This window comes from Paenibacillus sp. 7516 (assembly GCF_002272715.1).
Taxonomy (GTDB): Bacteria; Bacillota; Bacilli; order Paenibacillales; family Paenibacillaceae; genus Paenibacillus; species Paenibacillus illinoisensis_A.
Window position 1 is genome coordinate 228,447 of record NZ_NPBI01000009.1, and the last position, 57,671, is coordinate 286,117.

At 46.3% G+C, this 57,671-nt stretch carries 52 protein-coding genes and 1 tRNA gene (2 of these 53 cut by a window edge); 11 read left to right on the plus strand and 42 right to left on the minus strand.

Features of this window, described 5'->3' with window-relative positions:
- The 9 genes from CHI14_RS10150 to leuB form a co-directional block, all read right to left on the minus strand.
- Window positions 1–1,784 carry the 5' portion of a bifunctional diguanylate cyclase/phosphodiesterase gene (locus CHI14_RS10150; protein WP_095288317.1) on the minus strand. Its footprint begins 343 nt before the window's first position, so only the first 1,784 of its 2,127 coding nucleotides appear in the window; its start codon is at window positions 1,782–1,784; its stop codon lies beyond the left edge, outside the window.
- Between the two features lie 377 nt (window positions 1,785–2,161).
- The gene (locus CHI14_RS10155) at window positions 2,162–3,118 is read right to left on the minus strand and encodes an aldolase catalytic domain-containing protein (protein WP_095288318.1); all 957 of its coding nucleotides are present in this window, start codon (window positions 3,116–3,118) and stop codon (window positions 2,162–2,164) included.
- Between the two features lie 99 nt (window positions 3,119–3,217).
- A complete protein-coding gene (locus CHI14_RS10160) occupies window positions 3,218–4,528 on the minus strand; it encodes a DUF4129 domain-containing protein (protein WP_095288319.1) in 1,311 nt (436 codons plus the stop codon).
- A complete protein-coding gene (locus CHI14_RS10165; RefSeq protein WP_095288320.1) occupies window positions 4,525–5,649 on the minus strand; it encodes a DUF58 domain-containing protein in 1,125 nt (374 codons plus the stop codon). The genes CHI14_RS10160 and CHI14_RS10165 overlap by 4 nt, the downstream gene beginning before the upstream one ends.
- A 2-nt stretch (window positions 5,650–5,651) precedes the next feature.
- Window positions 5,652–6,620, minus strand: a complete 969-nt coding sequence (locus CHI14_RS10170; RefSeq protein WP_095288321.1) for an AAA family ATPase — start codon at window positions 6,618–6,620, stop codon at window positions 5,652–5,654.
- Window positions 6,621–6,744: 124 nt separating this feature from the next.
- Window positions 6,745–7,848 carry an ATP-binding protein gene (locus CHI14_RS10175; protein WP_095288322.1) on the minus strand — a complete coding sequence of 368 codons (1,104 nt, stop codon included), beginning with the start codon at window positions 7,846–7,848 and terminating at the stop codon, window positions 6,745–6,747.
- A 462-nt stretch (window positions 7,849–8,310) separates the two neighbouring features.
- Window positions 8,311–8,727: a hypothetical protein gene (locus tag CHI14_RS10185; protein WP_024628323.1), complete on the minus strand. Its 417-nt coding sequence runs from the start codon at window positions 8,725–8,727 to the stop codon at window positions 8,311–8,313.
- A gap of 362 nt (window positions 8,728–9,089) precedes the next feature.
- Window positions 9,090–9,629, minus strand: coding sequence for a peroxiredoxin (locus CHI14_RS10190; RefSeq protein WP_062320195.1), 540 nt, complete (start codon window positions 9,627–9,629; stop codon window positions 9,090–9,092).
- Window positions 9,630–9,902: 273 nt separating this feature from the next.
- Entirely contained in the window at window positions 9,903–10,988 is a 1,086-nt protein-coding gene (leuB, locus tag CHI14_RS10195; RefSeq protein WP_095288324.1) for a 3-isopropylmalate dehydrogenase, read from the minus strand.
- A 216-nt stretch (window positions 10,989–11,204) separates the two neighbouring features.
- Here leuB and CHI14_RS10200 point away from each other — a divergent pair, with 216 nt between their 5' ends.
- On the plus strand, window positions 11,205–12,185 hold the full coding sequence (locus CHI14_RS10200; RefSeq protein ID WP_095288325.1) for an aldo/keto reductase: 981 nt from the start codon (window positions 11,205–11,207) through the stop codon (window positions 12,183–12,185).
- 162 nt (window positions 12,186–12,347) lie between these two features.
- Here the strand turns inward: CHI14_RS10200 and CHI14_RS10205 are convergent, their stop codons facing one another.
- The 4 genes from CHI14_RS10205 to ilvB all read right to left on the minus strand — a co-directional run bounded on the left by CHI14_RS10205 (window position 12,348) and on the right by ilvB (window position 17,719).
- Window positions 12,348–13,889, minus strand: a complete 1,542-nt coding sequence (locus CHI14_RS10205; RefSeq protein ID WP_095288326.1) for a 2-isopropylmalate synthase — start codon at window positions 13,887–13,889, stop codon at window positions 12,348–12,350.
- 305 nt (window positions 13,890–14,194) lie between these two features.
- The gene (gene ilvC, locus CHI14_RS10210) at window positions 14,195–15,187 is read right to left on the minus strand and encodes a ketol-acid reductoisomerase (protein WP_095288327.1); all 993 of its coding nucleotides are present in this window, start codon (window positions 15,185–15,187) and stop codon (window positions 14,195–14,197) included.
- A 301-nt stretch (window positions 15,188–15,488) separates the two neighbouring features.
- Window positions 15,489–15,971: an acetolactate synthase small subunit gene (gene ilvN, locus CHI14_RS10215; RefSeq protein WP_095288328.1), complete on the minus strand. Its 483-nt coding sequence runs from the start codon at window positions 15,969–15,971 to the stop codon at window positions 15,489–15,491.
- Window positions 15,968–17,719, minus strand: a complete 1,752-nt coding sequence (ilvB, locus tag CHI14_RS10220) for a biosynthetic-type acetolactate synthase large subunit (RefSeq protein ID WP_095288329.1) — start codon at window positions 17,717–17,719, stop codon at window positions 15,968–15,970. The genes ilvN and ilvB overlap by 4 nt, the downstream gene beginning before the upstream one ends.
- A gap of 601 nt (window positions 17,720–18,320) precedes the next feature.
- Here ilvB and CHI14_RS10225 point away from each other — a divergent pair.
- The gene (locus tag CHI14_RS10225; protein ID WP_481856402.1) at window positions 18,321–18,764 is read left to right on the plus strand and encodes a GNAT family N-acetyltransferase; all 444 of its coding nucleotides are present in this window, start codon (window positions 18,321–18,323) and stop codon (window positions 18,762–18,764) included.
- A 6-nt stretch (window positions 18,765–18,770) separates the two neighbouring features.
- On the opposite strand, the gene CHI14_RS10230 is transcribed toward CHI14_RS10225, so the two are convergent.
- From CHI14_RS10230 to CHI14_RS10270, 9 genes are all read right to left on the minus strand, one after another.
- Complete coding sequence (locus CHI14_RS10230; protein WP_095288331.1) at window positions 18,771–19,145, minus strand: hypothetical protein; 375 nt, start codon at window positions 19,143–19,145, stop codon at window positions 18,771–18,773.
- Between the two features lie 208 nt (window positions 19,146–19,353).
- Window positions 19,354–20,316, minus strand: a complete 963-nt coding sequence (locus CHI14_RS10235; RefSeq protein ID WP_095288332.1) for an ABC transporter permease — start codon at window positions 20,314–20,316, stop codon at window positions 19,354–19,356.
- A complete protein-coding gene (locus CHI14_RS10240) occupies window positions 20,317–21,396 on the minus strand; it encodes an ABC transporter permease (protein ID WP_095288333.1) in 1,080 nt (359 codons plus the stop codon).
- Window positions 21,389–22,927, minus strand: a complete 1,539-nt coding sequence (locus tag CHI14_RS10245) for an ABC transporter ATP-binding protein (RefSeq protein ID WP_095288437.1) — start codon at window positions 22,925–22,927, stop codon at window positions 21,389–21,391. The genes CHI14_RS10240 and CHI14_RS10245 overlap by 8 nt, the downstream gene beginning before the upstream one ends.
- A 343-nt stretch (window positions 22,928–23,270) precedes the next feature.
- The gene (locus CHI14_RS10250) at window positions 23,271–24,311 is read right to left on the minus strand and encodes a BMP family lipoprotein (protein WP_095288334.1); all 1,041 of its coding nucleotides are present in this window, start codon (window positions 24,309–24,311) and stop codon (window positions 23,271–23,273) included.
- A gap of 555 nt (window positions 24,312–24,866) precedes the next feature.
- On the minus strand, window positions 24,867–25,226 hold the full coding sequence (gene rplT, locus CHI14_RS10255; protein ID WP_095288335.1) for a 50S ribosomal protein L20: 360 nt from the start codon (window positions 25,224–25,226) through the stop codon (window positions 24,867–24,869).
- 78 nt (window positions 25,227–25,304) lie between these two features.
- Window positions 25,305–25,505 carry a 50S ribosomal protein L35 gene (rpmI, locus tag CHI14_RS10260; protein WP_062320217.1) on the minus strand — a complete coding sequence of 67 codons (201 nt, stop codon included), beginning with the start codon at window positions 25,503–25,505 and terminating at the stop codon, window positions 25,305–25,307.
- A 24-nt stretch (window positions 25,506–25,529) separates the two neighbouring features.
- Window positions 25,530–26,024 carry a translation initiation factor IF-3 gene (gene infC / locus CHI14_RS10265; RefSeq protein WP_110821116.1) on the minus strand — a complete coding sequence of 165 codons (495 nt, stop codon included), beginning with the start codon at window positions 26,022–26,024 and terminating at the stop codon, window positions 25,530–25,532.
- A 309-nt stretch (window positions 26,025–26,333) separates the two neighbouring features.
- Window positions 26,334–27,572, minus strand: coding sequence for a glycosyltransferase family 2 protein (locus CHI14_RS10270; protein WP_095288337.1), 1,239 nt, complete (start codon window positions 27,570–27,572; stop codon window positions 26,334–26,336).
- Window positions 27,573–28,272: 700 nt separating this feature from the next.
- Here CHI14_RS10270 and CHI14_RS10275 point away from each other — a divergent pair.
- Window positions 28,273–28,800: a phosphatase PAP2 family protein gene (locus CHI14_RS10275; RefSeq protein WP_095288338.1), complete on the plus strand. Its 528-nt coding sequence runs from the start codon at window positions 28,273–28,275 to the stop codon at window positions 28,798–28,800.
- Window positions 28,801–28,850: 50 nt separating this feature from the next.
- A complete protein-coding gene (locus CHI14_RS10280) occupies window positions 28,851–29,999 on the plus strand; it encodes an MGDG synthase family glycosyltransferase (RefSeq protein ID WP_095288339.1) in 1,149 nt (382 codons plus the stop codon).
- A gap of 106 nt (window positions 30,000–30,105) precedes the next feature.
- Here the strand turns inward: CHI14_RS10280 and CHI14_RS10285 are convergent, their stop codons facing one another.
- The 3 genes from CHI14_RS10285 to CHI14_RS10295 all read right to left on the minus strand — a co-directional run bounded on the left by CHI14_RS10285 (window position 30,106) and on the right by CHI14_RS10295 (window position 33,595).
- A complete protein-coding gene (locus tag CHI14_RS10285) occupies window positions 30,106–31,659 on the minus strand; it encodes an ABC transporter substrate-binding protein (RefSeq protein ID WP_481856398.1) in 1,554 nt (517 codons plus the stop codon).
- Between the two features lie 97 nt (window positions 31,660–31,756).
- Window positions 31,757–32,659: a carbohydrate ABC transporter permease gene (locus CHI14_RS10290; RefSeq protein WP_095288341.1), complete on the minus strand. Its 903-nt coding sequence runs from the start codon at window positions 32,657–32,659 to the stop codon at window positions 31,757–31,759.
- Between the two features lie 30 nt (window positions 32,660–32,689).
- The gene (locus tag CHI14_RS10295) at window positions 32,690–33,595 is read right to left on the minus strand and encodes an ABC transporter permease (protein ID WP_095288342.1); all 906 of its coding nucleotides are present in this window, start codon (window positions 33,593–33,595) and stop codon (window positions 32,690–32,692) included.
- Window positions 33,596–33,997: 402 nt separating this feature from the next.
- Between CHI14_RS10295 and CHI14_RS10300 the strand changes: the two genes are divergently transcribed.
- Window positions 33,998–36,250, plus strand: coding sequence for an AraC family transcriptional regulator (locus CHI14_RS10300; RefSeq protein WP_095288343.1), 2,253 nt, complete (start codon window positions 33,998–34,000; stop codon window positions 36,248–36,250).
- Between the two features lie 95 nt (window positions 36,251–36,345).
- On the opposite strand, the gene trmB is transcribed toward CHI14_RS10300, so the two are convergent.
- Window positions 36,346–37,095, minus strand: coding sequence for a tRNA (guanosine(46)-N7)-methyltransferase TrmB (trmB, locus tag CHI14_RS10305; protein ID WP_095288344.1), 750 nt, complete (start codon window positions 37,093–37,095; stop codon window positions 36,346–36,348).
- Window positions 37,096–37,246: 151 nt separating this feature from the next.
- Window positions 37,247–37,447, minus strand: coding sequence for a hypothetical protein (locus CHI14_RS10310; RefSeq protein WP_095288345.1), 201 nt, complete (start codon window positions 37,445–37,447; stop codon window positions 37,247–37,249).
- A gap of 305 nt (window positions 37,448–37,752) precedes the next feature.
- On the opposite strand from CHI14_RS10310, the gene mnmL reads away from it, so the two are divergent.
- From mnmL to CHI14_RS10330, 4 genes are all read left to right on the plus strand, one after another.
- Window positions 37,753–38,706: a tRNA modification radical SAM protein MnmL/YtqA gene (gene mnmL, locus CHI14_RS10315; RefSeq protein ID WP_095288346.1), complete on the plus strand. Its 954-nt coding sequence runs from the start codon at window positions 37,753–37,755 to the stop codon at window positions 38,704–38,706.
- Between the two features lies 1 nt (window position 38,707).
- Window positions 38,708–39,292, plus strand: coding sequence for a tRNA 5-(aminomethyl)-2-thiouridylate-methyltransferase MnmM (mnmM, locus tag CHI14_RS10320; protein ID WP_095288347.1), 585 nt, complete (start codon window positions 38,708–38,710; stop codon window positions 39,290–39,292).
- Between the two features lie 212 nt (window positions 39,293–39,504).
- Window positions 39,505–40,482, plus strand: coding sequence for a type I phosphomannose isomerase catalytic subunit (locus CHI14_RS10325; protein WP_095288348.1), 978 nt, complete (start codon window positions 39,505–39,507; stop codon window positions 40,480–40,482).
- Window positions 40,483–40,509: 27 nt separating this feature from the next.
- Entirely contained in the window at window positions 40,510–41,490 is a 981-nt protein-coding gene (locus tag CHI14_RS10330; RefSeq protein ID WP_095288349.1) for an alpha/beta fold hydrolase, read from the plus strand.
- Between the two features lie 123 nt (window positions 41,491–41,613).
- Here CHI14_RS10330 and odhB read toward each other — a convergent pair whose 3' ends face one another.
- The 10 genes from odhB to CHI14_RS10380 all read right to left on the minus strand — a co-directional run bounded on the left by odhB (window position 41,614) and on the right by CHI14_RS10380 (window position 53,012).
- Window positions 41,614–42,888 (minus strand): 2-oxoglutarate dehydrogenase complex dihydrolipoyllysine-residue succinyltransferase, encoded by a 1,275-nt coding sequence (odhB, locus tag CHI14_RS10335; protein WP_095288350.1) that lies wholly within the window; start codon window positions 42,886–42,888, stop codon window positions 41,614–41,616.
- 5 nt (window positions 42,889–42,893) lie between these two features.
- Window positions 42,894–45,767 (minus strand): 2-oxoglutarate dehydrogenase E1 component, encoded by a 2,874-nt coding sequence (locus CHI14_RS10340; protein ID WP_095288351.1) that lies wholly within the window; start codon window positions 45,765–45,767, stop codon window positions 42,894–42,896.
- Window positions 45,768–46,328: 561 nt separating this feature from the next.
- Window positions 46,329–46,402: transfer RNA gene (locus CHI14_RS10345), tRNA-Pro, on the minus strand.
- 190 nt (window positions 46,403–46,592) lie between these two features.
- Complete coding sequence (locus CHI14_RS10350; RefSeq protein ID WP_095288352.1) at window positions 46,593–47,024, minus strand: NUDIX domain-containing protein; 432 nt, start codon at window positions 47,022–47,024, stop codon at window positions 46,593–46,595.
- A 154-nt stretch (window positions 47,025–47,178) separates the two neighbouring features.
- Window positions 47,179–47,535, minus strand: a complete 357-nt coding sequence (locus CHI14_RS10355; RefSeq protein WP_095288353.1) for a cupin domain-containing protein — start codon at window positions 47,533–47,535, stop codon at window positions 47,179–47,181.
- Entirely contained in the window at window positions 47,532–48,017 is a 486-nt protein-coding gene (locus CHI14_RS10360) for a GNAT family N-acetyltransferase (RefSeq protein WP_095288354.1), read from the minus strand. Before CHI14_RS10360 ends, CHI14_RS10355 begins: the two co-directional genes overlap by 4 nt.
- Window positions 48,018–48,207: 190 nt before the next feature.
- Window positions 48,208–48,624 (minus strand): GNAT family N-acetyltransferase, encoded by a 417-nt coding sequence (locus CHI14_RS10365; RefSeq protein WP_095288355.1) that lies wholly within the window; start codon window positions 48,622–48,624, stop codon window positions 48,208–48,210.
- A 131-nt stretch (window positions 48,625–48,755) separates the two neighbouring features.
- Window positions 48,756–49,250 carry an 8-oxo-dGTP diphosphatase gene (locus CHI14_RS10370; RefSeq protein ID WP_095288356.1) on the minus strand — a complete coding sequence of 165 codons (495 nt, stop codon included), beginning with the start codon at window positions 49,248–49,250 and terminating at the stop codon, window positions 48,756–48,758.
- 347 nt (window positions 49,251–49,597) lie between these two features.
- Window positions 49,598–52,096 carry a right-handed parallel beta-helix repeat-containing protein gene (locus CHI14_RS10375; RefSeq protein WP_170948082.1) on the minus strand — a complete coding sequence of 833 codons (2,499 nt, stop codon included), beginning with the start codon at window positions 52,094–52,096 and terminating at the stop codon, window positions 49,598–49,600.
- Window positions 52,097–52,226: 130 nt separating this feature from the next.
- Window positions 52,227–53,012 carry a DUF3891 family protein gene (locus CHI14_RS10380; protein WP_095288358.1) on the minus strand — a complete coding sequence of 262 codons (786 nt, stop codon included), beginning with the start codon at window positions 53,010–53,012 and terminating at the stop codon, window positions 52,227–52,229.
- A gap of 196 nt (window positions 53,013–53,208) precedes the next feature.
- Here CHI14_RS10380 and coaA point away from each other — a divergent pair, with 196 nt between their 5' ends.
- A complete protein-coding gene (coaA, locus tag CHI14_RS10385) occupies window positions 53,209–54,138 on the plus strand; it encodes a type I pantothenate kinase (protein WP_095288359.1) in 930 nt (309 codons plus the stop codon).
- 61 nt (window positions 54,139–54,199) lie between these two features.
- On the plus strand, window positions 54,200–54,562 hold the full coding sequence (locus CHI14_RS10390; protein ID WP_095288360.1) for a DUF423 domain-containing protein: 363 nt from the start codon (window positions 54,200–54,202) through the stop codon (window positions 54,560–54,562).
- Between the two features lie 71 nt (window positions 54,563–54,633).
- Here CHI14_RS10390 and CHI14_RS10395 read toward each other — a convergent pair whose 3' ends face one another.
- The 5 genes from CHI14_RS10395 to CHI14_RS10415 form a co-directional block, all read right to left on the minus strand.
- The gene (locus tag CHI14_RS10395; protein WP_349290366.1) at window positions 54,634–55,188 is read right to left on the minus strand and encodes a histidine phosphatase family protein; all 555 of its coding nucleotides are present in this window, start codon (window positions 55,186–55,188) and stop codon (window positions 54,634–54,636) included.
- Between the two features lie 21 nt (window positions 55,189–55,209).
- Window positions 55,210–55,992 carry a glutamate racemase gene (murI, locus tag CHI14_RS10400; RefSeq protein ID WP_095288362.1) on the minus strand — a complete coding sequence of 261 codons (783 nt, stop codon included), beginning with the start codon at window positions 55,990–55,992 and terminating at the stop codon, window positions 55,210–55,212.
- Between the two features lie 98 nt (window positions 55,993–56,090).
- Window positions 56,091–56,333, minus strand: coding sequence for a hypothetical protein (locus CHI14_RS10405; protein WP_212676988.1), 243 nt, complete (start codon window positions 56,331–56,333; stop codon window positions 56,091–56,093).
- Between the two features lie 168 nt (window positions 56,334–56,501).
- Complete coding sequence (locus tag CHI14_RS10410) at window positions 56,502–56,942, minus strand: hypothetical protein (protein WP_095288438.1); 441 nt, start codon at window positions 56,940–56,942, stop codon at window positions 56,502–56,504.
- Window positions 56,943–57,033: 91 nt separating this feature from the next.
- Window positions 57,034–57,671: the 3' portion of a GNAT family N-acetyltransferase gene (locus CHI14_RS10415; RefSeq protein ID WP_095288364.1), read on the minus strand. Its footprint extends 58 nt past the window's final position; the window shows 638 of its 696 coding nt (coding positions 59–696); the start codon falls outside the window, past its right edge — the gene reads right to left on this strand; its stop codon occupies window positions 57,034–57,036.

The window sequence follows — 57,671 nt, forward strand, 5'->3', positions numbered from 1 at the left end:
ATTTTGCGAAGTTGTTCAAACGCACGATCTTTGTCAAATGTCATACTTTCGGTAATCTCCAGTTCCAGCCAATCCGGCTCCAATCCTGTTTCCCTCAGTATGCCGTTAATGTTATCCAGCAGATGGGAATGTCTGAACTGTCTCATCGAGAGATTAACAGACACACAAAGTTTGCGGTATCCAGCTTCCTGCCATTGCTTGTTCTGCGCACATGCCTCCCGAAGCACCCACTCGCCCAGCGGTACAATTAACCCGCTCTCTTCTGCTAGTGGGATAAACTCTGCAGGAGAAATTGCGCCGCGCTGTGGATGCTGCCAGCGTACCAGAGCCTCCATACCAACGATTAAACCACTTGCAATATTGATCTGTGGTTGGTATACAAGATAAAACTGACCTCGATCCAGCGCTTTGCGCAGATCATTCTCCAGCTGCAGTCGTTCCTGTGCCTTCATCTGCATTGCATGAGCATACCGGTTCAATTCGATCCCCTGTTCCTTGGCGTTATGAAGCGCAGTATCCGCATTTTGAATGATTTCCTCGGGTGATCCCCCGTCATGGGGATATATGGCCATGCCAATTCCAAGCGTTATATGATAGTCGTTGCCATCAACCATAACCGGCTTTTCAAACAGCTGTAAAATCGATCTTGTTCGGCGCAGAGCATTTTCTGTATTCCAGAAGTCCGTCATCGTGACCACGAACTCGTCCCGGCCAAGACCATACACTTCTTCGCCAGGGAGAGACGATTGCTTCAGACGCTGCCCCACTTGACGAAGAACACGGTTAGCAGCCTGCTGACCGAGGGAGTCGTTAATCGTTTTGAACCGGTTGATATTCAATACGAGTACGCCGACGAGCTCGTCCTGTTTCACTGCTTCATCCATCAATCTTTGGAGTCTCTGGGAAAGGCGGCGGCGATTTGGCAGACCCGTTACATCGTCATGATGAGCAATATAGTTCATTTTGGCTTCAGCAGCCTGCTGCTTCAGAAACGGGGTATCCACTACCGTTGTATAGAGTCCTTTTTGTACAAAGAAATATCCCAGACAATTCATCCACAATGCAAATAACAGATTCAAGTCGCTGATCTGCGTTGCAGAAATCAAGTAGCACTCTCCGTAGAAGAAGCACAGGGCTCCACACAGAATAGAAGGCAAGTCCCCTTCTTTACCCTTCTTCCACTTCAAAAACAACACAAATGCGGTGATCCCGTAAAGAAGACCGACCAAGAAGTGAACTTTCATAAACGTTTCGCTTAACACTTCTTGCTGAGTTAATTTGGGCAGCCAGCTCCATTCCTGAACACCCGCTGTGTACAACAGGACAAACGTACCCAGCGTTCCGCTAAATAGTAAAAATTTACGCGGTAACGCAATTTCTTTTTCTCTCACTGCATAAATAAGCAATAAACCCACTGCACAGGCCACGGAGCCCAGCGTCATCATTTTGAGTGAAAACTCCGATTCCAACATCGCACCACTCGGCATCTCTTCCGCATATGAAACGATATGAACTAATTCAAACAGGCCAATCAATAAAAAGAGCGTTGTAATCATGATTCTGCGCAGGGTTAACTTTTGGGTCTGGAACAACCAGCTTTGGTTGTAAATACCGATACAGGCTGCAGCTGCAACGAATCCGCCAAGTAGCGTCAGCACAGGGTACCCGGATATGATTAGATCAGAGCTTGTAGAGGAACGATACCATTGACTTGCGAGGAAACATAATAAGCCGCCTAGTGCGACCCAAATCACTTTTCTCTGATCTTGCGAATTTGCCTTCATGCCTTGTTTTTCCTTCCCGGGATCACCTATCCTGAATAACCTTTAGCCCTCGCCTGTGACGTTCAGGTTTGAAAACTTTCATTATTACACCATTCGACAATAAATATTTACCAACGTTCAATTCACATGTTAATACATGCTATCTGGTACATAATAACATTTAATTCTGCGGACGTGAACTAAAAAAAAGTTGAAAATAGGAATATGTATTCATATCCATGTAGAAAAACAAGGCACTAAGAACTAAAAAAACATGAATCTCCAATTGGAGTCCATGTCCTTTTAGTTTGCAACAGCATATCAGACTATTTTCCATACAAAGTGCATTGCGGGGAATCTGATACGTGACTGTTGCTTTTATGGATGTTTACCGAAAATTACTTATCAAAATTCACTTCAGGCGTTGTCAATTTATCATAGAAGTCCACTACGTTATCCTTCTCGGCTGACGAACGCAGGGCCATTGCCGAACGCGGATGCTCGTCTAGAGCTCCTGTGATCATATATGGCAGGATGTAGCCCCATTCTTCTTTTTCGCGAAGAGGAACCATCAATTGTTCCAATACGCCAAGTACCGGACGCAAGTTATATTTCGTTCCCTTCAGATGCGCCACAAGAAGTTCAGTCGGGCAGTTACCTGCCGCACGGCCCATACCATATACGGAAGCATCCAGTAGTTCAACGCCAAGCTCTGCAGCCACAAGCGTATTGGAGAATGCAAGCTGCATGTTATTGTGAGTGTGAACACCGAGACGTTTGTTTGGCAAATGGGTTTTGAACTTTTCAACGAGGTACTTCACGTCGTTATGGTCAAGGCTGCCATAAGAGTCAACGATGTACACAACGTCTACAGAGCTCTCTTTGATCAATTCGAAGGCTTCGAGCAGTTCGTTCTCCATGACATTGGACAAAGCCATGATGTTCAGGGTTGTTTCATATCCACGATCATGGAAGGTTTGAACAAGGGCCAAAGCCTTGTCCACATCTTTGCTGTAGCAGGCTACACGGATCAGATCCAGCATGCTCTCGCTGCGCGGCAAAATGTCATTCTCGTCCACACGTCCGACGTCAACCAGAGCAGACAATTTGGTATTTCCTTTTTGCGGGATCACTTTGCGCAGGAAGTCATCATTCAGGAAACGCCATGGTCCTGCTTCTTCGGCACCTTTCAGCAGTTTCGGCGAGTTTTTATAACCGATTTCCATATAATCAACGCCTGCCTCATTCAATCCAGCATATAGCTGTTGAACGAAGTCCACGCTAAAGTCCCAATTATTTACCAATCCGCCATCACGAATGGTACAATCTACAATTTTGCAATGATTTGTCTTCATTTGTCTGCTCCTTTTCTGACCAACTTGTGTATTCCTCTCATGATACTTGAACGTGACAAGAAAAGTAAAGGGATAAACACGTTATTGGGTCTAATGGTTCTATCGGGACTTCCAGTTCCGATCTAACTCGGACATCTCGGAAGGATTCGGAGCTTTTTTTCCATAACGAACCGCGTTATATGTCCTTGTTAAAATGTCGGAAAATCTCTGCGTGTCTTGCTTGTCGGAAGATGGCTTATGATGCAGGATCTTCTCTGCTGCTTCCAGCGGAGTCTGTGCAGCTTCAATTTCCACCCCTCGCTGTCTGGCTTGATCTATCCATTTTCTGTAGTAGTAACGTACCCGCTCCGCCTCCTGAGATGGGGGTGTTTCTTTTTTCCGGAACCAGGGTTTGCGTGGTCTCACGGGTGTTTCCAGGGTTTCACTAATATCGATGTATTCGGTCCGCGGCTCGGCCCTCCGCTCCCTGGGTTCCATCATCCCCCTCAATCGGTCCATAAGACGGTTTATAGTCTTTCGTCCCAATCGGAAGATAAGCCATAGAATCAGCGCAGCAGAAGCACCTAGAACGAACCATCCCAGCATGTCCCAGAAAACAGATGGTTCTGACTGCTCTTTCACTCTGCCTGGAAGCTTTGATGGGTCAATACCAGAGTCTGGTGTCATGGGCAGCTGCGGATCGGAAGACGGGCCTATTAACCCTCTGATCCATGTGAGCAGACGATCCCGCAGTGGAGCGAGCCAGGCGGCTAGACTGGGAAATGCTCCGATACCTGCAATGATTAACAGCATCCATATCAATCGCTGATGATTCGCTCTGTTGAATTCCCGAAGCACAATCTTTCTCTTGCCATCATTTAATACGGCTCTATCCAGTTGTGAACTGTAGACATTAAGGAGACAAGCAACAAAACTGATGAAGCCTGTCGCATATAATGTTCCTCCATAGGTCTGCAATGGGAATAAGGGCTCGAACCAATTGGAGAAAATGCCTCCTATGATCGAACCAACAACGCCGAAGACCTGCCATCTCCACATCAAGGTGGAGCGAAGCGATGGTTCTGGTGCCAAACCTACAAAGGCTGATAAAGCCCCCCACAAAAGAGCTGTGATTAATTCCGGTCCCGTAAGTCCAGTTATCCAAGCCACGATAAGGGATACAACCACCCCCAGGAGCAGAGATCCAACTAGTCGAAGCCACATACGGGTTCCTAATCCTTGAAACCTGTGTCCCAGCAGCACTCCAATCCCGCTTGCCAGAGCATAGATGACCAGCAGAATATAAGGAAAATAACCGTTTGCGTAGAATGAAGTAAGGGTCAACAAAGGTAACACATAAACGCCAATGAGCAGCGTCGCGAGCAGAGATATCCCTAGTCTTGATTTACTATCCCAAGTCGGATCACTCATGCACTCACCGCCTTGTTGATTTTTGCACCGCTGTGATCTGGCTCCACTGGCAGAATGGTTACTCGGTGTCCCTGTTCATGCAGACGAGCAATCTCATGCTCCATGGCAGAAGACACGTAAGATGTAATCAAAAGATAGCTTCGTGCCTCATGAGCTTCCTCATTGCGCTTCACTTCATCATTCAGGAATTGTTCCATGGGAACCATGCATTTCAACTCGGTTTCAGCCATTGCCTCCAAAAGCAGTTCCAGATGCGGGCTGCCATAATCGGGTTCAATTCGAAGCGGATCACGCCCGCCGTTTACCCGATAGCCGTTATGAGCGAATCCGGCGGGGAGTCCTCTGCCAATCGCATCGGCTGCAGCAGTTGCAGCATAGCTCAGTGCACGCTCAATCGGCTCAGGTCGGGTTACTACACTCCACATATCCTCCGACTCCTGAATATTTACAATAATCCAGGACTGTGGATCAGCTGTCCAGCCTTGCTTGTACACCTGCAGCTCACCTGTACGTGCGCTTGCTTTCCAATGAATTCGGTTCATGGGATCGCCTGCTCCGTAAGGACGTACGCCAAGAATCAGAAATGGATCCTCCACTATCCAGCGGGATACCTCTACCTCCCCCTGCCACACTTGGTAAATGGCAGGCAGATCTTCAGCAGCGACCAGCGAAGGATATACGATCATGGACAGATGAACAGGGATCGGTTGGGTATTGCGCCAGACCCCAAACAGATCTCCACCTGTCATGGTCACTGTATTCAACGTGTAGATACCACGTTTACTGCATATAATCGGATGCTTGCGTGTAATTCTCGTAAATGGTTTCAACGTAAATATACTTTTGTGATTCTGGTAGATATCACCCTGGCTGATATCCATGCCTGAACCACTGCGAAATACAAAGGATCCGGGCATCATCGCCTCAAGTCTCAGCCAGGGTACTGTGATCCGCTTCTCATTCGCTATCGTCTCCACCATTTCAAGCTCATCGCCTGCGTAACAGCGCAGTTTGCTGAATTCACGTGTATACTTCAACCTTCGTAATGCTGGGCGTCCAAACCATACACCTTGTAGGCCAATGATAATGCCCCCTACAATGACAAGCCATAATAGTGCCATAATTACCGTCCACTGCCGGTGCCAATGCTCTCTGTTGGCACCTCTGCCTGAGTCAGAATCTCATGAATGATCCGCTCCGCAGCGCCTTCTTGTTGTCGGACCCTATTACGGAATACAAGTCGGTGAGCCAGTACAGGTTCACCCAGAACCTTGATGTCATCTGGTAGAACGTAATCCCTGCCATGCAATGCTGCCCATGCCTGACACGCCTTCAGTAAGGCTTGCGCTCCCCTCGGGCTAACACCAAGTGAAAGCTCAGGATGTCTGCGTGTCTCTTCTGTAAGTCGAATCATGTATTTAAGCAGGTCTTCTTCGACCTGGACGGACTGGTATGTACGCTGCGCCTCAAGAAGTTGCTCACGACTTATTATGGATGTAAGATCGTTAACCGAACGACCGGCTACAGTCCTTCTCAGAATCTCTACACTTTCATCACTGCTTGGATAACCCATGCGAATTTTCATCATGAATCGATCCATTTGAGCCTCAGGCAGTGGGAAGGTCCCCTGATTATCAATCGGGTTCTGGGTTGCTATTACGATGAATGGACGTTCCAGCTGTCTCGTTGAACCATCAATACTAATCTGTCGCTCTTCCATGCATTCCAGCAAGCTCGATTGGGTTCGCGGTGTAGCACGATTGATCTCGTCGGCCAGCACAAGGTTCGCGAACAACGGACCGGCTCTGAATTCGAAGTCACCAGACTTTTGATTGTAGAAATGAATTCCCGTCAGATCAGACGGCAGCAAGTCAGGGGTGAATTGTATGCGTTGAAACGTACAATCCAAAGATGAAGCTACCGATTTGGCCAGCATTGTTTTTCCTGTACCCGGTACGTCCTCAAGCAATACGTGTCCTGAAGCGATAACTGCGGTCATGATCAGTTCTATGGTTCGCTCCTTGCCTACAATAACCTGTCCCACATGATCCGTCAGATTTTTATTCATCTGTTCCATTTCCTGAATATTCATCATGCACCTTCCTTTCGCAAGCTATGCGTATGTATCCGCCTTCATTCTAACTATAACCCATAATGCTTCCAAAAAAAAACAAAAGGAATCGGCCAACATGCCGATTCCTGCTCATCCTACCGTATTACACTAATGGGAGCATTATTATAAACCGGGTTCCTTCACCCTTTTTACTGTCAACCGAGATTGTGCCCCCGTGGTTTTTGATGATACGATAACTTACCGAAAGACCCAGTCCTGTCCCGCTCTCTTTAGTCGTGAAAAATGGATCGAACAGACGTACAAGCGTGTTGTGGTCCATCCCCTGACCGTTATCCGTAATGGAAATCTGCACATATTTGTTCTCGGTTTCTGTGGAGATTCGTATGAGACCTGTATGCTCCTCGCCTACACCCTCGATGGCATCCATTGCATTTTTCACCATATTCAGAATAACCTGCTTAATCTGTTTAACATCAATGGAGACGTTCATCGGCGAGTCTGCTTCATCTAGGGTAATCTCGCACCCTTTCATTAAGCCTTCGCTTTCCGTTAGTAAGACCACCTCTTTGAGTAAGGAATCCACCGACATAATGGTCTTCTGCGGTGCTGACGGTTTGGAGGAATTCAGGAATTCATAAATAATATCGTTCGCCCTGTCAATCTCCGTCAATATGATCCTGGCGTATTCATCTTTCCCTAATTGCAGCAAATGTGGGCGCAGCAGCTGTATAAACCCGCGGATCGCTGTCAAAGGATTGCGAATTTCATGCGCGATGGATGCTGAAATGCGTCCCAGCATGGCCAGCTTGTCATTCTGATAAGCAGTCTGTTCTATTTGTTTATAATCCGATACGTCCTTGACACTGAACAAAAAATCTCCATCCATCTGATCTCCGTAGGTTACCGTGACCAGCCAGTGTCTGCCATACTCATCAATCAGTTCATGATAGCGCTTACGGTGGAAGATGGTCTCCCGGTAGATCCGTAAAATTTTCTTTTTCTTGAATCGGCTCATCTGTGGATGATGCAGCATTTGCATCAGGGTGCAGCCGCTCAACAGACTTCGGGGAAGCTCCAACAATTTTGCCATTTGAACGTTAATAAACGTCAATACACCGTTGCTGTCAAACAACATAATACCGCTATCCAAATGCTCCAGAACATTTTCATATTTGTTGTAATCCAGATGTACAGGCGGGAAACTGTTCGTTGGGTGAGGCAATGTATCCTGAAATTCACTAATCATGACAGGTTCCTCCTTTTCACGTAAATGATAAACTTGCCATTCGGACATCATATCATCACAGAAACAGGAAGGGCCGATTTATTTTTCATTACCGGTGCCCTTTCGTTGGGGGGCTGAGCCGAAAATATGGATGGCACGTCCGGAACCTTAGCTGGTCTATTCCCGGTAACCAACAATTGATCCGGAAAATAATATATGTTTGTTCCATTCAAAACCTTCTCCTATTCCCAAACACGAACATTTTATTTGCTCCGCCTCTTTTACAAGTCTGTTTTTATCATAGACAAGTTTATAGAAGAGAGTCAATCAGAGAAAGTGTCGAATGGAAATTATTTTAAGAAAAACCTCGAAATGCCCGATTTTCAAAACACAAAAACGAAGCCTTTTCGCAAATATCGCGAATCAGCTTCGTTCATATCTAAATGATTACATAACAATTTATAGCATAGCATTCAAATTAATCTATAGTCCGCTTTTATTGTGCTGAATTTTAAGTCTGCGCTGGCTCATTACGGCTAATCGGCGTTTGAGTTCGCTCTCCCACTTCTCGTCCTTCATTTCCTTGGCCAGTCTTAGGAGGTCAAGTGACATGTCAATTTGTCGCTGAACAATGACCATCGCATCCTCGCTCTCGCGGTTGACGCAATTTTCGAAGATTGCATCCTCATCCTCCGTCACATAATCCTGAAAATCAATCTCGGAGGCTCCGTCGCCATGCGCATATTCAGCCAAAATTTCATATTCATTTTCCACTTTGTAATGCACTTCTACCCGGTGGCATACCGGACAAAACAGCAGGGGAACATTATGAACCTGGGTGCGGTAATGCTTCAGCGTGCCCTTTGTTCCCACCATACTTGCCCCACAACAGTAACTCATTTTTGTTCACCCTCCTTATACGTGCCGGGACCTTATATTTAGAAATGGTCTCCCTAGCACCTGCAGCTTTTCTGAAAAAGAAGTTGTTGTATCAGTGTATCTCATTCATTACCATATTATCATGGTGATGGCCCGAAAATATTTACGGGGTTTCCATACCCTATTCGCCTCAAAGGCCTTCAATTCCTCTTTCAGGAGATGTAAAAACCTCTCATTCCTATAATACTTCATTAACACGTTTCTTGCCCTGTCTAAACACCCTAATCCAACTTCCAAATTATATTTGGGAAAAAGGGTGCAAAAAGCCCTCAATCCCGAATGGGATGAGGGCTTGAACAACAAACGTTCAAGTTAAATCAGGCTTACAGGTTGCTGTCGCCTGGTTTCCAGTTCATTGCACACAATCCGCCGGATTGCAGTGCTTGCAGCACGCGAAGTGTTTCTTCAACACTGCGGCCTACATCGTTGTGGTTAACCACTTGGTATTTCAATTCGCCTTCTGGATCGATGATGAACAGACCGCGCAATGCTACGCCTTCTTCTTCGATCAGAACGCCGTAATCTTTAGCGACTTGCTTCGTGATATCGGAAGCCAGTGGGAAGTTCAATTGACCCAAGCCATTGCTGTCTTTAGGTGTATTGATCCAAGCTTTGTGGCTGTGTACAGAGTCAACGCTCACGCCAAGAATTTCAGTATCCAAAGCTTTGAATTGCTCGGAAGCATCGCTCAAAGCTGTGATTTCAGTTGGGCACACAAATGTGAAGTCCAAAGGATAAAAGAAGAATACGAGCCATTTGCCACGATAATCGGACAATTTAACGGAACCAAAATCTTGTCCGTCTCCCGATACTGTTTCCATTGCGAAATCCGGTGCTGGTCTACCAACCAAACGTTCTGCCATAACTAAAAATTCCTCCTTTGGGATTATGTAAGCATCCATATGGATTGCTCATCATCAAGAAAAGCGCGGACGCTTTTCCTGTTATTAAAATGGTTTGATACTTGATAACAAGTACAAGTAAAATGTTATCATCCGGACTTCTCAAAGTCAAGATTATAAACGTTATTTTTTTATAATAATTATAAATAAGAAATTTTCGTGCCAAAATATAAAGGAACAGCCCTCGATCTCTCCTATTGGAAAGCTAAGGGCTGCCCGATCATGATGTCTGAATTATGCCTGTTTACGGATCGCTGCAACGATCAGATCGCCCATTTCCGTAGTACTGATGGCTTTGCTCTTATCTACAGCAATATCACTTGTACGGTGTCCTGCATTCAGCACTTCAGCTACAGCAGCTTCAATGGCATCCGCACCTTCAGCGTAACCAAAGGTTGTACGGAACATGAGTGCAACAGATAGAATCGTAGCAATTGGATTGGCCAATCCTTGACCAGCGATATCCGGTGCCGAACCGTGTACCGGCTCATACAGACCGAAGCTCCCTTCGCCCAGTGATGCAGAGGCCAGCATGCCAATTGAACCTGTCAGCATTGCTGCTTCATCACTCAGGATATCTCCGAACATATTTTCCGTTACGATAACGTCAAAGCTGGCTGGACGACGCAGCAGCTGCATCGCACAGTTGTCAACGAGAACGTGCTCCACTTCAACATCCGGATATTCCGGAGCTACCCGGTTAACCACTTCACGCCAGAGTCTGGATGTCTCCAGTACATTGGCTTTATCCACAGAAGCGAGTTTTTTGCGGCGTCCTTGAGCAATTTCGAATGCTTGACGAACAATTCGCTCCACTTCAGTTACATTATATACACAGGTATCCACAGCTTCTTGCCCCTGTGAGCCTTCACGTCTGAATTTTTCACCAAAGTAAATGCCTCCGGTCAGCTCCCGAACCACCATCAGGTCCGTGCCTTCCAGTACTTCAGGTTTCAATGTGGATGCATCCTTCAGGCAGTCAAACACAACCGCCGGGCGCAAGTTGGAGAACAATCCGAGCGCTTTGCGAATTCCCAGCAGGCCCGTTTCCGGACGGAGTTCCTTGCTGTTGTTGTCCCATTTCGGACCGCCAACGGCTCCGAGCAACACTGCATCTGCACTTTTGCATACGGTGAGTGTTTCTTCTGGAAGAGGTGTGCCTTTTTCATCGATCGCAATTCCGCCAAACAGTGCGTGCTCGGTTTCAAAACGATAACCGAATACTTCCTCCGTGCGTTTAAGTACTCTCTCTGCTTCTGCTACAACTTCCGGACCGATACCGTCACCTGCGATGACTGCAATTTTTTTTACGTCTGTCATGGGTTGTCCAACTCCTTCATTCATTCTCAATCGAACGTGTCATACTTAACTCTCTCTTTTGTATCATATTCAGTGGTCATTTGACCAAGATATACAATCTATGACTTTAATAGATTTTACCTATAAGAGGTTTGGAGGGCTGTTGTTCTGCTCGTCAGACTGGAGTAAAATAATACGTGAAGTCAAATTCAGGTAACTCAGGAGGGATTGCAAACCATGCAATACACGTACTTGGGAAAATCAGGTCTTAAAGTAAGCCGGATTTGTCTTGGCACCATGAATTTTGGGCCTGCTACAGACGAAAAAGAAGCATTCCGTATCATGGATGCAGCACTCGATGCTGGCGTTAACTTTTTTGATACCGCTAACATTTATGGTTGGGGTGAAAATTCCGGCCTTACCGAGGAAATTATCGGCCGCTGGTTCAGCCTGGGTGGCGGCAGACGTGAAAAAGTGGTGCTTGCGACCAAGGTGTATGGCTCCATGCATGATGATACGGATGGTCCCAACAACGATGCTGGTCTCTCTGCCTATAAAATCAGACGTCATCTGGAAGGTTCCCTTCGCCGCTTGCAGACAGACCATGTAGAGCTATATCAAATGCACCACGTAGACCCGGCGGTTTCATGGGACGAGCTATGGGGGGCATTCGAAAATGCTGTCCATCAAGGCAAAATTGGTTATGTCGGATCAAGCAACTTCGCTGCATGGCAGATTGCCATTGCTCAAAGCGAAGCCAAAAACCGCCATTTCCTTGGTTTGGTGTCCGAGCAGCATAAATACAGTCTTAACTGTCGTTTGCCTGAACTCGAAGTTCTGCCTGCAGCCAAAGAGCTGGGCCTCGGCGTGATTCCGTGGAGCCCACTTGATGGTGGCTTGCTGGGCCGCAATGCACTTCAGAAGCTGGAAGGCACACGCAGCGGCGGCATCGCGGAACGCATTGAACATCATAAAACCCAGCTTGAAGAATTTGCAGCACTGTGCCGCGATCTTGGCGAACCACAGGATACGATTGCTTTGGCTTGGCTTGCAGCCAATCCGGCAGTGACCGCACCAATCATCGGTCCCCGTACGCTGGAGCAGTTCGAAACTGCACTTAAATGTCTTGAAGTCACATTGGATGAAGCGGTACTTAAACGTCTTGATGAGATATTCCCGGGTCCGGGTGGACATGCCCCTAACGCGTATGCGTGGTAATCTGCTCTAATTGCGATTTTCCAGATCCGTCCTAATTGATAAACATATCATTCAAGCTATAGCAAAAAGTCTGACCTTAGATCTATACCTAGGGTCAGACTTTTTTAGCTTCTCAACAAACTGCAGTGCAGTTCAAGTGCATTGGATGCTTGCTGCGTCTGTTTACAGATTCACGTTAACACGGTTGGTGTATGTTTTACGTTTCTCAATCAGTTGGTTTAGGCCATCCACATAAGCACGTGCACTTGCACCCAAAATATCGGTGCTTACACCGCGTCCCTGAACGGAAACCTGGTTCTGTGTCAATACAACATGCACCTCACCGAGTGCATCTTTACCATGTGTAACCGACTTGATGGAGTAATCGGACAGCGTAACTTCTTCCCCGCTCACCTTGTCAATTGCATTGTAAATGGCATCGACGGAACCATTACCTTCCGCTTGCTGTTCAACGGTGTTACCGTCAAGCGTAGCAATACGGACTTTGGCTGTCGGAGTCGATTCATCCCCATACGTCACGAAGATGGACTCCAGTTTGTAAATCTCAGGAGCATCCTGCAGCTTCTCTTCGATCACCGCAAGCAAATCCTCATCAGTAACTTCTTTTTTCTTGTCCGCCAGATCTTTGAATTGGGCAAAAGCACGATTCAGTGCTTCTTCATCCAGTTCATAACCCAGCTCAATCAAGCGCTCACGGAACGCGTGGCGTCCAGAGTGTTTACCCAGTACGAGCTTGCTTTCCTTCAGACCAATTGACTCTGGCGTCATGATCTCGTACGTTGTTTTTTCTTTCAGCATGCCATCCTGATGAATACCGGATTCATGTGCGAAGGCGTTCGCACCAACAATGGCTTTGTTTCCTGGAACAACCATTCCTGTCAAACGGCTAACGAGCCGGCTGGTACGTGCAATTTCCGAAAGCTGCAGAGAAGTTTTTGCCTGGAAGAATTCCTGACGTGTCTCCAGTGCCATGGCAATCTCTTCGATCGCTGTATTTCCTGCACGTTCACCGATTCCGTTAATCGTACCTTCGATCTGATCTGCACCATTCAGAATGGCGGCCAGTGTATTGGCGGTTGCCATACCCAGGTCGTTGTGACAATGTGCACTCAGCTGCACTTTTTCAATACCATGAACATTCTCTTTGAGATGCTTGAAAATGTTACCGTACTCATAAGGACTCAGATACCCTACTGTATCCGGAATGTTAACTACCGAAGCGCCTTCCTCTACGGCCATGTTCACCATTTCAACCAGGAAATCATATTCGGTACGGCCTGCATCTTCAAGTGAGAACTCAATTTTGGAAAATGACTTCTTCGCATAACGAATGGCAGAACGAGCTGTATCCAGCACCTGCGCTTTGTCCATGCGCAATTTATGTTGGCGGTGAATTGGTGAAGTTGCCAAAAATACGTGAATGCACGGGTCCTGTGCACCTTTCAGCGCTTCTCTAACCGCATCAATATCCTGCTCTCTGGAGCGGGACAAGCCGATAACCGTAATATTTTTAACCGCTTTCGCTACTGCATTTACCGCTGCCAGATCGCCTGGAGATGCTGCCGGAAAACCGGCTTCCATCCGGTCAATCCCAAGCCGCTCGAGCTGATGGGCAATTTCCACCTTTTCACGAGTGTTCAAATTGACTCCCGGGGATTGTTCTCCATCACGCAGCGTTGTGTCGAATACATAGATTTTACGCACGCCTCGCACCTCCTAGACTGTAATGTATGTTTGCCTCTAAACCAGCAATAGCGGCACACGCATAAGCACGGCCGCTATTTCCGGTTAAAGCTGTAAAATTGCTTATCTTATAAGTGCATGTTCAAAAAGTCAACGATTCAGCATCGAGAAGGTTACGAGAACCTGAAGGAGGAGGAGCGGAGTGTAGGCAAACCTACATGAGCACCGGACTCCGAAGGTGAACGCAAGATTCGATGTCGAGTTCGCTTCGTGGGCTACTTCGTGATCAATTGAGGACTTTTTGAACAACCTCTAAGTGCAGATTCTTACTTCTTGATCCAGTGCATCATCTCACGCAATTGTCCGCCAACCACTTCGATTGGGTGTTCAGCTTCGTTGCGACGAGTTGCTGTCAGGAACGCACGACCGGATTGGTTTTCCAGGATGAAGTCACGTGCGAATTTACCTTGTTGGATATCGGAAAGGACTTCTTTCATCGCTTTCTTCGTATCTTCAGTTACAACGCGAGGTCCAGTTACATAGTCACCGTACTCGGCTGTGTTACTGATGGAATCGCGCATGCTTGCAAGTCCGCCTTCATACATCAGGTCAACGATCAGTTTCAATTCGTGCAGACACTCGAAGTACGCCATTTCAGGAGCATAACCAGCTTCTGTCAACGTCTCGAAACCAGCTTTTACCAGGGCACTTACACCGCCACACAGAACAGCTTGCTCACCGAACAGGTCTGTTTCTGTTTCTTCGCGGAAGGATGTTTCGATAACGCCTGCACGTGTGCAGCCAATACCTTTTGCATATGCAAGCCCGATGTCTTTTGCTTTACCTGTTGCATCTTGCTCGATCGCGATCAGGCCCGGTACACCGAATCCTTCCACGTAGGTACGACGTACCATATGGCCAGGGGACTTAGGAGCTACCAGCAGAACATCGCTGTCTTTTGGAGCAACGATTTGACCGAAATGAACGTTGAAACCGTGGGAGAAGAGCAATGCTGCGCCTTTTTTCAGGTTAGGTTCGATTTCGTTTTTGTATACAGAAGCTTGCGTTTCGTCAGGGAGCAAGATTTGAACCACATCTGCACGGCTAGTTGCTTCAGCCGGGGACAATACTTCAAATCCGTCATTTTTTGCAGTGTCAAACGATTTACCTTCACGAAGTCCGATGACTACATTCAAACCGCTATCACGCAAGTTTTGTGCTTGGGCGTGGCCCTGGCTACCGTAACCAATTACGGCAATCGTTTTTCCTTTCAATACGCTAAGCTCTGCATCCTGTTCATAATAAGTAGTTACTGGCATGTTTATAAGTCCTCCTTTGTATTGTAAAGAACCCTTCATTAATGAGCGGGTGTCTCAATGGACCGGCATGCTGGCTGTTCCAGCAACTCTGGTCTGATCCGATCCGTTCAGACACCCGCCCTTTAATGCGGGTGTGTAGCTCTCTATTCAAGCGTTACATCACTAAAATGTCGAATTGCAGCAGATGCAGGATCACGATGTTATTCAAGGATCACCTGCAGTCTGTTGTACTGCTTCTTCTCGTATCCTTCGTTGCTTACCCGATATGCATATTAGACCATAGATTTAGATCTATTGGCAATTATACGTTTCCACGTACCAGTGCAGTTACTCCAGTCCGCGAGAGTTCGCGAATGCCATACGGCTTAAGCAGCTCGATCATGGCGTCGATTTTGTCGGTATCTCCAACAACCTGAACCATCAGACTACTTGGACCAATATCCACAACCGACGCACGGAACGTTTCAACCACTCCCATGATTTCAGGGCGTTCGGAAGGTTCTGCTTTTACTTTAATCAAAGCGAGTTCACGGGCAACCATCGGCTTGAGGCTGAAATCCACCACTTTAATTACGTCAATAATTTTATAGAGCTGTTTCTCAATCTGCTCCAGCGTTTTGTCGTCACCAATCGTGACAATGACCATACGGGACAAGCCCGCTTCTTCCGACTGACCTACCGTAATGCTCTCAATGTTGAATCCACGTCGACCGAACAACCCCGATACCCGCTGCAGGACGCCAGGCTGATCGTTGACCAAAATCGAAATCGTATGTCTAATCATTCCTCAGCATCCCCCATCAGCATTTGATCAATTGTTGCTCCTTGCGGAACCATTGGATATACATTTTCTTCTTTGCGAACAACAAATTCTACAACGACCGGTCCAGGTGTATCCAGTGCTTCCTGCCATGCCCGTTCAGCTTCTTCCTTGTTCGTGGCACGAAGTCCTTTTACACCATATGCCTCAGCCAGTTTTACAAAATCCGGGCTTCCTGCCAGATCGATATGACTGTAACGGTTCTCGTAAATGATTTCCTGCCACTGGCGAACCATTCCAAGCACCTGGTTGTTGATGATGACAATTTTGACTGGGATATTATTGATCGCGCAGATTGCCAGTTCTTGTGAACACATCTGCATTCCGCCATCGCCATTAATGGAAATGACCAGTCTGTCCGGGTTCGCCATCTGTGCACCGATTGCCGAAGGGAATCCAAAGCCCATTGTTCCGAGTCCACCGGAGGTTACCCATGAGCGAGGTTGATTGAACTTGTAATACTGCGCCGCCCACATCTGATGCTGACCAACGTCAGTAGTCACGATCGCCTCACCTTTGGTTGTATCATTCAACAACTCAACTACCCATTGTGGTTTCAACTCGTCTTCGGAATCCGTGTAGCTGTAAGGTTTCTCTTGCTTCCATTGCTTGATCTGGTCTCTCCAGGCATCCGCACGCTCGGCACGCTGCACTTCCTTGTTGGCTATTTCAAGTACCGTCTTCACATCCCCAACGATCGGGATATCCGTCGCAATGTTTTTGCCAATTTCAGCTGGATCGATATCGATGTGCACGATTTTGGCATGTGGTGCAAAACCGTCCAGTTTACCAGTAACCCGGTCATCAAAGCGAGCTCCGATGTTGATCAGCAGATCCGCTTGTTGAATCGCCTGGTTGGACGTGTATGTTCCGTGCATACCCGGCATTCCGGTCCAAAGTTCATGTCCGCTTGGGAAAGCACCAAGTCCAAGAAGTGTCGTTGTAATTGGAATGCCTGTTTTTTCAACAAATTCGAACAGTGCTTCGTGTCCACCGGAGTAAACGACTCCGCCACCTGCAAGGATCATCGGACGCTCTGCTTCCTGAATGGCCTGAGCCAGACGATCAACTTGAAGTTTGTTTGGCACCGTCCGAGGGTTATATCCTCTCAGTGTCACTGGTTCAGTAATTGGCTCAAACAATGTTTTGTTGGCAGAAACATCCTTCGGAATGTCGATTAACACCGGACCTTTACGTCCTGTATTGGCAATATGGAATGCCTCATGAATGACACGCGGGAGATCTTTAACGTCTTTTACCAGATAGCTGTGTTTGGTAATTGGCATTGTAATACCGGTGATATCCGCTTCCTGGAAAGCATCCGAACCAATCAGGCTGGAAATGACGTTCCCCGTAATGACAACGAGCGGTACGGAATCCATATATGCCGTTGCAATTCCGGTTACAAGATTCGTTGCTCCCGGACCGGAGGTTGCGATACAAACTCCAACTTTGCCGCTTGCACGTGCATATCCGTCTGCTGCGTGAATCGCGCCTTGTTCATGCCGAGTCAGTACATGCTTGAAGTCCTCGAAACCGTACATCGCGTCGTAAATGTACAACACCGCTCCGCCCGGATAACCGAATACGCACTCGACACCTTCCAGCAACAAGCTTCTTAGCAGAATCTCAGAACCGCTAATGACCTCCGGCTTCATCCATTTTTCACGTAATTCATCTGTTGATCGTACTTCTGGAATTTGAGCTCCCATCAGTCATCCTCCTCTCGGAATTTACATCATTCTGACATTTAAAGTTACAAAAAAAACCTTTCATCCCTGCAAACAAGTTAATGCTTGCGAGGGACGAAAGGTTGTTGCTTCCGTGGTACCACCCAACTTTGTCCGAAATTTCGCAATAACGGACCTTACCAGGTACAAAAAACGATAGGTCAAACGGACATAGCCGTCTTCCATACCTGTTGTCTGTAACGCAGACATACGATTTTCCCTAATACGCGAGTGGAGTGACATCCAATGCTTTTCAGGAAAACAGCTCCGAGGTGAGCTCGTATATAAGGGATTATGGTGGTGGTTTCAGCAGATCCAGCCACTCTCTGAGCAAAAGAGCCCTTAAAACTTCGTCCTCTTCATAGCCGATTAAATATTCTCGTTAAATGTTAGGAACATTATATGATTCCTCCAACCGATAAGTCAATACCTGATTTGGATAATTTTTTTAAACGCCCTTTATCTCGCTACTACGCTACTTAACGTTACCCTATTCCCTTCACTTCATTCAGTCACCTTTTATCTTGCTCCAGGCATAGGATATACGAGCAGCACGACTAGTCTTGAAAGGAGGATCAGCATGGTGATTCGGCAACGCAATTCGAGGCTGGATGATGGCGCCATCATGAGTTTAATTGACTCGCAACTTGTTCCTCTATCCCATATGAGTACCAATGAAATTAACAAAATACGCAAAGACATACCCCTGCGTATGAACAGGGGCATGACCTTTGTTGTCTCACCGGACCCGAACAAAGAAGCTGTAGCATTTATACATTTTCTTATGCACGGCGAGTTGTTATATGTCGATATGATGGCAGTTGATACAAAGGAACAGCGAAAAAGGTACGGTCAGACTTTGCTGAAAAAAGCCGAAAACTTCGCCGCATCACGAGGCTGCAAAAGATCCAAAGTAATGGTCGACGAAGGCAATACAAAAGGGCTGCAGTTTTATCAGAAAAATGGATATAGTACCGTTCGTTATATTATGATAAGTCGCTGTTACGAAATGGAAAAGAATATTTAGGTTCTCCTAGAAAAATCCTGGTGGACGCGGTCCGTACGGTCCGAACCCGGGTCCCGGACCATAGCCTGGACCATATCCGGGGCCGGGTTTTGGTCCGGGTCCGTAGCCTGGTCCATACCCAGGACCTCCATAGCCAGGACCCCCATAGCCCGGTCCCGGGCCGTAAGCGTAAGGCAATGTGGCGATTGCAAGCAAATCAAACAAAACCAGTGGAAGAATGGCTTTTGTGCGCACTTTTTTGCCATTCACACGCTTTAGCACTAATTTATTGCCGGATACTTTCAACAGCTTCCCCGTAACCCGAGTGCCGTCTTTTTTCACCGCAACGATATTTTTGCCCACGAGTTTCAACGCTTCACGACGCGTAACATGTTGTTTCATACTTTCCCCTCCTCCTCGGATCATTCAAAACAGTGTATTCGTCCATCACTTGCTTCGCCTGTTTCTTTGTCCCTAATTGAAAATATGGGTCTCTACCCTGACACAATGGAAAAGTATGAATTGCTATTTGCATAACAAAAAAGAGCCCGCACGAAGCGGACCCTTTCTCTGATAAAACTCATTATATCGTGTGATGAATTGCTCACGTCTACCTTTTCCCCGGATCATACGGTTCACCGAGTGCAGACGGAGCTGACGAACGTCCGACTGCCGCGATAAGAACAATAATCGTGAGCAGGTATGGCAGCATATAAATAATTTCCTGGGGAATACTTTGAGACCATTCAAACAGCTGTACATAGTTTCGAATTGCTTGTGAGAACCCGAAAAATACAGCAGCACCAAATGCTCCGATTGGATTCCATTTACCAAAAATCATCGCTGCGATCGCAATGTATCCTTGACCAGAAACCGTATTATGCGAGAACGTGCCTGTTGTTGTCAGTGTGATAGCAGCTCCACCGATCGCAGCCAGTGCACCACTGATCATTACACCAACATAACGATAGCGACGAACTTTGACACCTACAGTATCAGCCGCGCTGGGGTGTTCACCCACGGAGCGCAAACGAAGGCCGAATGGCGTCTTGAAGAGAATGTAATACGTCAGGAATACAAGAATGATCGCCAGATATGTTGTCGGGTAGACGTTCTTGAACAACGCTTCCCCAAGCAAAGGAATATCCTTGAGAAGTGGCACATCAAATTTGCTGAAGCCCTGCACCAAAGGTGAGTCCCCTGATCCTTCAAACAACAATTTAACCAAATACAGAGTACTTCCTGCTGCCAGGAAGTTGATGACGATACCACTGATAATCTGGTCCGCTTTGAACGTAATCGATGCAACAGCGTGAATAAGAGATACGAGTACGCCCAATGCTACGGCAACCAAAACACCCATCCAGGCGGACGTTGTACCACCCATTCCAGCTTCTTGGGCATAGTGAGCCCCAATTCCGGCAGCAAACGCACCAAAGACCATAAAACCTTCAAGTCCCAGGTTGGTTACACCGGATTTTTCAGAGAATATCCCGCCAAGGGAAGCAAAAATCAATGCCGTAGCAAAGACAAGCGTCGTATTGATAATTTGCCCAATTGTCAACAAGTCCATCTACAACACCTTCTCTTTCTTGCGCTTGGAGTAGAACGGTTTAAGAATCCAGCGCACGATGCCTTGTGCCGCAATGAAGAAGATAATCGAACCGATTACAATCCGAATAATCTCTGGCGGTACATCCGCAGCAAAGCTCATACCAGCAGATCCATAGGTAAGCGTACCGAACAGCAACGCCCCCAGGAGCACACCAAACGGATGGTTCAAACCAATCAAGGCAACGGCAATGCCGTCAAAACCTGTTCCTGGAGATCCCGACATGACTGTCTGATACTGGAAAACACCAAGCACCTGGAAAGCTCCACCAAGACCCGCAAGCATACCACTGATAAACATGGCTTTTACGATATTGCGATTAACATGCATACCTGCATATTCAGCCGCATTCGGGTTGTGACCTACAGCGCGGATTTCATACCCTTGCTTCGTTTTCCACATATAAATATAAAAGAGAACAGCCATAACCAAGGCGATCAATGTGCCCATGTGAACACGGGAGTTGCCCATTAGTTCAGACAACCAAGTCAAGCTGATTGAAGCTGACTCACTAATATCTACCGAACGGTTTTCCCCTTGAAGCAGCAAAAACTGCCGTACAATCAGGTTGGCCAAATACAGACCGATCCAGTTCAGCATGATACTACTGATAACTTCGTTCACACCGCGAGCGGCCTTCAGGTAACCTGCAATGGCTGCCCACAGACCACCGAATACTGCACCAGCAATCAAAGCCAGCGGAGCATGAATATAAATCGGAAGACCTGCAAACTTAACTCCTACAAACGTGGCTGCAGTCATACCGACGAGAAATTGTCCTTCCCCACCGATATTAAACAGTCCCGCACGGGACGCAAACGCAAACGCGAGGCCTGTCATGATCAAAGGCGTCATCTCACGTACAGCTTCACCGAAGTTGTACATGTCACCAAAGACTTTCTTGAACAATGCGCCATATGCCTCAATTGGGTTGTATCCTCCAATAAGCATAACGATACCGCCCAGAATCAACCCCATGAGGATTGCAACGATAGGCAGGATAAAGGAATCACGGGTAAACCATTTTAATACTTTACTCATGTACAGTACCTCTCTTTTGGGTGCTGCCCGCCATCATCAAGCCGAGCTCCCTGTCATTCGTTTCTTCCGGCAGGACCTCACCGACAATTTGGCCCTCATAAATGACAGCAATACGGTCCGAAACGTTAATAATTTCATCGAGCTCGAAGGAAATCAGCAATACCGCTTTTCCTTGGTCACGCTGAGCAATCAACTGTTTCTGGACAAACTCAATAGCACCTACGTCCAAGCCACGTGTTGGCTGAGCTGCGATAAGCAGTTCCGGGTTCTTATCGACTTCCCGTGCAATGATCGCCTTTTGCTGGTTACCCCCAGAAAGAGACCGTGCTTTGGTTTCAATGCTAGGTGTCCGCACGTCAAACGCCTCAACAAGACGTTTTGCCTGCTTTTTGATCGCATCGAAATTAAGGAATCCTCTGCGAGTGTAAGGAGACTTGTAGTAAGATTCCAGAACAATATTTTCACTGACCGAGAAATCCAAAACCAATCCGTGCTTATGTCGGTCTTCCGGAATATGGCCTACTCCCGATTCCGAAATATGACGCGGTGAGTGGTTGGATAATTCTTTTCCTTGCAAACGGATCGATCCGCTATCCACTTTGCGCAATCCCGTCAGAGCTTCAATCAACTCACTCTGTCCATTGCCATCTACACCTGCAATACCCAGAATTTCTCCAGCACGAACATTCAAGTTCAGTTCATTCAGAACAGAAATTCCCTCTTTGTTCTTGGCAGTCAGTTTGCTAACTTCAAGGACATTGGCACCAGGCGTTGCAGGTATTTTATCCACTTTAAACGTGACATTACGACCAACCATTTTTTCGGCAAGCTCATTGGGATTGGTTTCAGATGTCTTGACAGAGTCGATGACTTTCCCGCGACGAATAATGGTGACCGTATCCGAGATCTCCATAATTTCTTTTAACTTATGTGTAATCAGGATAATGGATTTGCCTTCTGCCACGAGTTTTTTCATGATGACCATCAGTTCTTTGATCTCCTGAGGAGTCAGAACAGCCGTTGGTTCATCAAAAATCAGGATATCAGCGCCGCGGTACAATGTTTTTACGATTTCAACGCGCTGCTGCATACCAACTGAAATATCATGGATTTTGGCATGCGGATTTACTTTGAGTCCGTATTGCTCGGATAAACGCTGCACTTCAGCAGCTGCTTTTTTATAGTTAATATTGAGACCTTTCGTTGGTTCAGATCCCAAAATAATGTTCTCTGTTACCGTGAACGGCTGAACAAGCTTAAAGTGCTGATGCACCATGCCGATCCCAAGCTCGATTGCTTTGTTCGGGCTATCGATCATGACAGGCTTGCCATTCACTTCAATGGAACCTTCATCTGGCTGATAGAGACCAAATACAATATTCATCAACGTTGACTTACCAGCGCCGTTTTCGCCCAGTAGAGCATGAATCTCGCCTTTACGAAGCTGAAGGCTGATAGCGTCGTTGGCAACAATGCCTGGAAAACGCTTCGTGATTTGTTTTAACTCAACGACGGGGGTTGCTGCACCCATGTAATCACCCTTATAACTGATATAGTGTGGTTCCGCAAACGTAAGAAAAACGTCTATCGACGTATGTTCAAGGGAAAAAACCGCTTTTGCTGCGGTCACTTTCCTTCTCTTGAGATTATCGAATCCATCCAGCACAGCTGAAATGTATACATTCCATAATCTTAAGAAAAGCTCCTTCCGGAGCATATTACTAAAACAATTGATTCTGTATTTGGAAGGTTTCCAGCAGCATCTTGTTAACTAGGTACAAATGTTATGATGGCTTGAGCAAATTTTCCTGTCCTGACAATCATAAGGCCGGTCAAGACCGGCCTCGTGATTATTCAATTCGCGGGCGAAGCAATTACTCTGTAGGTACTTTGATTTCGCCGCTGATGATTTTTTCTTTGTATTCGTCAACTTTAGCAAGGATGTCAGCAGAAACATTTTTTGTAGAAGTATCAGCAATACCTACACCGTTCTCTTTCAAAGTCAGGTTTTCGGAACCGCCAGCAAATGTGCCATCGATAACTTCTTGGTTTACTTTCTTAACTGCTTCGTCAACTTTTTTGATCATGGAAGTCAGTGTAACATCATCACCGAACTCCAGAGATTGGTCTTTATCCACACCGATTACCCAAACATCTTGTCCTTGTTTTTTGCGGGCAATTGCTTCGTTGAACACACCGTTACCTGTAGCACCGGAAGAGTGGAAAATGATGTCCGCGCCTTGGTTGTAGATTGTAGCTGCAGCTGCTTTACCAAGGTCTGGTTTGTCAAATGCGCCTGTATAGTTGGAGATCAATTCAGCATCAGGGTTAACTGCTTTAACCCCTTCTCTGAAACCAACTTCAAATTTCTTGATCAGTGGGCTGTCCATACCGCCAACAAAACCGATTTTGTTCGTTTTTGTAGTCAGACCGGCAACAACGCCAACCAGGAAGGAACCTTGCTCTTCAGCAAATGTAACGGATTTAACGTTAGGAGAATCTACAACACTGTCGATGATCGCCAGTTTGGATTCAGGGTTTTGGTCAGCAACCGTTTTGATTGCGTCAGCCAATTGGAAACCGATACCCCAAGTCAGGTCATATCCACCTTTAACGAATTCGTTCAGGTTAGGAATGTACTCTTCATCGGATTTACTTTGCAGGTATTTAACTGCCGTACCTGTTTCAGTTTCAGTTGCTTGCAGGGCTTCCCAAGCGGATTGGTTAAAGGATTTGTCGTTAACGCCACCTACGTCAGTAACCATACCGATCTGCAAATCGGATTTTGCTTCAGTGGATTCGCCACCTGTTGTTCCACCGGCATTTGTTTCTTCCTTCGGTTTGCTTCCGCAACCTGCGAGCATTACCGATACTGCCAGCAACATGACCAAAGACAAGCTGAGCATCTTTTTCATTTCTCTTGTTCCCCCTTAATGATATATACCTAATTCCTACCCGGGTCGATATTGGACGATGAACAGATGTCTGATATGACTTTTAAGCGGAATGTATGGTTTCTTCGACATAAAGAGTACATTCACACCATAACTTTACCGGATCATCTGCCGAAAAACCGAACATTATGACTAGGAGAGAAAAGTTTAGGACTAGCCTACTAGAGGTGATTATACATTCAACCAGTGTTAAAATCCAGATGTTTCATGACTAAAAATCACATATTTTTAGACTTTTATTGTTGAAAACGCTTAAAATTTTAGCAGTTTAACACGCTAACGTTACAACGATGTGATGTTACATAACAAAAATATACCATCATTATCACCTTTAGCCAGTAACTCCTAGATTTCATTTGCATTATATGAACGTTCGGTTTTTATGTATCTGCCAGAGGCCTGATAGCTGTCAACCGCATCCAATCTAAGTTTGTCCTCCCGGACCCCGGTGTATTCGTCCACACTTTCTGGCGTAAAAAAAGCCGCCATAAGGTACGGCGGCTTGCATGTTACAATTTAAGCGTTGATTTTGCCTTTAGCTACAGTAGCCAAAGAGTTGAACGCATTGATGTCGTTAACGGCCAGATCAGCCAACATTTTGCGGTTCATGTCCACTCCAGCAAGTTTCAATCCATGGATCAGTTTGTTGTAAGACAAACCGTTTTGACGTGCTGCTGCATTAATACGAACGATCCACAGTCTGCGGAAGTTACGTTTAGTGTTGCGACGGTCACGGTATGCGTAAACCAGGGATTTCATTACTTGCTCGTTAGCTGTTTTAAAAATGCGGTGTTTGGAACCGAAATAACCTCTTGCCAGTTTCAAAACCTTTTTATGACGACGACGTACTACAAAACCGCCTTTTACTCTTGCCATATTAAAGAACCTCCCAAATAAATATTAAATGTATCCGTGGTATGTGTATGGCCTAAGCCGATCCCCCATACGGATGTACTATTTCAAGTTAGCCAAACCTTGTTTCAAACGTCTTACGTCCCCGGCTGCCATTACTGGGTTGCCGTTCAGAACGCGCTTAGCACGTTTTGATTTGTGGGAAAGCAAGTGGTTTTTGTGTGCTTTGTAACGAAGGACTTTACCGGAACCGGTAATTTTGAAGCGTCCTTTCAAACTGCTGTGTGTTTTCATTTTAGGCATTTTGTGTTTCCTCCTCCAATGTTATCAGGCTTTAGGAGCCAGAATCATGATCATACTGCGGCCTTCCAATTTTGGTTGGCGCTCGATGGTGCACAGTTCTGCCACTTCCACCTTAACGCGCTCCAGAATCCGTTGACCAATGGCGGCATGGGCAATTTCACGTCCGCGATAACGAACAGAACACTTAACCTTGTCGCCTTCTTTCAAAAACTTAACTACATTACGAAGCTTCGTTTGATAATCGTGCTCCTCAATATTGGAACGGAACCATACTTCTTTAATGTCAACAATTTTCTGGTTCTTACGGGCTTCTTTGTCTTTCTTTTGTTGCTCATAGCGGAACTTGCCATAGTCCATGATGCGGCATACCGGCGGTTTAGCCTGTGGTGCCACATTGACCAGATCCAAGTTCAGATCAATCGCCATTTGCAGTGCTTCCCGAATGGGCTTGATCCCAATTTGTTCTCCTTCAGCTCCGACAAGGCGCACTTCCTTCGCCCGAATCTCATCATTAATCATGTGATCTTTACTAATAACCGTCCACCTCCAGGTCATTTTGAATACTGTTAAACAAAAATAAAAGGGATGCCGGTCAAGCTACCGACATCCCTGTAATCAACACAATTCTTCATGAGTATACACTTCATAAATTATTGGGATCGTTGACCAGCCAACATCAATGTTGGTCAGGTGAGAAGTCGGACTTCTGCTTGTGATTCCATTGCTATTCATTTAACGCACTTGAATACTATAACATCATGTTCGGCTATAGTCAACACCTTTGAAACATTTTCACTATATACATGGTGTGCTTAGCCAGAAACACTCTTACCCTTGCTTGCTCTGCACCTCATCCAAACGTACAACACGTGTATGCTGGGTATGGCTCCATTGTTTGTTGTTCTGCGTGAAGAACGCGTAGAACGTAATCGGATACCACGATAGCAGATAGATCGGGAATACAATCAGATACAAATAAACTTTCGCAAAAGTGACCTTCTCCAGTGCCATCGACAAGAGGAATGTCAGAATGTTCAAACCAATGGCCACGAAGCCTACCCATAATGGGAAGTATCCGTAGATGTTGGCAATATGCGGTCCGCTGAATACGGCTGTATCCACCCACATAACTGCTGTCATCAGGAATGTCAGTAATACAACGTATACGTTGGCACCATATACGGCTAGGTCGAACTTGACCAGGCTTCTTTCCTTGATACTTTGCCACAACAGCGGGAAGAAATATCTCCGCGCTACCGTAAAGTGACCTTGCATCCAGCGCAGACGTTGTCTTGCTGAAGCTTTGAATGTCAAAGGCTTCTCATCAAATACTTTTGCATCATAGTTAAACACGGGATACACGTTACGCTGCACACTACGCATTGTAAACTCCAAGTCCTCGACCAGGCTAGTCGCACCCCAGCCGATTTCCTTCAGCAAATTCGTTTCAAAGCACATTCCTGTACCGCCAAGGAAGTTGGCCATGTTCAGGTTATGACGCGACAACTGCCACAAACGGTTAATGTACCAGTACGATACGCCGTATGCTGCAGTAATCCAGGAATCTTCCGGATTTTTCGTATCGATATATCCTTGAATAACACGCGAACCGTTACACAAGTCGTTATTCATCTCAAGCAAGAAATTGCGATCAACCAGGTTGTCAGCATCAAACATAACAACGGCGTCATACTGACGCGGCAATTTCCACAGATATTTGAGCATCCACTCAATGGCGTAACCTTTACCTCTGAGATCGGCATTTGTACGCACACATGCATTCAAGCCATGATCTCTGACGATTTGAGCTGTACCATCCGTACAGTTATCACAGATAACGAACACATCGTACAGATCTTCCGGATAATCGAGTTGTTTCAGGTTCTCCATCAACGCTCCGATGACCTGCTCTTCATTGTGTGCTGCCACGAGTACAGCGAAAGATTTTGTGGCAGGATAATGTTTCTTCTTCTTTTTCTTATACAGACCGAACAGCGAAAACGTGAATTGGTACACGGCTAGCAGTGCCAGAATGACCTGCATCGTGACGAATATAGCGTCCAACATCGTTCTCTGTTACCCCCTTTTTTTCAAACCCTGTTTACTTTAGCGTTTCTCTACCTGATTCTGCATCTTTGTTTTTTTGTAATGTGCAGAATATGACCCTGGTCTTTTGTTTACTACGCAAGTATTTCAAGCATGGTTGCTTCCAATTTGGCTGCTTTATCGATTTTGGATGCTTTTCAGCTATTTGTCAAAACCGCAATTTCACTTCCTAAAGCAGAAATGTGAACATTAAACGCTGAATTGGCAGTTCGTGATACTGCGCCCTCGCATTCATGCCTGTTATATCTTATTTTCAGCCGTTTGCTTGATTTTTATTTCTAAAGTCCCTGCTTTTTTCATTACCCAGTACTGTCCAACCAGAGGCTATACAAAAAATAACGCAAACGAACACCAAAAAGTTCAATACAAAACTCACATTTTTTTAACCTCATTTCAGCCATGTTGAATCATTGTATCTTTTTTAGCTCGTCCGAGTCAAAAAGTTAAGTTGGATGATTAACCACTCTTTAACATGAATTTTACGTTGTTCACATGTCTTCTTCTTGAAAAGGACAACATTTAAAAATATGATAAACATATACCTGAAATAACCTGAACTTCACGAAAAACGGTTATATAGTAATCAGGACAACACCGGACACAGGAAACATACCGGAAATACTGCCGCCAATTCGGGCGGCCTGACTGGCAGGAGGCCAATATGAGCCGTTTATTCGTTAAGTTTCAAGCGTACGATCGCAATGTGTTTATGTGGATTAATGGTCGACTTCATAATCGATTTATGAATTTTTGGCTGTACTATCTCACCCATCTGGGCGGAGCAACATTTTCTATTGCCGTATCCTTATTGATATGGCTGCTCGCTCCAGCCCCTTGGAATACGACAGGCCTACAGGCATGTATCGCTCTGGCTGTGAGCCATATTCCCGTAGCAATCGCGAAACGGTTGTATCCTCGCATTCGGCCATATCTGGCCATGCCGGAAACGATCACATTCCGCAATCCCCTGACGGACCACTCATTTCCTTCTGGGCATACAACCGCTGTCTTCTCGGTAACCGTTCCGTTTATGACTATGGAACCTATTTTGCTGGTGACGCTGCTGCCGGTTGCACTGATTGTCGGATTCTCTCGAATTTACTTGGGTTTGCACTATCCTTCGGATGTGCTTGCAGGTGCCACAATCGGTACTTTAGTCGCACTTGCGACAGTTGCATTATGGTCCTAAAGCAGATATGTTAGACTAAGGAAAACCTAGCAGGAACAGGTGAAGCAAGCGTGGAGAAAAAACGAGTATTACTACTTTCCGAAGGCTTTGGAGCCGGTCATACACAAGCCGCTTATGCACTGTCCAGCAGTTTGAGAAAGCTCTCTCCGGAAGTACAGACCAAAGTGCTCGAACTGGGTAGTTTCCTTAACCCCAGGGTCGCACCACTTATTATCACGGCATACAAAAAAACGGTAACCAACCAGCCCAAACTTGTCGGATACGTATACAGGCATCAATATAAAAAGTCTTTGAACCGATTGACTACACTCGCATTGCACAAGCTGTTTTACACACATACACGTAGTGTCGTACGTCAGCTTCGTCCAAATGCCATTGTATGTACGCACCCCATCCCAAGTGCCGTCATATCCAGATTAAAGCGCCTCGGTGTACAAGTGCCACTCTGCACGGTCATTACCGATTACGATGCGCATGGCACTTGGATCAGTCCCGAAGTGGACTTGTATCTGGTATCTACAGAAGAGGTCAAGTCCAAATTGATCCTGCGCGGAGTTTCCGTGGACAAAATACGAGTTACCGGCATTCCGGTACACCCCAACTTTTGGGAGCATCCTGGCCGGGATGAGATTCGCGCCAAGTTTAATCTGAAAGATATGCCCACCGTTCTTGTCATGGGCGGCGGCTGGGGAATGCTCAGCGATGAAGTGGTCAATAAGCTTCTGACTCGCTGGCATAACGACATTCAGATCATCTTCTGTCTCGGACGCAATGACAAAATCCGGATCAGCATGGAACAGAACCCAGAGTACCGGAAAGAAAATATTCACATTATCGGATACACCAAAGAAGTGGATAAGCTAATGGAAGTTTCCGATCTGCTGATAACCAAGCCTGGTGGAATGACATGCACGGAAGGACTCGCCAAAGGTATTCCGATGTTGTTCCATAATCCCATTCCGGGTCAGGAGGAAGAGAACGTTCAATATTTTACCGCTAGAGGACTGGGCGAACCGATCACTTCGCTTGATGTCGTGGTTAAATGGATGAATAAATTGTTACATAAATATCCCGACATCGTCCGCAAACGCAAACGTCATTTGGCACAGATCGCCAAATATCGTCCGATGGAAAGTGCACAAAGCATCATTGATCTTCTGGACCTGCGGCCGTTCCAGGCTGATCAGGCCAGATTATGATCAAAAGTTCGATAAACAAGCCGCATACACTTATGCATAGAAAAAAGGTGCCTTCAATCTGAAGGTACCTTTTTTCTTATCTATTATAAAACGAAATAAATACAAACTACTGAATGCCCGCCGATTTCAAATATTCCTGCCATTGTTTGGTATACTCAGCTTGTATTTTATCTAGCCCTGCCTGCTTAGCTTTTTCCATAAATGTATTCAAGCCTGCTTCAACGTCTGCAACCAAACCAACGTTCAGTGGGTACAGATACTGTTTCTCCACTTGCTCAAGCGCAGCCTTCTCCGCCTGAAACGGTGTCCAATCCTCCGCAAATCCGGTAAAGATATCCGGCTTCTTGATTTTGTCCAGCTCCTCGAACATGGCGAGTACGTCGTCGAACGTTTTATCATAGAGCATAAAGTCCGGATTCCGCCAGGCCCAGCCATTCATGCCCTCACGCGGGAATCCATTGGTCTGAGCATCGCCCACCATTTTGTAGTAGCCATCCTGAACTTCAAAGTTCTTGCCTTCTACACCGTATTCCGTAAGCCAGTTGTAACGTTTGTCTGTTACCAGCTTCTCATAAAAAGCGAGTGCCTTTTCCGGATTTTTGCTGCTTCGCGGTATGGCGAATCCATTGTGAATCGGATGAACCGGCTGTGCAAAACCTTTGGCATTCGGATAAGCGAAGTATCCCAGCTTCCATTCGGGATGTGTAGATTGGACTTTGATCACATCCGCATTAAACTTGTTCGGGTTCTCGCCTGATAGCACAACAGCCGCCTTGCCATTTTGCAGCAGTGAATTCGATGTGTCCTTTACGTTCAGCACGTTTTTCGGGAAAAACCCTTTATCCATCCAACGTTTGTACGTTTTCAGATCCTCCAGGTGCTGGGCTGATCCCCAATAGGACGTGATGGTTGACGGCGAATCGTACATAATATCAAGCCCGTAAGGGAGCTGACCAGCCGTATTCACCAATTTGGAGGTTAACTGACGGATGCCATGAGTGTGATTGGAATTGTTGTCCGCGATCGGAATCATGTTCGGTTCATTGGCTTTGATCCCTTCAAGATAAGCTTCGAGCGTCTCTAGGGATTCTGGTTTGGGCAAATTATACTTTTCACGCAGGTCCTCACGGTAAGCAATTCCTTCTGTGACATACTCGATCCAGGTCGAAGGCACAGTATAGATTTTTTCATTGATTTTAACAGCGTTCCACATATCATCAGGTACGTGGGATTTCAATGTTGGTGCAGCCTTCGGCAGCAGCTCGTCGAGCGGCAGGAATGCTCCTTTTTTGGCATACGATTGATAGAATGTCCAGTCCGCAGTGAAAATCAGGTCAATCGGCTGGCCAGAAGACAGAAGCAGCTTATATTTCTGATCCCAATCCGTCCAGGAAGTGTAGTTGAATTTTACGTTGACGTTCAGATCAGCCTCAGCAAGTTTGTTAATCTCGGATTCAATAACAGGCAAGTCTTTGGGCGCGTCCCCAAGCATGTAAAACTGCAGGGTCACCTTCTCGCCTTTGTCTGTCGATGAAGCGCCCTCCTTGCTCCCTTGCACCGATCCCCCAGATCCGTTATTACACGCGGCTAATACCCCGGCCAACATCATCAGGGCCAGCACCAGAGACAGGTGACGAATTATTTTGTTGCGCATATGCATCCTCCCTTTTGTAGGAAACCTTATATGTTAGCGTAAACTGCCAGACGCGAGCAGAAGTAAACGAATAACTGGCTGTCGCCCCGAGCTTCTTCACGTTCTAACCTTTTACCGCACCAATCGTAAGACCTTTGACAAAATAGCGCTGTACAAACGGGTATAGGAACAGAATGGGGCCCGTCACCACAATCGCCATGGCCATCTTGGTTGATTCCGTAGGCACATCCTGGCTGAGCGTAATTCCCGTGCCGATAGCCATCTGATCAATGAAAGTAATCGTATTCATCGTGTTATACAGGTAAAACTGCAGCTGATACATATCCGGGTTGTTAATGAACAGAGACGAAGTAAACCAATCATTCCAGTATCCGAGGGCTAAAAACAAACCTACGGTTGCGATCCCGGGCATCGCCAGTTTCAATACAATGCTGAAGTAAATGCGGAAATCATTCGCGCCATCCATTTTGGCGGATTCAACCAGTTCATCCGGAACAGCAGAGCGGATAAAGTTTTTCATCAAAATGATGAGAAATGGTGTCATCAATCCAGGGAAAATCAGTACGGTGTACGTATCCGTCAGATTGAAGTAATTTGCCAGCATAATGTACCAAGGCACCAACCCACCGCCAAATAGCGTAGTGAAGTAAATGAAGAAAGAGAAGGTATTGCGGTATTTAAAATCTTTGCGCTGCAGTACGAAGCCCGCCATCGTAATGAGGAACAGTCCGAGCGCAGTCCCTACAACGGTTGTAAAGACAGTCACTCCGTATGCTTTCAGCACTTGAGTAGGGAATTTGAACACCATTTGATAGCCTTCCAGGGAAAAGTCTGTTGGAAAGAGATGATATCCATCTCTTACAATCGATTCATTGCTGCTGAACGAGCCAGATAGGATTAGAAGAAAAGGCAGCAGACACATGATGGACAAAATCAGAATGACGCCATAGGCGATGATCTGAAACAGCAAGGTAAATTCTGAATCTCTGGCACGGGTAGTATGCATGATGGTTCTCCCTTCTGCCCGGTAGGCGGTTTAGAACAAGGCGTAATCCTCATTCACTTTTCGGATGATGTAATTCACGGTCATGATTAGAATGAAGCCGAATAGAGACTGGTACAAGCCTGCTGCGGTAGCCATCCCGATATCAAAGGTCACTTTCAGGGAGCGATACACGTACGTATCAATGATGTCTGTGGCGTTATACAGCACACCGTTATTCCCGATAAGCTGATAAAAGAGATCAAATTGTCCCTTCATAATGCTCCCCAGAGAGAACAGTAGCAGAATGACAAAGGTCGGTTTCAGCATGGGAACGGTGATATACCAGATACGCTGAAAAATATTCGCTCCATCCATGCGGGCAGCCTCATAATACTCGTCACTGATCCCGGTAATGGCCGCCAGATAGATTACCATACTGTAGCCAAGATTCTTCCATAGGTAAAAGATAATGATCAGGAACACCCATATCCAGGGCGTGTTATAAATATCAATCGGGCCGGCTTCAAAGCGTTTGAGTACTGTGTTCACAAAACCGGATTCATAGTTGAACATGTTGTAAGCGATTACACTTAGTAGTACAAATGAGATGAAATACGGTAAGAACATCACGGATTGCGTAATTTTCTTAAAGAGCTTGCCACGGACTTCACTTAACATAATGGCACAGAAAATGGCGAGTCCGTTTCCCAGTATAATAAAAGCCAGGTTATAACCCACCGTATTGGTCGTAAGCTTCAGCAGCATGCCGGACTGCCAGAGAAACTTGAAGTTTTCCAGCCCTACGAATGGACTGCCGAATAGTCCGCCTTCAAAGTCGTACCGGGTAAACGCATAGTAGATACCCACCATCGGAAAATACGAGTTAATGAGAAAAAAGATTAGTGTAGGCAGCAGCATCAGAAACATGATTTTGTTTTTGTTCAATTCTTTGAGCATGGCTCGATCCCTCCCGGATTTCTTGCAGCGCGGTTGCGCCGTGGAGCTCTGTTTTTAGTGTAGACGCCCTTTCCGCTCCCGGATACTGAAGCTTCCCGCCGGAAAATGAACGATATTGCCAAACCGGATATGAACAATGTGAACCAACACTGAAAAGAACTCCAGTACGTTCACAAATGTTGATATCGTGCATAACCTGGGCATCGTGAACAATTCAGCGAAAGTTGAACGATATGTACTGAAACAACCTTTTACACCTTGTACAATATTGATGTAAACGCATACATGATATATAATTTGAATGCCTATCCTCATGCAAAGCGGCCTGCTGTGAAACAGAGCGTAACGCTGTGAAATGAAGTTTTTTCACCCAAAATGCAGATGTTCAGGGGGAACTGATTGATGCGCAAACGTTCGGATGACAGTCAAAACGTATTTTCTCGGATACTGATTGGCATCATTGTCAGTACCGTTGCTACCCTGCTCGTCGCTTCTGCCATTCTCTACGTCAACTACAATCGCATCGCTCTCCGCCAGGTCTATCGCACCGATATGAACAGTCTCACACAGACCAGCCGGGAAGTATCCAAAATGACCGAAACGGCCAAATCCTTGTCTTATCAGATTTATCAGGACTACAGCATCTCTGCACTTCTCCTTTACTCTAAACCAAGCATTTATGAAGTCACTCCAGCCATGGAGCAGCTCGATAACTACCGCATGTCCCTTCCCTTTATCGAATCCATCTATGTATATAACTCCAAAAGCAACGAATTCTTTATCAGCTCAGAAACACGTAATGGTCAGCAATCCCTAGCCGAATTAGACGATCAAGGCATTAAGGATATCCTCCAGCGATTTCATGAATACAAACCCTTTGTTCCGATTCCGCGTACTTACCAGGTTGGTTCCACAGAAGAAGTTGAAGTGAATAGTTACACCTATCTCTGCTATGACACCATCAATGATAATGCCGAATTAAACTACGCAGTCGTAGTCAATATCAAGGACGATTGGTTAAGTCCCAACATTAATGCAGTGGATCAGCCGGGTAAAACATTTATTATCAACGAAAACGGACAGCTGCTGTCCGATTTTGGAGATCGCACGATCATGCAGGATCTATCCAAGGAAGCCTTCATGCATCCCATTCTGCAAAATACGGAGCAATCTGCCTACTTTACCGCTGACGTTGACGGGGAAAAATCACTTATCACCTATACCACACCTGATAATTTGGGATGGCGTTATGTACGAATTACACCTGATCATCTGATCACTGCTGATATTCGCAGCATGCGCACGCACACCGTCCTGTTTTGTCTGGGCTTGCTTATTGCGGGACTGCTGCTCTCTTACCTGGTTTCTCGGAAGTTATATCATCCCATTGATAAAGTCATTGTTCGAATGCGAGTTATGGAAGCCGAGCGTCGTGGCAGTCTGCACATCTTGCGTCAGGATTTTTTGCGCGGTGCTTTACAGGGGCGAGAGACAGTCTCCGGGGGGATTTTGGAAGAGCGCATGAAGTTTTATGGTTCGTCTGTCCAGGTTCATCGTCCGTCCAGACTGGTATTGCTGCGTATAGATCGCTTTGCCGATTTTTGCGAAACCTACCGGGACGATATCAAGCTGGTAAAATATGCGATGATGAACATTTGCATGGAATCGGCGGAATTTCGCTACCACACGGAAACCCTCGATATGGGCGGGGACATGATCAGCCTTCTTTTCAATCACAAAAATTCGGATCAGCAAAATGCACAGGAAGCAGAGGAAGATATGGAGGAACTACTGCGTATGCTGCAGGATGCGGTAATGCTGCATCTGAAATGCTCCGTTTCGTTTACCGTCGGGCCTGAGGAAGACTCTTTCGAGGCTGCGATCGCCGGCTACCCCCACTCAGCGGAGGCTTCCCTGCACCGATTATTCAGCGGTCCGGGCTGCCTGCTGTACACAACCGACATCATGGCGTATCAGGCCAAGGAATATGCATTTCCGGCAAGTAAAGAGCGACAGCTTATTGATTGCCTCATGACAGGCAAAACATGCGAAGCCAAACAGATCTATACCGATATTGTGGATGAAACGGCAGCATACCCTTTTACCGTATTCCAGTTGGCTCTGTCCCATCTGACGATGACACTGAACCACGTACGCAATACGCTTAAGAAAAATAACCAGCTTACACTGAACACGATCTCGGACGCTGCAATGCTTCCTCTCCATGAAGCGGAGGAACTCGGTGAAGTCCATGCCCATTTCTATCGTCTATTTGATGAATTAGGATTGAAAGTGGAAGAGAAACGAACCCTGAGGCATGAAGAGCTCCTACGCCGAATTAACAGCATTATCGAACGGGACTATGCCGACACCAATCTCTGTCTCACCTCCATTGCTGAGGAACTCACCATGTCACCCATCTATATCAGCAGGCTGTATAAACAACTCACGTTAAAAGGACTAACGGATGTGATTAACGAGACACGAATCATCAAAGCCCAGCATCTGCTGATTGAGACCGAGAATTCGGTTGCAGACATTGCAGAGAAAACGGGGTTCACCAACAGCTCCTACTTCTATCGCATGTTCAAAAAATTCAATGGGGTGACCCCAAATGATTATCGTCGCAAGGGACTGCGTTCCGAGCAAATGTAACGATATCGATATCTTCTAATGATCTTGAAGAAGAAACATCAAAAAAAGCGGCACACGAAGTGATGAGTCTCTCCTCCATGTGCCGCTTATGCATTTTATTCTTGGTCTTCTCCGGAATCATCCGAAGCTTCACGTACTTTGTACTTGTCCAGACGCATTGCGTGATACTCACGCAGCGCCTCTTCACCCACAATGACTTCCACGCGGTGAATATTCATGCCTTTGCCCATGAATTTCTGCTCGTATTCCGTCATGACATGCTCTTCATTCAATCCATCACGGTGAAGATTCAGGGACAGATTAGTCATCTGCAGACCATAGTCGGCAATCGCGTTGAGCGAGAACTCGAACAAGGTCTCCGAATCAGTTTTGAAATGAATTTGGCCCTTGGCGTTAAGCAGCTCCGTGTATTTCTTCAAAAACCGCGGATGAGTCAAACGACGGCGTGCATGCTTGGCTTTTGGCCATGGGTCACTGAAGTTCAGATAGATCCGTTCCAGTTCAGCCACTTCGAACACTTCCTCGATCTGTTCAATGTTCGCCAGGACAAGCTTCACATTGGGCGGGGTTTCTACATCAGCCTCACTCCACGCATTACGGGCCTTCTCACTAGCCCGGCGCACCAATTCATCATACATATCGATACCGATAAAATTGTATTGCGGATATTTATAACTCATTTGGCTGATAAATTGACCTTTACCCATACCAAATTCAACAAAGATCGGATGGTCGTTGCCAAACAGTTCAGACCATTTCCCCTTGTACTGTTTGGGTTCCAGAACAACAAGATCCACTTGCTCCTCCAGATTTTCCCGAATCCCTTTTCTGCCACGTAAACGCATTTTATTCCTCCGTTTGTCCATACTTGTCTCAGACTCATTTTGCCGAAGAACCGGCCAATTGTAAAGAGCAATGAAAAAGGAATCTTCGGATCTGCCACTTGGGGCAAATCTCAAAGATTCCCTCTTCGATTTATTTGGAATTGGGGTCCAACTACTTTAATAGTTCATAGTCTACCTTATCTTGGTGTGAAAAATCAAATGTCTTTTCGAAAGCTGTGCGAACTTTTTGTCTTGCAGCCGCTTCCACTTTCGGATTGCCATTAAAACGAACACCTGTCAAAGCCAGTGCCTCTTCTGCCGTCAGTTCTACTGAAACATGATGAAGGTTATTGTTTTTAACTTGGGAATTCATTCATATCACCTCACGGTTTAGTATGGTCCATGACGTCAATTTTGATTCAAATGCTATGATGAATAGTACCCATTGGATGCTGTCTGACGTTAAGTTAAATATAACACAAGGTGTAAACTATAGCAAGCGAAAAACCTTGATAAACCAGTCTATTTTTGAGTTTGAATTCCCCTTTTTTTGCGTTTTTTGATACAATGGTTAAAGTCCATGGAGACACGGATTTTAATGATCCGTTCTATCACGTGAATAGATAAACATCTGTCTCTCCCAAGAGGGAATGCGGCAGCCAAAGGAGCACCCTGAAGATGAATGCACCTGCAATACAACCTCCTCTTTTCTGGGGAGATAAACGATTCCACACCTGGAATTATGAAATGCGAAACGAGTTCAACAATAAAGTGTTCAAAGTTATGCTTGACGCAGGATTCACCTGCCCAAACCGTGACGGTTCAATTGCCAAGGGCGGTTGTACTTTCTGCAGTGCCCGGGGATCAGGAGATTTTGCCGGCAGCCGGCGGGATGACCTGGTTACCCAATTTAATACGATTCGGGACAAACAGCACCTGAAATGGCCTACGGCCCAATACATTGGCTATTTCCAGGCGTATACGAACACATATGCTCCTGTAGAGGAGCTCCGTGAGTATTTTGAAGTGATTTTACAGCAGCCAGGTGTCGTCGGTCTGTCTATTGCCACTCGCCCCGATTGTTTGCCTGATGATGTTGTGGAGTATCTGGCCGAACTGAATGAACGGACCTACCTGTGGGTTGAAATGGGACTTCAAACCATCCACGAGTCTACCTCAACGCTCATCAACCGCGCGCATGATACGAAATGTTATGAAGAGGCCGTAGAGAAGCTGCGGAAACGGAATATACGCGTGTGTACACATATCATCTATGGCTTGCCTCAGGAAACGCATGAAATGATGCTGGATACCGGACGCGCAGTAGCCAATATGGATGTGCAGGGCATTAAGATCCATCTGCTTCACCTCATGCGCAAGACCCCGATGGTCAAGCAGTATGAAGCCGGGCTTCTTCGATTCCTGGAACAAGACGAGTACATCAAACTGATTGTCGATACACTCGAGATGCTGCCACCGGAAATGATTGTGCACCGCCTCACCGGAGATGCTCCGCGCGACCTGCTGATTGGACCGATGTGGTCCATGAAAAAATGGGAAGTGCTGAATTCCATTGACCGCGAATTACGTTTACGTGATTCATGGCAGGGTAAATATTGGAGGGGAGCATAATATGGGCTTTCTCTCGGTTCTTAGCTGCGCCCATCAATGGGTATCCTCCCGTTTGCAGCCCGGGGATTTTGCCATTGATGCCACAGTAGGTACAGGTGCGGATACCCTGTTTCTGGCACAACAGGTTGGCAAACGCGGTCAAGTCATCGGTTTCGATATCCAAAATGAAGCGCTGACTCTTGCACAAGCCCGAATTCGTAAACAGGAAGACGGATCAAAGCTCGGTTCCATCTCCCTGATGGAGTTAAGCCATGACCGAATGGCTGAAGCTGTTCCCGAGCAGTGGCAGGGCCAAGTTGGCGCCGTCATGTTCAACTTGGGATACCTGCCGGCCGAAGGTGCGGATGCTTCTGTTATTACTCAAACGGACAGCACGATTGGGGCATTGGAAGCAGCACTGGGCTTACTGAGACCACGCGGCATAATTACAGCTGTATTGTATCCGGGCCATGAGGGTGGTGCACAGGAGGCAGATGCAGTACTGGCCTGGTGTTCGGCTTTGCCTGTAGACCAGGCACAAGTTGTTATGTACCGCCAGCTGCAGCGCTCAGCCTCTCCATTTCTGATTGGCATTGAGAAAAAGTAATTTCCTTTACTCTCCAAATGCCATAAAATAAACACATTAAACAGCACGACATCACTGTGTATAAATATGGGCCAAGCTCTAATCTTGGCTCGTTTACTATGACGATGCGTGCTTTACATATTTGGCTGCTGCAACCGTATACAATCCGGTATGCACAGGCATGGATTTGATTAAAGTGATTCACCACTTCATATACTAGAGGAGAGATTACGATGTCTAAGCCATACCCACTACAATTTCAACCCGAGTTTAAGGAACGTGTATGGGGAGGTCGGGCGCTGGAGCAATTCGGTCTGACACCACCTGAAGGACATATTGGAGAAGGATGGATGATTGCAGATCATCCTAACGGTACAACCAAAGTCATTAATGGCGAACTTGCTGGTAAAGGTCTGGATGAAGTGCGGGAACAGCTAGGCACTTCGTGGCTCGGAACAAAAGGTGTATCTGAAAAAGGCGGACGCTTCCCCCTCTTGATCAAACTGCTGGACTGCAATGATGATCTATCCGTACAGGTTCATCCTACAGATGATTATGAAGCCCTTCCTCCAGGAGAACTTGGCAAAACGGAAATGTGGTATGTGCTGGACGCGAAACCGGGAGCGCACATCATCTATGGTTTAAACGAAGGAGTCGATCGTGCGGTACTGAAGGAAGCATTGGAGAATGGCACGGTGATGGATACGCTCCGTCAAGTACCGGTTGAAGCGGGAGATACGTTCTTCATCCCAGCCGGAACGGTACATGCTCTGTGCGCAGGAGTGGTCGTTGCCGAGATCCAGCAAAATTCAGATACAACTTATCGGATCTACGATTATAATCGCCCAGGACTGGATGGAAAACCACGTGAGCTGCATGTTGAAGATTCCTTGAATGTGACTGCCTATGAGGGCGCTGGTGCTACCACAATGAAAACCAATAACGCGACACCAGGCGAATGGCTGAAGCTGGCGGAATGCCCTTATTTTGTCGTGGAAAAAGGGATTGTTACGGATCGGTGGGAACTTTCTACTCATGCTGACAGTTTCACTATTCTCGTCGTTTGTGAAGGGAACGGAACCTTGGAATGGGACAATGATACCCAGGAAAAAATTGAATTGAGCGCTGGACAATGCTACCTGCTGCCTGCCAATCTTGGAGCTTATACGCTGGATGGCAATACGACAGTTCTTCGTTCTTATCTACCTTAATCAAACCAGTGAAGGAGGGGTTACACGATGCAGGAATCTACGTTTGCCCTTGTGGGTAATGAAGGTACCCGCATTCATGTCTACCGCTGGCTTCCCGATCCGGAATGCGATGTCAGAGGCGTAGTACAGATTGCGCACGGCATGGCCGAGACCGCAGCACGATACGTTGAATTCGCCGAGTGTCTTACCAGTCACGGATATGCTGTCTACGCCAATGACCACCGAGGACATGGGAAATCTGTCGAGAATCCGAAACTGCTCGGCAATGCCGGAGCAGACGCCTTTCGCTGGATGGCAAGTGATATGATCAATCTCGGTGAGGTCGCATCCAAGGAACATCCGGGAGTCCCTTTGTTTCTGATGGGACATAGTATGGGGTCGTTCCTGGTGCAGCATCTGATGTATGCAGGACATGAACGTTACCATGCATTTATTTTGTCCGGAACCAATGGGAAGCGTGGTCTTCTCCGATTTGGCGAAAAACTCGCACTCATGCAATGTGGTATCCAGGGTGCGGCACATCCGAGCATGCTGCTCAATGCCATTGTGTTTGGCGGCTTTAACCGTTCCTTCCGTCCGGCAAACACACCATTTGATTGGCTATCGCGTGATGCGGATGAAGTAAAACGATTTATCGACGATCCATTGTGCGGGGCCATCTGTACCGCCGGATTCTTTCGTGATTTTTTCAGACTGTTATTGGAAATCCATATGCCTGAACACATGAAGCGGATTCCAAAAGATAAAGCAGTGTATCTGTTCTCCGGAGAACTGGATCCCGTTGGACTGAATGGTAAAGGTGTGTATAACCTGGTCTCCCAGTACAGACAGCTTCAGATTCAGGATGTTGAATATCGCCTGTATCCCGAAGGACGGCACGAGATGCTGCACGAGACCAATCGTGAAGAAGTATGCTTGCATGTGGTCAACTGGTTAGAGCGTCACACGCCGGGCTCCGAGCAAGACAGCACGAATGAGATTCGTGATACACTCGCTGATACGGTCTGACTTTCCTTATAAAGCTATAACAATACGAAAGCCCCTACCGAGGCACACAGTTTGCACTGTGCTCAGGTAGGGGCTTTCTGCTAGGTGAATCTATAATGATTGCTAATGTTGTTTCGGTCCGTGTTATCCTTCGATCAGCAAGGATTCTGGATCTTCCAGCAGTTCCTTCACCGTGACGAGGAAGCGCACTGCCTCGCTACCATCGATAATGCGGTGATCATAAGACAATGCGATATACATCATTGGGCGATTTTCCATGCGCTCTGCGTCGATCGCCACCGGACGAAGCTGGATCTTATGCATACCGAGAATACCCACTTGAGGTGTATTCAGGATCGGTGTAGACAACAGAGAACCAAAGGTTCCGCCATTAGTAATCGTAAACGTACCGCCCTGCAAGTCGGAGAGCGCAAGGGAGTTGGAACGAGCTTTGGAAGCCAGGTCCGCAATGCTCTTCTCAATCTCAGCGAAGCCCAGACGATCTGCGTCGCGAACGACAGGAACAACAAGACCTTCCTTGGCAGACACTGCGATTCCGATATCGTAATATTTTTTGAGTACAACATCTTCCCCATCAATCTCAGCATTGATGGTTGGGAATTTTTTCAGTGCGCCAACCACGGCTTTGGTAAAGAACGACATGAATCCCAGGCCGATATCATGTTTCTCTTTGAACTTGTCCTTACGACGTTTACGAACATCCATGATTGCAGTCATGTCTACTTCGTTAAAGGTTGTCAGCATTGCTGCCGTTTGCTGTGCTTCTACCAGACGCTTCGCAATGGTAGCCCGGCGACGGGACATGCGTTGGCGTTCAACCGGCTTAGCATAAGTAGAACCTCCAGCTGCCGGAGCACTTGCTGGAGCTTTGCTTGCAGGAGCTGGCGTTGAAGCCGGTGTCTGCGTGTTATGACTTTTTACGTCTTCCTGATACACACGTCCGATTGGGTCTTTGCTCTGCACCTGATCCAGCTCAATGCCGCGCTCGCGAGCAAGCTTGCGTGCCGCTGGTGAAGCCGTTTTGGTTCCATTCTCGGAAGATTCCGGAGCTGCAGTTACGGGTGGAGTTGCTACTGCTACTGCCACTGCTTCTGGAGCTGGGGCCGCAGCCTGTTGCTGTTCTGCAGTCGGCTGGGAAGCGGATGCTCCGCTTCCTCCTCCTGTTCCTGCTCCCAGCGTACCAATCGTTTCTCCGATTTCAACAGTCTCGCCTTCCTGACGAATAATTTTCTCGAGTACTCCGCTCTCTTCCGCACTGATTTCGATATTTACCTTATCGGTTTCCAGCTCCAGAAGAACGTCACCCTGATTTACGGTTTCGCCTTCTTTGACAAGCCATCTGGAAACCGTTCCTTCAGTAATCGATTCACCCATTGCAGGTACTTTAATTTCACTCACAGCTGTTACCTCCCCAGTGGAATATTATTCTTCGTCGTTTGCTTCAACGCGGATGTAATAATCTGTTGCTGTTCCATGCTATGCACACTTTGATAACCGCTGGAAGGACTCGCGTGTTCCGGACGGCCTTCGTATCTCACGGTTGTTCCTTCCGGTGCAATAGCGCGCAAGCGAGGTTCCATGTATGTCCAGGCTCCCATGTTTTTGTTCTCTTCCTGAACCCAAACCAGTTCTTTCAGCTTGCTGAAACGTGCAAGTACGCGCTTGATTTCTTCCGCCGGGAACGGATACAGCTGTTCAACACGAATGATGTGAAGCCAGGACCAGTCGGCTTTGTCTTTCTCAAAAGCATCCTCGAGATCAATGGCGATCTTCCCACTGCACAGAATGATGCGTTCTACGCGATCCGGTTTGGTTCCAAGCCCTGCTTGTTCAAGTACAGGCTCAAACTTGCCTTCACTGAACGCTGCAGCGGGTGATGCAACACGCGGATTACGAATAAGACTCTTCGGCGACATCAAGACCAGAGGACGTGCATCTTCTGTTTCAGTCAACGAAGCCTGACGGCGCAGCAGATGGAAATACTGGGATGCACTCGTCAAGTTCGCAACCGTCATATTATCTTCTGCACAGAGCTGCAGGAAACGTTCAAGACGGGCACTTGTATGCTCAGGTCCCTGCCCTTCATTGGCATGAGGAAGCAGCATGACCAGACTCGACTTCTGAGACCATTTGGCACGGCCAGCGGATACGAATTGGTCAAAAATAACCTGTGCACAGTTGGCGAAGTCACCAAATTGAGCTTCCCAGATGACAAGCGTATCCGGGGAATACACGTTATATCCATACTCGAATCCAAGTACCGACTCTTCCGACAGCGGACTGTTGTAAATGGCAAACGCTGCACGTGCTTGTGGCAGATGATGCAGCGGGCAAAATGTTGTCCCGTTCTCCGAATCATGCAAAACCAAATTCCGGTGAGCGAAGGTTGCACGTTCTGCGTCCTGTCCGCTGATCCGAATTGGCTTGCCGTCAGCCAGAATTGTGGCAAATGCCAGTGTCTCGGCAAGACTCCAGTCCACTTTTTCGCCCTCGTTCAGAGAAGTACTGCGACGCTGCAGAATACGCTGCAACTTCGGATATACATTGAAGTTCTCTGGCCATTTCAACAGATCGGCATTAATGCTGCGCAGATTCTCCAGCGGCACAGCTGTTGGAATAAGCGACACCGCTTCAGGTTGAGTGGCTTTCAGTTGTGACTGCTCATGAACTTCGTTTTTCTTCATTTGTTCATAAGCATCTTTCAGACGATTCGTTACGGCATCACGAATGCTGCCAATGGATGCATCATCTACAACCGCTTCCTGCTTGAGCTGGTCCTGATACAGATGACTCACTGTAGGGTGACTCTTCACTTTTTCATAGACCTTCGGTTGAGTGGTCTCCGGATCATCCGTTTCATTGTGACCATAGCGGCGGTAACCGATCAGATCAATCAGGAAATCCTTTTTGAACTTGTTGCGGTACTCTGCTGCCATGCGAATCGCCGCGATACATGCTTCCGGATTGTCTGCATTCACATGCACAATCGGAATCTCGTAACCTTTGGCAAGGTCACTCGCGTAATAAGTAGAGCGGGAATCGCTGCTATCGGTCGTAAACCCGAGACGGTTGTTCACGATAATATGAATCGTTCCGCCATTTTGATAGCCCGGGAGTGCTTTGAAATTGAGCGTTTCCGCCACAATGCCTTCACCAGGGAAGGCTGCATCGCCATGCATCAGAATTGTCGCTGCTTTTGTAACGTCCTGTTTCGGATATCCCGGATCACGCCGATCATCCTGCGCCGCACGTGCAAAGCCTTGAACGACAGGGTTAACGTACTCCAAGTGACTCGGATTGTTAGCCAAAGTCAGACGAGCCTGTACCGCTTCGCCATCTTTCACAAAGCGATTCGCACCAAGGTGGTATTTGACATCCCCTGTCCAGCCGTAATTGATTCCTGTCGATCCTTCAGACGGAACCAGATCCTTGTTCGGGGAATGATGGAATTCAGAGAAAATTTTGCTGTATGGTTTACCAAGGACATGAGCGAGCACGTTCAGGCGACCCCGGTGAGCCATCCCCATCAAAATGTGGCTTGAGCCCGAGTGTGCCATAATGCGTACTGCTTCATCCAGCATCGGTACGAGCACGTCGTTTCCTTCAATCGAGAAGCGTTTTTGTCCTACAAACGTTTTGTGAAGGAAATCCTCGAACTGCTCTACCTCAACCAGACGTTCCAGCAGTGCCTTCCGTTCATCCTGATTCAGTGGTGCCGGGGAAGTCCGGGATTCAGCACGGCGGTTAAGCCATTCGCGTTCATGAACTTCATGAACATGGCTGAATTCATAAGCAATCGGACCTGTATAGATCTGGCGCAGACGCTGAATGGCATCCCAGCCGTTGGTCGTCTGTCCATCTGCACCTTCCCAGATCAGGGATGCGGGCAGTGCTTTCAAATCTTCTTCATTCAATTCAAAATGCTTCGGTTCCAATAAAGATGTATCTGATTCTTCACTTATGCCAAGCGGATCAATATCCGCGGCAAGGTGACCATAAGTTCGAATATTCCAAACCAGTTTCCCGGCTGTAACCGCTTTCTGTAATAATTGAATATCCACGCTCCCGGAAGCTGTTTGGGCGTTGCCGGAATAAGTGGCTGTATGTGCATCTCTGCCAGGCATCGGCGGAGCACCCCATTGTTCAAACAATTCCCGATATGCGGGTGTAACCGATTCAGGATCTTGAGAGAATAATTCATATTGTTCTTGTACGTATCCCAAATTGGGTCCATAGTAACTTTCCCAGGGCTTCTTGTTGCCTTCCTCGATCGTCATCGACGTTCCCTCCGTCTTGATTTAGTCGTGTGTTTTGACGGAAATCATTGACTAAGCCGTAATTTGCGTTCGTTCAACATTTTAAGCGAAATTTTTCATGAAGTCCAATCATCGTGATGTTGGGGGTAAATAACGTTGTTCCGACGCTCCCGTCAAGGTTTGTCTGCGTTTTCAAAAACATAATAAACAATAATTGGATATGCCGCCAACACAGATGTCGAATCGTGTCCGAATCTGCTCGAGGGTTCCATCTAGCTCAATGTAAATCGAATTCGTTTTCTAATGTCTATTCTATAAACTTTTACGCTCAGGAGCATTTCCTATTTTTAGTTCAATTGATGCATAAATTAGATGAATCAGATAAATGAAGCATAAACTCTGCATATCGCAGATATATCTGTTCCCACGTTTCCGCATTAACCCCCTTTAATATGAATTGTGGTCCATAACCAGCCAAAACAAACCGTCCAGTTAAACATTAACCATTTGAGAACAGATTCAACAAAAAAAGACCGTGAATCGTCAGATTCACAGCCTTCGCTTCGGTGTACAGGTTTCGAATCGGAGTAGCGGGATTTGAACCCACGACCTCACCCACCCCAAGGGTGCGCGCTACCAGGCTGCGCTATACCCCGATAAATCGCAAATTGAATCGCGAATTATAACGTGTTGTTCTTTCATATCACCAAATCGCTGAATCCCATTGCGGGATCCCAATCAACATATATCCAAATTATACCGTATGCTCGTTGCACCTGGCAATATATAACATTGGGTCTACCTATGGGTCTCTTTATAAACGCTGCCGTATCGATTACATGGCTCTTAACTACGTTCCAAAATCATATGTGAGGCAAATGGTGTTAAGGAGAGCTGGTGAATCTGCTCCATTGCAAACCAAGCCGCACCCAATGAATCTTCCCCATCCGGTTCCTTCCTGATCTCACTTGCCTGCTTGTCAGACTTCAACTGCACATCATACAAAATGCCAATATGATGAAGCTCCTCAGGCACCTCCTGATACATCCAATGCACGACAGTGGATTCCGCAGAACGAATGGTCACCTGCACATCTGTAAGTCCCGTTTCTTCTTCAATTTCGCGGTGCAGGGCCGTCTCCGGCTGTTCTCCGAATTCCAGTCTGCCACCCGGCAGATCCCAACACCCTCTATACGCGCCTCGTGCTTTATGAATTAACAATATCTTGTCGCCCCATCGAATAAGACCATATACCCCCAGATGTGTATGTTGATTCATGAATGATTCCTTCTTTCATCCGTGAGGTATCTGACTTGTTCCTCCAATATTCGGATCCGCTTATTCATCTGATAAAACGATGGAGTGAAGATTAACCCCGTTATAATGATAACCACCCAGAGCATACTCAAAGGCTTCAGCTCCCTTTTCAGATTCATTTAGCATGCAATGACAAACGAATATCCAGCTCACTTCCTTCAATTAACATGGCCGTTAACCCATGCTCCGAACCGGACCGATGGTTTTCACCGTCCATCCAAAACGCGGCTTCTCCGGCCTGGATAACTACACGTTCCCCCGTTTCACCTTCAACCCAGCCATCACCTTCAAGCACCAGAAACACCTGCTCCCCTACAGCCGGATGCAGCCCCAATTCTCCGCCGCCAGTGAGTTTGAGATAAGACACATGGCAACCCGAGGTGTTTCGAAGGATTGGCGTAATTTCTGCTCCGCTGCTTCCAAAAGCCGTAACGATTCGGGCATGTCCAGGTGCTATACAATAAATTCTCACTTGTTGTTTTCCTCCGCTAGGGTATCCAAGTCTACTGCCAGGCGGATCATATCCACGCAGCGAATACCGTCCTCGATAATCTCTTCATCGTAATGTCTTACAAAATAGTCGCGATCAACCCCTATAATGCGAAAACCGCAGCGCTGATACAGCTTCAACTGATGAAAACTGGAATTGCCTGTTCCGATCTCGACAGTACGACATCCCAGCCTGCCTGCTGCTTCAATCGCTTCCTTAATCATGTGCTTGCCGACGCCTTGTCCCTGTAATTCTTCCTGAACGGCAATATTAACAATCTCCACAGTGTCGGGCCGGGTCTTAAGCAAAACAAACTCGCCTACCATCTCGCCTTCATATTCAGCGATAAAGCACACACCACGACTTAAATATTCGTCTACTTTGGCTTTGGAGGGATCAGCCATTAGCAAAAGTTCATAGGGCTTTTCCTCTTCCCAATCCAGTATACGGAACGTTAGTCTCATGCGAATCTCCACCTTTTCATCGTACAATATTCATTGACGGCCCGTTTGCAGAAGCCTATGTATCAACTTAAACGCTAAACTTGGATATTCTCATCACACGCTGGCACTAGGATTAATAGCGAAATACTTCTTGAACTCTCTTTAATCTGGTCATATCAAAACATCATATAACTCTATTTACTATAAGTACTTACTGTGATCCATTCTGATTGGAATAATGGCGAACCATCATGCCGCTGGCTCTGCGCATTCCCTGCTTCTCATAGAAAGGCTGCGTTTCGGTATCACATAACAGATCGATCATGTACAAACCCTGGAGCCTCTTCAGCATTCTCTCTGTTAGCGCTGTCCCAATCCCCTTACCTTGGAACTCCGGGACCACTTCCAGCAATGGAATGTATGCACTAAGTACCCCATCCGAAATAGCTTGAATAAAGCCTATGACCTTCCCTGTCTCATCATCCACTGCAAGCTCAACTGCATACGATTGCTCCAGCAGTTTCAAAAAAGTCGCATTCGACGGTGGATTGGGCCAACCATCAAAAAAATGTTCGCTCAGTTGTTCCGCGCCTATTCCGCCCAGATTTGATCGGTACGAAATTCTCATCGCTCACCTCTCCCTTCAAAAAAAGCAAACTTCATTATATCACAATATATGGATACGTATACATAGAAATGGATGATACATTTTGTTCAATCCCGGTGAGTATTCATCTGTTGCCATGTCCTTAATTTCTTCTATTCCATTGCTCTATCGGTGTACACCATAAACGTTTCTTGCAGTGTACGATTTGTCGACTTCTCCCAAATCACGCTTCGTTCGAATGTACCTTCTTGAAAGAAGCGCGGGAATCGTTCTGCAAACCAATCCTGCATAGGCAGTTCAAGCGCCTGTTCCACCGGGACCCACAGCAATTCACCTTCAGGCGGATCCTGCAATAATTCACCTTCAAAAGAAGTGGCCAAATAATTAAAAACCATATAGCGCAGTCCCTGCTCGGGATCACAAAACTCATCCAACCCTTTGTATGTAATCTCACGGACCTCGAGTCCCGTTTCTTCTTTCACTTCCCTCATGGCTCCGTCCACAATGCTTTCCGGGAAATCTACCTTGCCCCCCGGCGCAATATATCCTGGAAACCCCTTACGATCAGGTCTGTTCATCAACAAAACCTTGCCATTGTGCTTGTCCCACACCATACACATCGTAAATATGTCAATTCTGGTACTCATCATTATCCTCCTGCCGCTGTTCTCCCTTGGTTGTATATTAACATTTCTGGTCATCTCTTGAATTTTCCTGCCTCCAAAAATTAATTTCAGGGTTAGCAAGGGAAATAACTATACAAACCTAAGTAAGCCCTTTTATATAAAAAGGACTCAGCTATTTAGGATGCAATATATAAGTCTGTTGATAAGTACTATAACATTTCAAAACTAACTACCTGACGAGGTAAAGAGTTAGAGTAAACACTAAACTTATCTAAAGGTTCATCTGTTATAATTCTATAGATCATAATCTCATCAGGTAGAAACTCGTTTATTCTTACAGGGAATATTTAAATATTTTTTTAAGTGATTTATTGACTTACTGATGGCGTAATTAAATCCATAAAAACAGGTTCGCCGATTATAATATTGACATTGGATTTATTGTACTCAAATTTAATATCTGTGTGGACAGAATGGTTTTTATAATCCACTTCTAGTACATAAACGCTAATTCCGTCAACATTCAAGTACTGCCCCACACCAATATTTAGCACACTTGAAACTTGAGTAATGATAGCTGAATTTTGTAGTATCGTTCCTCTAATAGGAGTCGTTGGGGGTCTACCATACATTCCAGCAGTTACACAAATCCTCTCTAGGACTTTTCCTAATGTAAAAGTCGTATTATTTACTCGATCATATTTGCTCCATATTCTTGCAGTGTAAGTAACGGGATGTCTGGCATCAGGAAAATCGTTATTCCTTAGGATACGGCTATTAACACGATCACCTTCCCAACTAATACAGCGGCCATGAAAGGTTGCATCACCTTGTGATGTTTCTGCAACACTATGAGGTATATTAACTTGTATAAAAACATTGCTTCTCATCGTAACAGTTCCTCCAGCTTTCATGCCAGTGTCTTCTCTGCTGTAAGTCCCCCCAGATTTCAAAGCTACATAATCACTCGCCAAATTTCCGGATCTTAAAACCACTCCAGCAACACAGGAATGAAAGTGGTTGTCTTCAATAAATGAGTAAGGCGCTCTCTTTAATATCAAACCTGTATTCGCATTAATAATGTTATTCGATCGTATTTGAATACCATCTATTCGTAACGGATCAAGGAAAATTGCTGTTGAGCAATCACGGATTGTATTATCTTTAATGATACATGGCTCCCCGCCAGCATGCTCTTTTGCGGTTCCCGCCCAAAACATTCCATACTCAAATCCTCTGACCCGATTACCACTAATTTCTGCTTGTAGAACCCCTTCCCCGTTATCAATCAAAATGCCTTTACCTAACGAACTTGGATATAAATTTGTCTCCCTTATTATATCGTTACCAATGACTCTACAATTTGGAGTTCGAATATGGATGGCCCCATCAAATATTTTGTTGTTTTGCCCAGGATTTACGATTCGATTGTATAGAATATCAACGCCTACATGATCAGAAGGCCCTGGCGAGTGAGGGGTTAAGTTGAAAGGGTTAACACGAGTTACAATTCCACCACCAGAACTGCCATTATCTCCACCGGGTTTTTGCGCAACACGTTCAAGGTAATTATGTGAAATAGTAACACCATTAGTATATCTAATATAAATACCTTGTTCCCATGTAGCATATAAACGGTTATTGTGTACTTGAATATTGCCGCGATAGGTTGGTGCGTTTAGAGGATCGTGGAAGCTGCCTTTATAGATCTGAATACCACAATTAGGACCAAGTATTATATTTTCACTGACAATTGAAGGATTTTCATTCCATGTTTGTGCTAGAGCATCAATACCAATATCAAGTCCAGGGACTTCAATATAATTATCAGATATAAGAAAATTCCCTGCATTACGAAGTTCCGCCGCCGAAGAAGTAAACGCAAAGATAATCGCTCCAGTATAAACATAACTTGAAAATGAGACGAAGCTACCATCTAATATTGATTCAACTGTTTTTCCACTTTCTCCATAAAACCAATTGTTAGAGATGGTGAAAGTGTCACATCCACGATATAAAATCCCTTGAGAAAACTTACGAAAAACACAGTCCTGAATAATCCACTCAGAACAACGATAGGCGTCAATACAACTGTTGTTTTTTCCAGGTCCAAAATTATGATAAGTACCTTTTTCCAATAAAATGTTCTGAGGTATGTTCTCAAACTCCAATGACTGAATAGACCAATCAAAAGTCCCTTCCTCAGCGTGGACCAGCGAAAACGCTGCTCCTACGGGATCTAGATTATCAATTCTCTTTATTTTTGCCTGTGCCCCTCGCCAATGAACACTAGACCGTTTAATAATTTTATTTTTCACTCCGTAGGTTCCAAATGGAAAGACAACAATTCCGCCACCTCTTTGATAGACGAAGTTCTCAGCCGCCTGAATAGCGGGAGCGTCGTTGTTAACACCATCAGCTTTTGCGCCAAACCACTGCGGATATACTGACTCCGTTTGAAATTCCCCATTTACCATTCCGCCCAATGAAATATCAAATACCCAATCATAAGGCCTTGCATCAATTGATCCTTGTATTGTTATTGTGACACCTTTTTTTATTTTAAACCTTCCATTGCGTTGAAAAACAAGTTGCTTGTCAGCAGGAATGGTGACATCCTTGTCTAGTAAAAATATACCTTGTGGGATGATGATAATATCCTTTTCATTTGTAATTAGAGAACTTAGTGCAGTAGAGCTACTCTTAACTCCAGTGCGATCTGCACCATTCCATGTTATGTGCACTCCTCGATCCGCAACTTCTTCATCAATTTGAGTAAAGTTAGCGGATAATTTTTCACTATGAATCTCATCTTTTTCAGTTATCTCACTGTAAAGATTGAGGTATCTTGTTTTTTCTTTTTCCATAGCAGTCCAGCCCTTCTCAAAAAGTAAGAAACAACGGCTCATGCTACTTATGTATATTCAAGATGTTTTATTTTTATGGATATAACTTTTAACTTTGTTGCAAAGTTAAAAGTTATATCCCTGTCCCATTTCAGTCCATACTTGTAATCAACACTCTGCGTTCTTTCCACTCGGCACGACGATAAGCCTGAAGCAGGCCAAATTTGCGAATGCTTGCTTTGGGTACCGATTTGTAAGGCAGACCGACTGTGAATTCCTGAGTAAATGGAAAGTAAGAGAGTCCTACTTTATCACCTGAGATCCATTCAGCCCGAATCGGTTCTCTTCCACAGGCATCGAAGGTGCAGCTTAGTCCCTCTGCAAAAAAATCATAGCGCGATGCAGGGGTTCCCGGCTCCTCCATACAGAGAAAAAGGCTTAGCTGATCACAGAATAACATGATCTCCAGGTCGCTTTGCAATCTGCGATCGAGTTCATCTCCTCCGCCGAGCTGCTGCTGCCAATCCTCCTGAAAACGTTGTTCTTTCTTCAAATATTCCCTGATATCGTCATCATCGTTAGGGTTAGCACCCAGGGTGTTCTGAAATAGCTCCGTGTACATCATGCTGCACAATAGCCCCGCATACAGACTTTTTTCACGGACTTCGTCAATCCCTTTTTGGTAAAATACAAAACGCGGACGTAACGGAAAATCCCGAAACGAATACGGGGACTGGCTGTAATCATTCCAAAAAGGTGCGGAATCCAGCTCAATCCAGCCACGGTCGTGTTCTCTTGCTGCAAGTATAAGCTCCTCCCGGTGACGGGAATCAGCGAGCAGTTCATCTTTCCAGTGGGAAGCCATCACGCCGGCTACTTGTCCATGCTCATGCTGTGCGGTCAAAACAAAATCATGCTCTCTCTCATATACGATCATTTGCTGTCACCCTTCCGCATGGTATACTTCGACTTTTACATATACTGGTATAAATTGTCCCGTTATCACTTCACTTTTTCTTCTTCGCCCGGACGGCATAACAAATTTGCAAATGTAAAGGTGTTGTCAGTTGCCTGAAATTTGGTACACTAAAGATTGTGTCACTGATTACATTACATACAGAAAGCGGGATCTCATGAATTTATACTCTCCTTACATCGAGTTTAACCGCAAGGAATGGGCTGAACTGAAAGAACATCAGACCACCCTTCCACTGACGGAAGCCGAATTGGAACAACTAAAGGGATTGAATGAAGAAGTATCCATTCAGGAAGTGGAGGATATTTATTTACCACTTACCCACTTTATTGACTTATATGCAAGAGTTTCACGTGAATTGAATCGATTAACGGCTTCTTTTTTGAAAAAGGAACAATCTCCCGCTCCCTATATCATCGGAATTGGGGGCAGTGTTGCCGTGGGCAAAAGCACGACAGCCCGTTTGCTCCAGGCCATGCTCGCCAGAGGTAAAAACAAACCCAAGGTTGACCTCGTTACGACCGACGGTTTTCTATATCCCAATGCCATACTGGAAGAGAAAGGCATCATGAACCGGAAGGGATTCCCCGAAAGTTATGATATCAAGTCTCTTATTCAGTTCATGGGCGATGTAAAATCGGGTAAGCCTGAAGTAAAAGCGCCAGTGTATTCCCACCTTGCGTATGATGTCATTCAAGGAGAAGAGCAAACGATCTGTCAACCGGACATCCTGATTATTGAAGGTATTAACGTTCTACAGGTGAAGAAGGAAACACCGCTGCTTGTCAGCGATTTTTTTGACTTTTCCATCTATATTGATGCAGAAGAGGAGCACATCCGTCATTGGTACATTGAACGTTTCAAGCTGCTGCGCAGCACCGCATTTCAGAATGCAGATTCCTTCTTCCATGACCGCTTTGCCAACATTGGTGAAGAGGAAGCTGTACTGACGGCCAATCAGATCTGGCAGGACATTAACGCCAAGAATCTGCACGAGAACATTTTGCCAACCAAGGGACGGGCAAGACTAATCTTAAGAAAAGAAGCCGACCACTCGATTCAGCACATTAAACTGCGCAAACTGTAGTTGCTGTCAGCAAGCTGTACCGAAGATCAAACTACCCCTCTACTAAAGGAGACAATAGCCTATGCAAACCTTGGTTGTACTCGGTAGTATCATGATGTTTCTCGCCGTAGCTCTCGGAGCGTTCGGTGCTCACGCGCTCAAGCGAAAATTATCTGCAGACATGATCAAAATATACGAAACCGGAGTTCAGTATCACATTGCCCACGGTCTCGGATTGATCCTTTTAGGCCTGATTGAGGGCCGCCTGGAACAGTCTTCGCTTATTATCGCGGCCGGATGGCTGCTGTTCGCAGGCATCCTCCTATTTTCGGGCAGTCTCTATGCACTAAGCATAACGGGTGTCCGCAAACTTGGTGCGATTACTCCGCTTGGTGGAGTCGCATTCCTTGCCGGATGGGTCATGGTCATGATTGCCGTTCTGTAATGCAGAACGGATTGTAAACGAAAAAGAGTGTTCTAGCCGATGTAGATGATCGCTGGAGCACTCTTTGTTGTTTAATCTGTCCATATTCTGCGAATGGAAGGTGGCCCCTGCTCTCCTCGCTGCCGTTCCAGCACATACACATCGGGATTGGTTAGCAACCTCCACTCTTCGTAACCAAAGGACCTTTCATAATGGCGAAGGAGCAGAGATAGCATGTTGCCATGAGTTATAACAGCCGCAGATTGCTCAGGGCGACTCCAACATTCCTCCAGCACTGCTATCCCACGTGCGGTCGCGATGCGTGACGACTCTCCGCCTTCTACTGCGAAGTTCTCATCCGCATATGTCCGTTCCAGCACTTCCATCCAGTTCTCCAGATGGCGAGTGCTGAGCACTCTTTCCTGAAGACGCTCATCGGTATGTATATGTTGAGATGCAGCTCTGGCGAGCGGGGCTGCCGTCTGGAGCGCTCTTTTCCACGGACTGGAGACAATGTAAGCTATGGAATGAACAGCAAGTTTCTCCGCCAAACGCTCTGCCTGACGAAGACCTTCATCTGTAAGTTCTGCATTCGGCTCCTGTCCTGTTGCCTTGGCATGACGAATGAGGTAAATCGATTGCAGGATTCTCTCCTCCTCTGGTACAGCTCATCTGGTCATCGTGTCAAGATACCGAAGAGCAGCCTTCATTTTCTCCTGATCTTCCAATTGTCCTCCTGAACTCAAAAATGTAACCTGTTCCTCAGGTCTCTTCCCATGCTGTTCCGTCAACTCAAGCAACTGCTTCAGACGGTTGACCGTGCCTGCACTGCCATCAATAATCTGTACATGATCCGGAAGTACAGTCCGGAGGATATGTGAATAGAACGGATAATGTGTACAACCAAGTACAACCGTACCGTATGAATCCAGATCCAGATCAGCCAGTTTCCGGCGAAAATACGCAGCACTTTTTTCCGGATCAAAATCCAGCTGTTCACACCATTCCACAAGTTCAGGCAGTGGCATGGAATCCACACTGTGATGGTCATCCACGCGGGATACGAGTTCGTTATATTTGCTCTGACTCAAGGTTAGTGCCGTTGCAAATACAAGAACTCTCCTCCCGCTTTCACGATTCATCTCTACAGCCGGCTTCACCGCAGGCTCCATTCCGATGACCGGGATATCATACCTGGCACGCAAATCCTTTACCGCCAGACTTGTCGCCGTGTTGCAGGCAACCACGATTGCTTTTACATGTTCCCGCACGATCGCTTCCGCGCAATCAAAGACATGCCCTCTTACTTCATCGGCCGATTTGGTTCCGTAGGGAACATGAAGCGTATCTGCATAATACAAAAACTGTTCTTCAGGCAGCTGCTGCAAAGCTTCATGTAGGACGGTTAAACCGCCGATGCCCGAGTCAAAAAATGCAATTTTCTTATTCAAGGGTTTCACCTCTATAACGTATTCTTTTGGGTACCAGGTCCAGGAACCTGTATTTCCTGCTCATGATGACTGGAGGTGAGGATTGTTGTTGAGAATTACTATTCTTCACTCATTTTATACTGTCTAAGCCAGTCTTTGCCACTGTTCCACTCGTTCACGGAATTCCGCTCCCCAAGCAGCTCCGTACTTGCTTGAGCCATAATCCATTCCCTTAGGCCGTTATCGGAGCTGGACTCAAGTTTCTGTAAAAGAACATTCAGCCCTTCCTCACCCGTCTTCAGGATTAATCCGTATGCCTCCGGGCTGCCTGCAATATAATCGTTAGGATTACTGCTGCTCATGATCACAGATTCATTAACCATTTCCTGCAGACTGTGCTCAATCACCCCTGATATACTCTGTTCCTCGGTTTGGACCGAGCACGCTCCCACCACAAATACAGTACTCAGAGATACCAGGCAACGTACCAAATGTTTACGTATCACCTGACCACGCCTTTCAACAAAAGTTTAACGAAATAGGGACCTGCCATTCATTTCCCAGTACCGCTGCTCCTCTGGCACCCGATCCAGGAAATCCACATAGGATCCAATCCAGCCCTGAGGCATGTAATGTTCAAAAGACGCCGGCTCGGGGAACATGGAGCAAAACTGTCTTTGGTCAAAATCCACAAGGAATGACGGTACAAACTTCAACCACTCGTCACCATCTTGATGCTGCTTCCGAAATTGATAGAGACAGTCTTGCAGCTCTGCGGCGGTTACTCGCTCATCCTGAATGGCCTGCAGGAATGCTGCAGCTGTTTCCTCGTTCAGTATTTCAATGCCGAACCGTTCCTCCATCTCCACATTCAAAAACCAGTACTCCCGCTCAGTTACATACCAGCAAAACGTTCCTCGAAACCGGACTCCCGTAATAGTATTCTGCGCATATTCAGGTTCTGTCTTCATCATTATACTCCTCCCGGTAAATACGGATATGAGCTTCAATGACATGTTGCAGCTCCTTTTGTACATATCTCCGAATGACCGGGTTCACCCTCTATGATAACGTCGTAATGCTGAAATCCATGCCATATTGATACAGTCCAAGTTTGCGGGCCACCTGCTGCGAGGAAAGATTGTCCCAGGATGTACTGTAGAGAGGAATGCGTCCGCTCTCTTGCACGTGGTACTGCCAGCATTTGACCGTCTCCACCCCATATCCATGTCCTCTGTACGCAGGAACTGTATGCAGACTCGCTTCTGCGCCCAGCTCCGAAGTTCGGGCAGAGCAGCAAACGGCTACGGCGGAATCTCCAATAACATAAGCGACTACAGGTGCCTTCGCATACAATCGTCCGATGAGATCGGGAAAATGCTCTTCCAGCAAAAACGTATGGTGATGGTCAATAAGCTGCACACGCGAATGCCACTCATCCACTTTCTCCCGGAAGACAAATGCAGGCCCCATCCATAGATGCTTGACGGGCTTATAAGCCTCGATCGTCCCTAGCAGCTTCGGAATGTCAAGCGGAAGCTTCGCTTCAGACGCCAGCTCAACCATAAGTTCTGGCGGCAGGTGCTCATGATAATATGGCAGAAGGCCAGCGGAAGTCATGCCAATAAACAAGGCAGGCGCATGCCCGCCCTCCGGTTCGTTAATGCCAGTCAGACGCTGGTGCGTGTTCATCGTATATA

What these genes read in the sequence shown, in the direction of transcription:
- CHI14_RS10155 (WP_095288318.1), bottom strand. Translation starts at nt 3,118, where the DNA reads ATGAAGACAAATCATTGCAAAATTGTAGATTGTACCATTCGTGATGGC.
- CHI14_RS10160 (WP_095288319.1), bottom strand. Translation starts at nt 4,528, where the DNA reads ATGAGTGATCCGACTTGGGATAGTAAATCAAGACTAGGGATATCTCTG.
- CHI14_RS10165 (WP_095288320.1), bottom strand. Translation starts at nt 5,649, where the DNA reads ATGGCACTATTATGGCTTGTCATTGTAGGGGGCATTATCATTGGCCTA.
- CHI14_RS10170 (WP_095288321.1), bottom strand. Translation starts at nt 6,620, where the DNA reads ATGAATATTCAGGAAATGGAACAGATGAATAAAAATCTGACGGATCAT.
- CHI14_RS10175 (WP_095288322.1), bottom strand. Translation starts at nt 7,848, where the DNA reads ATGATTAGTGAATTTCAGGATACATTGCCTCACCCAACGAACAGTTTC.
- CHI14_RS10185 (WP_024628323.1), bottom strand. Translation starts at nt 8,727, where the DNA reads ATGAGTTACTGTTGTGGGGCAAGTATGGTGGGAACAAAGGGCACGCTG.
- CHI14_RS10190 (WP_062320195.1), bottom strand. Translation starts at nt 9,629, where the DNA reads ATGGCAGAACGTTTGGTTGGTAGACCAGCACCGGATTTCGCAATGGAA.
- leuB (WP_095288324.1), bottom strand. Translation starts at nt 10,988, where the DNA reads ATGACAGACGTAAAAAAAATTGCAGTCATCGCAGGTGACGGTATCGGT.
- CHI14_RS10200 (WP_095288325.1), top strand. Translation starts at nt 11,205, where the DNA reads ATGCAATACACGTACTTGGGAAAATCAGGTCTTAAAGTAAGCCGGATT.
- ilvC (WP_095288327.1), bottom strand. Translation starts at nt 15,187, where the DNA reads ATGCCAGTAACTACTTATTATGAACAGGATGCAGAGCTTAGCGTATTG.
- ilvN (WP_095288328.1), bottom strand. Translation starts at nt 15,971, where the DNA reads ATGATTAGACATACGATTTCGATTTTGGTCAACGATCAGCCTGGCGTC.
- ilvB (WP_095288329.1), bottom strand. Translation starts at nt 17,719, where the DNA reads ATGGGAGCTCAAATTCCAGAAGTACGATCAACAGATGAATTACGTGAA.
- CHI14_RS10230 (WP_095288331.1), bottom strand. Translation starts at nt 19,145, where the DNA reads ATGAAACAACATGTTACGCGTCGTGAAGCGTTGAAACTCGTGGGCAAA.
- CHI14_RS10235 (WP_095288332.1), bottom strand. Translation starts at nt 20,316, where the DNA reads ATGGACTTGTTGACAATTGGGCAAATTATCAATACGACGCTTGTCTTT.
- CHI14_RS10240 (WP_095288333.1), bottom strand. Translation starts at nt 21,396, where the DNA reads ATGAGTAAAGTATTAAAATGGTTTACCCGTGATTCCTTTATCCTGCCT.
- CHI14_RS10245 (WP_095288437.1), bottom strand. Translation starts at nt 22,927, where the DNA reads ATGGGTGCAGCAACCCCCGTCGTTGAGTTAAAACAAATCACGAAGCGT.
- CHI14_RS10250 (WP_095288334.1), bottom strand. Translation starts at nt 24,311, where the DNA reads ATGAAAAAGATGCTCAGCTTGTCTTTGGTCATGTTGCTGGCAGTATCG.
- rplT (WP_095288335.1), bottom strand. Translation starts at nt 25,226, where the DNA reads ATGGCAAGAGTAAAAGGCGGTTTTGTAGTACGTCGTCGTCATAAAAAG.
- rpmI (WP_062320217.1), bottom strand. Translation starts at nt 25,505, where the DNA reads ATGCCTAAAATGAAAACACACAGCAGTTTGAAAGGACGCTTCAAAATT.
- infC (WP_110821116.1), bottom strand. Translation starts at nt 26,024, where the DNA reads ATGATTAATGATGAGATTCGGGCGAAGGAAGTGCGCCTTGTCGGAGCT.
- CHI14_RS10270 (WP_095288337.1), bottom strand. Translation starts at nt 27,572, where the DNA reads ATGTTGGACGCTATATTCGTCACGATGCAGGTCATTCTGGCACTGCTA.
- CHI14_RS10275 (WP_095288338.1), top strand. Translation starts at nt 28,273, where the DNA reads ATGAGCCGTTTATTCGTTAAGTTTCAAGCGTACGATCGCAATGTGTTT.
- CHI14_RS10285 (WP_481856398.1), bottom strand. Translation starts at nt 31,659, where the DNA reads ATGCATATGCGCAACAAAATAATTCGTCACCTGTCTCTGGTGCTGGCC.
- CHI14_RS10290 (WP_095288341.1), bottom strand. Translation starts at nt 32,659, where the DNA reads ATGCATACTACCCGTGCCAGAGATTCAGAATTTACCTTGCTGTTTCAG.
- CHI14_RS10295 (WP_095288342.1), bottom strand. Translation starts at nt 33,595, where the DNA reads ATGCTCAAAGAATTGAACAAAAACAAAATCATGTTTCTGATGCTGCTG.
- CHI14_RS10300 (WP_095288343.1), top strand. Translation starts at nt 33,998, where the DNA reads ATGCGCAAACGTTCGGATGACAGTCAAAACGTATTTTCTCGGATACTG.
- trmB (WP_095288344.1), bottom strand. Translation starts at nt 37,095, where the DNA reads ATGCGTTTACGTGGCAGAAAAGGGATTCGGGAAAATCTGGAGGAGCAA.
- CHI14_RS10310 (WP_095288345.1), bottom strand. Translation starts at nt 37,447, where the DNA reads ATGAATTCCCAAGTTAAAAACAATAACCTTCATCATGTTTCAGTAGAA.
- mnmL (WP_095288346.1), top strand. Translation starts at nt 37,753, where the DNA reads ATGAATGCACCTGCAATACAACCTCCTCTTTTCTGGGGAGATAAACGA.
- mnmM (WP_095288347.1), top strand. Translation starts at nt 38,708, where the DNA reads ATGGGCTTTCTCTCGGTTCTTAGCTGCGCCCATCAATGGGTATCCTCC.
- CHI14_RS10325 (WP_095288348.1), top strand. Translation starts at nt 39,505, where the DNA reads ATGTCTAAGCCATACCCACTACAATTTCAACCCGAGTTTAAGGAACGT.
- CHI14_RS10330 (WP_095288349.1), top strand. Translation starts at nt 40,510, where the DNA reads ATGCAGGAATCTACGTTTGCCCTTGTGGGTAATGAAGGTACCCGCATT.
- CHI14_RS10340 (WP_095288351.1), bottom strand. Translation starts at nt 45,767, where the DNA reads ATGACGATCGAGGAAGGCAACAAGAAGCCCTGGGAAAGTTACTATGGA.
- CHI14_RS10350 (WP_095288352.1), bottom strand. Translation starts at nt 47,024, where the DNA reads ATGAATCAACATACACATCTGGGGGTATATGGTCTTATTCGATGGGGC.
- CHI14_RS10360 (WP_095288354.1), bottom strand. Translation starts at nt 48,017, where the DNA reads ATGAGACTAACGTTCCGTATACTGGATTGGGAAGAGGAAAAGCCCTAT.
- CHI14_RS10365 (WP_095288355.1), bottom strand. Translation starts at nt 48,624, where the DNA reads ATGAGAATTTCGTACCGATCAAATCTGGGCGGAATAGGCGCGGAACAA.
- CHI14_RS10370 (WP_095288356.1), bottom strand. Translation starts at nt 49,250, where the DNA reads ATGAGTACCAGAATTGACATATTTACGATGTGTATGGTGTGGGACAAG.
- CHI14_RS10375 (WP_170948082.1), bottom strand. Translation starts at nt 52,096, where the DNA reads ATGGAAAAAGAAAAAACAAGATACCTCAATCTTTACAGTGAGATAACT.
- CHI14_RS10380 (WP_095288358.1), bottom strand. Translation starts at nt 53,012, where the DNA reads ATGATCGTATATGAGAGAGAGCATGATTTTGTTTTGACCGCACAGCAT.
- coaA (WP_095288359.1), top strand. Translation starts at nt 53,209, where the DNA reads ATGAATTTATACTCTCCTTACATCGAGTTTAACCGCAAGGAATGGGCT.
- CHI14_RS10390 (WP_095288360.1), top strand. Translation starts at nt 54,200, where the DNA reads ATGCAAACCTTGGTTGTACTCGGTAGTATCATGATGTTTCTCGCCGTA.
- CHI14_RS10405 (WP_212676988.1), bottom strand. Translation starts at nt 56,333, where the DNA reads ATGAGCAGCAGTAATCCTAACGATTATATTGCAGGCAGCCCGGAGGCA.
- CHI14_RS10410 (WP_095288438.1), bottom strand. Translation starts at nt 56,942, where the DNA reads ATGAAGACAGAACCTGAATATGCGCAGAATACTATTACGGGAGTCCGG.